This is a genomic window from Pyrobaculum islandicum DSM 4184 (assembly GCF_000015205.1).
Lineage (GTDB): Archaea > Thermoproteota > Thermoprotei > Thermoproteales > Thermoproteaceae > Pyrobaculum > Pyrobaculum islandicum.
Genome location: NC_008701.1, coordinates 893060 through 950730 on the forward strand (window position 1 = coordinate 893060; position 57671 = coordinate 950730).

General features: G+C 46.3%; 63 protein-coding genes and 5 pseudogenes (2 of these 68 running past the window's edge). 34 read left to right on the forward strand and 34 right to left on the reverse strand.

The window, feature by feature from the left end; all coding sequences use genetic code 11:
* Positions 1-19, reverse strand: the start of a protein-coding gene (locus PISL_RS05125) for a molybdopterin molybdotransferase MoeA (protein ID WP_011762742.1). The gene continues 1220 nt to the left of window position 1, outside the view; 19 of the gene's 1239 nt are visible here — the first part of the coding sequence; it begins with the start codon at positions 17-19; its stop codon lies beyond the left edge, outside the window.
* Between the two features lie 54 nt (positions 20-73).
* Between PISL_RS05125 and PISL_RS05130 the strand changes: the two genes are divergently transcribed.
* Positions 74-1066, forward strand: a complete 993-nt coding sequence (locus PISL_RS05130) for a hypothetical protein (RefSeq protein ID WP_011762743.1) — start codon at positions 74-76, stop codon at positions 1064-1066.
* On the opposite strand, the gene PISL_RS05135 is transcribed toward PISL_RS05130, so the two are convergent.
* From PISL_RS05135 to PISL_RS05165, 7 genes are all read right to left on the reverse strand, one after another.
* Positions 1055-1714 carry a class II glutamine amidotransferase gene (locus PISL_RS05135; RefSeq protein ID WP_011762744.1) on the reverse strand — a complete coding sequence of 220 codons (660 nt, stop codon included), beginning with the start codon at positions 1712-1714 and terminating at the stop codon, positions 1055-1057. The genes PISL_RS05130 and PISL_RS05135 overlap by 12 nt on opposite strands.
* Positions 1714-1971, reverse strand: a complete 258-nt coding sequence (locus PISL_RS05140) for an Lrp/AsnC family transcriptional regulator (RefSeq protein WP_011762745.1) — start codon at positions 1969-1971, stop codon at positions 1714-1716. The genes PISL_RS05135 and PISL_RS05140 overlap by 1 nt, the downstream gene beginning before the upstream one ends.
* A gap of 29 nt (positions 1972-2000) precedes the next feature.
* Positions 2001-2300, reverse strand: a complete 300-nt coding sequence (locus PISL_RS05145) for a hypothetical protein (RefSeq protein ID WP_011762746.1) — start codon at positions 2298-2300, stop codon at positions 2001-2003.
* 90 nt (positions 2301-2390) lie between these two features.
* Positions 2391-2894 carry an Lrp/AsnC family transcriptional regulator gene (locus tag PISL_RS05150; protein WP_011762747.1) on the reverse strand — a complete coding sequence of 168 codons (504 nt, stop codon included), beginning with the start codon at positions 2892-2894 and terminating at the stop codon, positions 2391-2393.
* 79 nt (positions 2895-2973) lie between these two features.
* Complete coding sequence (locus PISL_RS05155) at positions 2974-3723, reverse strand: DNA double-strand break repair nuclease NurA (RefSeq protein WP_011762748.1); 750 nt, start codon at positions 3721-3723, stop codon at positions 2974-2976.
* Entirely contained in the window at positions 3723-4235 is a 513-nt protein-coding gene (locus tag PISL_RS05160; protein WP_011762749.1) for a hypothetical protein, read from the reverse strand. The genes PISL_RS05155 and PISL_RS05160 overlap by 1 nt, the downstream gene beginning before the upstream one ends.
* A complete protein-coding gene (locus PISL_RS05165) occupies positions 4225-7083 on the reverse strand; it encodes a hypothetical protein (RefSeq protein WP_053240336.1) in 2859 nt (952 codons plus the stop codon). Before PISL_RS05165 ends, PISL_RS05160 begins: the two co-directional genes overlap by 11 nt.
* Positions 7084-7158: 75 nt before the next feature.
* Between PISL_RS05165 and rimI the strand changes: the two genes are divergently transcribed.
* Positions 7159-7623 (forward strand): ribosomal protein S18-alanine N-acetyltransferase, encoded by a 465-nt coding sequence (gene rimI, locus PISL_RS05170; protein WP_053240337.1) that lies wholly within the window; start codon positions 7159-7161, stop codon positions 7621-7623.
* Here rimI and PISL_RS11535 read toward each other — a convergent pair.
* Positions 7620-7748 carry a hypothetical protein gene (locus tag PISL_RS11535; RefSeq protein ID WP_280531787.1) on the reverse strand — a complete coding sequence of 43 codons (129 nt, stop codon included), beginning with the start codon at positions 7746-7748 and terminating at the stop codon, positions 7620-7622. The two genes, rimI and PISL_RS11535, sit on opposite strands and share 4 nt — an antisense overlap.
* A 149-nt stretch (positions 7749-7897) precedes the next feature.
* Between PISL_RS11535 and PISL_RS05175 the strand changes: the two genes are divergently transcribed.
* Positions 7898-8482 carry a CpaE/TadZ family protein gene (locus PISL_RS05175; protein WP_011762752.1) on the forward strand — a complete coding sequence of 195 codons (585 nt, stop codon included), beginning with the start codon at positions 7898-7900 and terminating at the stop codon, positions 8480-8482.
* Between the two features lie 529 nt (positions 8483-9011).
* Here PISL_RS05175 and PISL_RS10715 read toward each other — a convergent pair.
* On the reverse strand, positions 9012-9203 hold the full coding sequence (locus tag PISL_RS10715; RefSeq protein ID WP_167827588.1) for a hypothetical protein: 192 nt from the start codon (positions 9201-9203) through the stop codon (positions 9012-9014).
* A gap of 51 nt (positions 9204-9254) precedes the next feature.
* Between PISL_RS10715 and PISL_RS10720 the strand changes: the two are divergent.
* A pseudogene (locus tag PISL_RS10720) lies at positions 9255-9628 on the forward strand (zinc ribbon domain-containing protein); the annotation flags it as partial.
* Positions 9629-9823: 195 nt separating this feature from the next.
* On the opposite strand, the gene PISL_RS05185 reads toward PISL_RS10720, so the two are convergent.
* A complete protein-coding gene (locus PISL_RS05185; protein WP_053240339.1) occupies positions 9824-10051 on the reverse strand; it encodes a hypothetical protein in 228 nt (75 codons plus the stop codon).
* Positions 10052-10096: 45 nt separating this feature from the next.
* Here PISL_RS05185 and PISL_RS05190 point away from each other — a divergent pair, with 45 nt between their 5' ends.
* A complete protein-coding gene (locus PISL_RS05190) occupies positions 10097-10762 on the forward strand; it encodes a TIGR00296 family protein (protein ID WP_011762754.1) in 666 nt (221 codons plus the stop codon).
* Here the strand turns inward: PISL_RS05190 and PISL_RS05195 are convergent.
* Entirely contained in the window at positions 10722-11186 is a 465-nt protein-coding gene (locus PISL_RS05195; RefSeq protein ID WP_053240340.1) for a hypothetical protein, read from the reverse strand. The genes PISL_RS05190 and PISL_RS05195 overlap by 41 nt on opposite strands.
* A 72-nt stretch (positions 11187-11258) precedes the next feature.
* On the opposite strand from PISL_RS05195, the pseudogene PISL_RS10725 reads away from it, so the two are divergent.
* A pseudogene (locus PISL_RS10725) lies at positions 11259-11749 on the forward strand (transposase family protein); the annotation flags it as partial.
* Positions 11750-11871: 122 nt separating this feature from the next.
* On the opposite strand, the gene PISL_RS05200 reads toward PISL_RS10725, so the two are convergent.
* Positions 11872-12603 carry a TrmB family transcriptional regulator gene (locus PISL_RS05200; RefSeq protein WP_011762757.1) on the reverse strand — a complete coding sequence of 244 codons (732 nt, stop codon included), beginning with the start codon at positions 12601-12603 and terminating at the stop codon, positions 11872-11874.
* 77 nt (positions 12604-12680) lie between these two features.
* Here PISL_RS05200 and tes point away from each other — a divergent pair, with 77 nt between their 5' ends.
* On the forward strand, positions 12681-14402 hold the full coding sequence (gene tes / locus PISL_RS05205; protein WP_011762758.1) for a tetraether lipid synthase Tes: 1722 nt from the start codon (positions 12681-12683) through the stop codon (positions 14400-14402).
* A 249-nt stretch (positions 14403-14651) separates the two neighbouring features.
* Here the strand turns inward: tes and PISL_RS05210 are convergent, their stop codons facing one another.
* The 3 genes from PISL_RS05210 to PISL_RS05220 are packed head-to-tail and all read right to left on the reverse strand — an operon-like array spanning position 14652 to position 18390.
* Positions 14652-16502 (reverse strand): coiled-coil domain-containing protein, encoded by a 1851-nt coding sequence (locus PISL_RS05210; protein WP_011762759.1) that lies wholly within the window; start codon positions 16500-16502, stop codon positions 14652-14654.
* Positions 16499-17263, reverse strand: coding sequence for an ABC transporter ATP-binding protein (locus PISL_RS05215; RefSeq protein ID WP_011762760.1), 765 nt, complete (start codon positions 17261-17263; stop codon positions 16499-16501). Before PISL_RS05215 ends, PISL_RS05210 begins: the two co-directional genes overlap by 4 nt.
* Positions 17254-18390 carry an ABC transporter permease gene (locus tag PISL_RS05220; RefSeq protein WP_011762761.1) on the reverse strand — a complete coding sequence of 379 codons (1137 nt, stop codon included), beginning with the start codon at positions 18388-18390 and terminating at the stop codon, positions 17254-17256. The genes PISL_RS05215 and PISL_RS05220 overlap by 10 nt, the downstream gene beginning before the upstream one ends.
* A gap of 53 nt (positions 18391-18443) precedes the next feature.
* Between PISL_RS05220 and PISL_RS05225 the strand changes: the two genes are divergently transcribed.
* From PISL_RS05225 to PISL_RS05245, 5 genes are all read left to right on the forward strand, one after another.
* A complete protein-coding gene (locus PISL_RS05225; protein WP_053240341.1) occupies positions 18444-21014 on the forward strand; it encodes an MMPL family transporter in 2571 nt (856 codons plus the stop codon).
* A gap of 141 nt (positions 21015-21155) precedes the next feature.
* Positions 21156-21338, forward strand: coding sequence for a hypothetical protein (locus PISL_RS05230; protein WP_053240342.1), 183 nt, complete (start codon positions 21156-21158; stop codon positions 21336-21338).
* A complete protein-coding gene (locus tag PISL_RS05235; protein ID WP_011762764.1) occupies positions 21335-21946 on the forward strand; it encodes an HAD family hydrolase in 612 nt (203 codons plus the stop codon). Before PISL_RS05230 ends, PISL_RS05235 begins: the two co-directional genes overlap by 4 nt.
* A 24-nt stretch (positions 21947-21970) precedes the next feature.
* Positions 21971-22192: a hypothetical protein gene (locus PISL_RS05240; protein WP_011762765.1), complete on the forward strand. Its 222-nt coding sequence runs from the start codon at positions 21971-21973 to the stop codon at positions 22190-22192.
* Between the two features lie 84 nt (positions 22193-22276).
* Positions 22277-23269: a TIGR00269 family protein gene (locus PISL_RS05245; protein ID WP_011762766.1), complete on the forward strand. Its 993-nt coding sequence runs from the start codon at positions 22277-22279 to the stop codon at positions 23267-23269.
* Here PISL_RS05245 and PISL_RS05250 read toward each other — a convergent pair.
* Complete coding sequence (locus PISL_RS05250; RefSeq protein ID WP_011762767.1) at positions 23252-23845, reverse strand: ACT domain-containing protein; 594 nt, start codon at positions 23843-23845, stop codon at positions 23252-23254. The two genes, PISL_RS05245 and PISL_RS05250, sit on opposite strands and share 18 nt — an antisense overlap.
* A 134-nt stretch (positions 23846-23979) precedes the next feature.
* Between PISL_RS05250 and PISL_RS05255 the strand changes: the two genes are divergently transcribed.
* Positions 23980-26379: a valine--tRNA ligase gene (locus tag PISL_RS05255; protein WP_011762768.1), complete on the forward strand. Its 2400-nt coding sequence runs from the start codon at positions 23980-23982 to the stop codon at positions 26377-26379.
* Here the strand turns inward: PISL_RS05255 and PISL_RS05260 are convergent.
* Genes PISL_RS05260 through PISL_RS05270 form a run of 3 tightly spaced genes read right to left on the reverse strand, consistent with a single transcriptional unit; the run spans position 26371 to position 30175 of the window.
* Complete coding sequence (locus PISL_RS05260) at positions 26371-28605, reverse strand: DEAD/DEAH box helicase (RefSeq protein WP_011762769.1); 2235 nt, start codon at positions 28603-28605, stop codon at positions 26371-26373. The genes PISL_RS05255 and PISL_RS05260 overlap by 9 nt on opposite strands.
* A complete protein-coding gene (locus PISL_RS05265) occupies positions 28602-29684 on the reverse strand; it encodes an MFS transporter (protein ID WP_011762770.1) in 1083 nt (360 codons plus the stop codon). The genes PISL_RS05260 and PISL_RS05265 overlap by 4 nt, the downstream gene beginning before the upstream one ends.
* Complete coding sequence (locus tag PISL_RS05270; protein ID WP_011762771.1) at positions 29681-30175, reverse strand: adenosine-specific kinase; 495 nt, start codon at positions 30173-30175, stop codon at positions 29681-29683. Before PISL_RS05270 ends, PISL_RS05265 begins: the two co-directional genes overlap by 4 nt.
* An 80-nt stretch (positions 30176-30255) precedes the next feature.
* Between PISL_RS05270 and PISL_RS05275 the strand changes: the two genes are divergently transcribed.
* The 7 genes from PISL_RS05275 to ilvA all read left to right on the forward strand — a co-directional run bounded on the left by PISL_RS05275 (position 30256) and on the right by ilvA (position 37106).
* A complete protein-coding gene (locus tag PISL_RS05275; protein ID WP_053240343.1) occupies positions 30256-30651 on the forward strand; it encodes a Fur family transcriptional regulator in 396 nt (131 codons plus the stop codon).
* A 249-nt stretch (positions 30652-30900) separates the two neighbouring features.
* Positions 30901-32151, forward strand: coding sequence for an NAD(P)/FAD-dependent oxidoreductase (locus PISL_RS05280; protein WP_053240344.1), 1251 nt, complete (start codon positions 30901-30903; stop codon positions 32149-32151).
* Positions 32148-32315, forward strand: a complete 168-nt coding sequence (locus tag PISL_RS10730) for a hypothetical protein (protein WP_011762774.1) — start codon at positions 32148-32150, stop codon at positions 32313-32315. The genes PISL_RS05280 and PISL_RS10730 overlap by 4 nt, the downstream gene beginning before the upstream one ends.
* 55 nt (positions 32316-32370) lie before the next feature.
* Positions 32371-33519 (forward strand): ADP-forming succinate--CoA ligase subunit beta, encoded by a 1149-nt coding sequence (sucC, locus tag PISL_RS05285; protein WP_011762775.1) that lies wholly within the window; start codon positions 32371-32373, stop codon positions 33517-33519.
* Positions 33516-34397 (forward strand): succinate--CoA ligase subunit alpha, encoded by an 882-nt coding sequence (sucD, locus tag PISL_RS05290; protein WP_011762776.1) that lies wholly within the window; start codon positions 33516-33518, stop codon positions 34395-34397. The genes sucC and sucD overlap by 4 nt, the downstream gene beginning before the upstream one ends.
* 304 nt (positions 34398-34701) lie before the next feature.
* The gene (locus PISL_RS05295) at positions 34702-35901 is read left to right on the forward strand and encodes an aminotransferase-like domain-containing protein (RefSeq protein ID WP_011762777.1); all 1200 of its coding nucleotides are present in this window, start codon (positions 34702-34704) and stop codon (positions 35899-35901) included.
* Complete coding sequence (gene ilvA / locus PISL_RS05300; protein WP_011762778.1) at positions 35898-37106, forward strand: threonine ammonia-lyase; 1209 nt, start codon at positions 35898-35900, stop codon at positions 37104-37106. Before PISL_RS05295 ends, ilvA begins: the two co-directional genes overlap by 4 nt.
* Here the strand turns inward: ilvA and PISL_RS05305 are convergent.
* The 3 genes from PISL_RS05305 to PISL_RS05315 form a co-directional block, all read right to left on the reverse strand.
* On the reverse strand, positions 37090-37380 hold the full coding sequence (locus PISL_RS05305; protein ID WP_011762779.1) for a zinc ribbon domain-containing protein: 291 nt from the start codon (positions 37378-37380) through the stop codon (positions 37090-37092). The genes ilvA and PISL_RS05305 overlap by 17 nt on opposite strands.
* Before the next feature lie 27 nt (positions 37381-37407).
* Complete coding sequence (locus PISL_RS05310; RefSeq protein ID WP_167827624.1) at positions 37408-37929, reverse strand: hypothetical protein; 522 nt, start codon at positions 37927-37929, stop codon at positions 37408-37410.
* A 106-nt stretch (positions 37930-38035) separates the two neighbouring features.
* Positions 38036-38305 (reverse strand): hypothetical protein, encoded by a 270-nt coding sequence (locus tag PISL_RS05315; protein ID WP_011762781.1) that lies wholly within the window; start codon positions 38303-38305, stop codon positions 38036-38038.
* 95 nt (positions 38306-38400) lie between these two features.
* Between PISL_RS05315 and PISL_RS05320 the strand changes: the two genes are divergently transcribed.
* The 3 genes from PISL_RS05320 (at position 38401) to PISL_RS05330 (ending at position 42513) form a co-directional block, all read left to right on the forward strand.
* The gene (locus tag PISL_RS05320) at positions 38401-39651 is read left to right on the forward strand and encodes a zinc ribbon domain-containing protein (RefSeq protein ID WP_053240347.1); all 1251 of its coding nucleotides are present in this window, start codon (positions 38401-38403) and stop codon (positions 39649-39651) included.
* Between the two features lie 640 nt (positions 39652-40291).
* Positions 40292-41008, forward strand: coding sequence for an alanyl-tRNA editing protein AlaXM (gene alaXM, locus PISL_RS05325; RefSeq protein WP_011762783.1), 717 nt, complete (start codon positions 40292-40294; stop codon positions 41006-41008).
* Entirely contained in the window at positions 41008-42513 is a 1506-nt protein-coding gene (locus PISL_RS05330) for a cation:proton antiporter domain-containing protein (protein ID WP_011762784.1), read from the forward strand. The genes alaXM and PISL_RS05330 overlap by 1 nt, the downstream gene beginning before the upstream one ends.
* Positions 42514-42525: 12 nt before the next feature.
* Here the strand turns inward: PISL_RS05330 and PISL_RS05335 are convergent, their stop codons facing one another.
* Positions 42526-43047, reverse strand: coding sequence for a hypothetical protein (locus PISL_RS05335; RefSeq protein ID WP_011762785.1), 522 nt, complete (start codon positions 43045-43047; stop codon positions 42526-42528).
* A 129-nt stretch (positions 43048-43176) separates the two neighbouring features.
* On the opposite strand from PISL_RS05335, the gene PISL_RS05345 reads away from it, so the two are divergent.
* Positions 43177-44145 (forward strand): hypothetical protein, encoded by a 969-nt coding sequence (locus tag PISL_RS05345; protein WP_053240350.1) that lies wholly within the window; start codon positions 43177-43179, stop codon positions 44143-44145.
* Here the strand turns inward: PISL_RS05345 and PISL_RS05350 are convergent.
* Complete coding sequence (locus PISL_RS05350) at positions 44135-44956, reverse strand: HD domain-containing protein (protein WP_011762787.1); 822 nt, start codon at positions 44954-44956, stop codon at positions 44135-44137. The two genes, PISL_RS05345 and PISL_RS05350, sit on opposite strands and share 11 nt — an antisense overlap.
* A 152-nt stretch (positions 44957-45108) precedes the next feature.
* Positions 45109-45452, reverse strand: a pseudogene (locus PISL_RS05355) (zinc ribbon domain-containing protein); the annotation flags it as partial.
* Positions 45453-46048: 596 nt separating this feature from the next.
* Here PISL_RS05355 and PISL_RS05360 point away from each other — a divergent pair.
* Both PISL_RS05360 and PISL_RS05365 read left to right on the forward strand, forming a co-directional pair.
* The gene (locus PISL_RS05360; RefSeq protein WP_011762789.1) at positions 46049-46396 is read left to right on the forward strand and encodes a hypothetical protein; all 348 of its coding nucleotides are present in this window, start codon (positions 46049-46051) and stop codon (positions 46394-46396) included.
* On the forward strand, positions 46393-47013 hold the full coding sequence (locus PISL_RS05365) for a hypothetical protein (RefSeq protein ID WP_011762790.1): 621 nt from the start codon (positions 46393-46395) through the stop codon (positions 47011-47013). The genes PISL_RS05360 and PISL_RS05365 overlap by 4 nt, the downstream gene beginning before the upstream one ends.
* A gap of 242 nt (positions 47014-47255) precedes the next feature.
* On the opposite strand, the gene PISL_RS05375 is transcribed toward PISL_RS05365, so the two are convergent.
* The 3 genes and pseudogenes from PISL_RS05375 to PISL_RS10735 all read right to left on the reverse strand — a co-directional run.
* Positions 47256-48491, reverse strand: a complete 1236-nt coding sequence (locus PISL_RS05375; RefSeq protein ID WP_011762792.1) for a 2,3-bisphosphoglycerate-independent phosphoglycerate mutase — start codon at positions 48489-48491, stop codon at positions 47256-47258.
* Entirely contained in the window at positions 48484-48795 is a 312-nt protein-coding gene (cutA, locus tag PISL_RS05380) for a divalent-cation tolerance protein CutA (protein ID WP_053240352.1), read from the reverse strand. The genes PISL_RS05375 and cutA overlap by 8 nt, the downstream gene beginning before the upstream one ends.
* Before the next feature lie 250 nt (positions 48796-49045).
* Positions 49046-49440: pseudogene (locus PISL_RS10735) on the reverse strand (zinc ribbon domain-containing protein); the annotation flags it as partial.
* Positions 49441-49531: 91 nt separating this feature from the next.
* Here PISL_RS10735 and PISL_RS10740 point away from each other — a divergent pair.
* The 3 genes and pseudogenes from PISL_RS10740 to PISL_RS05395 all read left to right on the forward strand — a co-directional run bounded on the left by PISL_RS10740 (position 49532) and on the right by PISL_RS05395 (position 51370).
* Positions 49532-49774: a hypothetical protein gene (locus PISL_RS10740; RefSeq protein ID WP_167827625.1), complete on the forward strand. Its 243-nt coding sequence runs from the start codon at positions 49532-49534 to the stop codon at positions 49772-49774.
* 147 nt (positions 49775-49921) lie between these two features.
* Positions 49922-50559, forward strand: a pseudogene (locus PISL_RS05390) (zinc ribbon domain-containing protein); the annotation flags it as partial.
* Between the two features lie 256 nt (positions 50560-50815).
* The gene (locus PISL_RS05395) at positions 50816-51370 is read left to right on the forward strand and encodes an NERD domain-containing protein (RefSeq protein WP_053240354.1); all 555 of its coding nucleotides are present in this window, start codon (positions 50816-50818) and stop codon (positions 51368-51370) included.
* 101 nt (positions 51371-51471) lie between these two features.
* Here PISL_RS05395 and PISL_RS05400 read toward each other — a convergent pair whose 3' ends face one another.
* Positions 51472-51945 (reverse strand): hypothetical protein, encoded by a 474-nt coding sequence (locus tag PISL_RS05400; RefSeq protein WP_053240547.1) that lies wholly within the window; start codon positions 51943-51945, stop codon positions 51472-51474.
* Between the two features lie 84 nt (positions 51946-52029).
* Complete coding sequence (locus PISL_RS05405) at positions 52030-52800, reverse strand: GTPase (protein WP_011762797.1); 771 nt, start codon at positions 52798-52800, stop codon at positions 52030-52032.
* Positions 52801-52846: 46 nt separating this feature from the next.
* Here PISL_RS05405 and PISL_RS05410 point away from each other — a divergent pair, with 46 nt between their 5' ends.
* The 3 genes from PISL_RS05410 to PISL_RS05415 are packed head-to-tail and all read left to right on the forward strand — an operon-like array spanning position 52847 to position 53914.
* Positions 52847-53446 carry a V-type ATP synthase subunit D gene (locus PISL_RS05410; protein ID WP_011762798.1) on the forward strand — a complete coding sequence of 200 codons (600 nt, stop codon included), beginning with the start codon at positions 52847-52849 and terminating at the stop codon, positions 53444-53446.
* A 22-nt stretch (positions 53447-53468) separates the two neighbouring features.
* On the forward strand, positions 53469-53618 hold the full coding sequence (locus tag PISL_RS10745) for a hypothetical protein (RefSeq protein WP_011762799.1): 150 nt from the start codon (positions 53469-53471) through the stop codon (positions 53616-53618).
* A gap of 14 nt (positions 53619-53632) precedes the next feature.
* Positions 53633-53914 carry an ATP synthase subunit C gene (locus tag PISL_RS05415; RefSeq protein ID WP_011762800.1) on the forward strand — a complete coding sequence of 94 codons (282 nt, stop codon included), beginning with the start codon at positions 53633-53635 and terminating at the stop codon, positions 53912-53914.
* Here the strand turns inward: PISL_RS05415 and PISL_RS05420 are convergent.
* Together PISL_RS05420 and PISL_RS05425 are read right to left on the reverse strand one after the other, a co-directional pair.
* A complete protein-coding gene (locus tag PISL_RS05420; RefSeq protein ID WP_011762801.1) occupies positions 53911-54942 on the reverse strand; it encodes a V-type ATPase subunit in 1032 nt (343 codons plus the stop codon). The genes PISL_RS05415 and PISL_RS05420 overlap by 4 nt on opposite strands.
* Positions 54939-55256 (reverse strand): hypothetical protein, encoded by a 318-nt coding sequence (locus PISL_RS05425; protein ID WP_011762802.1) that lies wholly within the window; start codon positions 55254-55256, stop codon positions 54939-54941. The genes PISL_RS05420 and PISL_RS05425 overlap by 4 nt, the downstream gene beginning before the upstream one ends.
* Positions 55257-55485: 229 nt before the next feature.
* Between PISL_RS05425 and PISL_RS05430 the strand changes: the two genes are divergently transcribed.
* The gene (locus tag PISL_RS05430; protein ID WP_053240548.1) at positions 55486-56277 is read left to right on the forward strand and encodes a slipin family protein; all 792 of its coding nucleotides are present in this window, start codon (positions 55486-55488) and stop codon (positions 56275-56277) included.
* Positions 56274-57590 (forward strand): NfeD family protein, encoded by a 1317-nt coding sequence (locus PISL_RS05435; RefSeq protein ID WP_011762804.1) that lies wholly within the window; start codon positions 56274-56276, stop codon positions 57588-57590. Before PISL_RS05430 ends, PISL_RS05435 begins: the two co-directional genes overlap by 4 nt.
* A gap of 43 nt (positions 57591-57633) precedes the next feature.
* On the opposite strand, the gene PISL_RS10750 is transcribed toward PISL_RS05435, so the two are convergent.
* On the reverse strand, positions 57634-57671 hold the end of the coding sequence (locus PISL_RS10750) for a hypothetical protein (RefSeq protein ID WP_167827626.1). Its footprint extends 103 nt past the window's final position; the window shows 38 of its 141 coding nt (coding positions 104-141); its start codon lies off the right edge, out of view; its stop codon occupies positions 57634-57636.

Sequence of the window (57671 nt, forward strand, 5' to 3'; positions counted from 1 at the left end):
AACTTTTAAACCCTCTCACATTAGGCGGAATCTCGTTTATTTAAATAGGTTGGAGGATATAAACGTGGATCCGATGTTAATCGAGGCGCGTTATCAACGGGCCGTCTTTCGCGGAGCTGAAGAAACAATACTTAGAGATTTCCAGCTTAGATATGGCGAAATGTGGCGTAGTATGTGGGACGCCTCTGCTAATGTATCTGAAGAAGATGTTCAAACTGCCGAGAAAAACGCCGATGTTCTCATAGAGTTGGTAAAATCAAGAATAGACGACATAGATACAGCAGCGCTATACGCAGCCTTTGGGAGAAATCTCTCGCTAGAGAAGGAGCTAGAGCTAGGGCTAGAACTATTGGAACGTCCCGGCGGTTTAGAAAAACTCTTGCAGTGGGGTTTGATAATGCATTACGACGACGAAGTAGTAGCTGCACCGCCCTATTTAGCAAAGTTGTTAATTTATCTCACACAGAGGACGCCATCTTTACAATACGACATTAGAGAAGAGCTAGAGCCTTACTCCAACGACGGCGCTACAATGGCGTTTTTAGAAGGCTTATTAGTTGGCGACTTTAATATAGAGCTACATAGAGAGTTTTATGGAGAGCCGCCTCGCAGAATAAAAATCGGAAGAGCGGCCATATATCGCAGCGACGTCGGACTTGTCGTAAACCCAGCCTACTCTTCCGACGAGGTGTTAAACGCGATACTCCAGATAAAAGAAAGGAGGGCCGAGGCACTTGCCAGAGCGCTTTCATTACATGGCGAGTATGAATTCAGTAAGGAGTATAGATGTGGTCTCCAGTATCTCTCGATAGACGGCACTGCGGAAAAAAGCGGTGTCATAGCGATATGTCCCTGGCTATCCTATAGACGGAAGCTGTGGAAAATACACAACCTAATTTTGGTAGTAGAGGGGAAAAGACCAACACCCCAGCCACAGACGAGAATAGGAATTATATTTATAAAGGGGGGCGAGGCTGAAGTTGTAAAGCCACCAGTAAAGTCGAAGTTGTTTGAATACATAGTAGATACGTTATATAGCACCGGCTTTTCAGTATTAGAAGACTAAATAGGTGCCGTTTTCTAACTCTCTCCCTGGCAGATCTATATGTCTCATCAATGTAGATGAAACAACTGCTTTGGCATCCTTTGTCTCTATTAAATAGAGCGCATAGTACTCCCTAGAGCCTTTGTAAAAAGTATATACATGAGCCTTAAGACTGGGAAACTCAAGCACTGCTACGTTAAGAGCCGTCTTCGCGTAGAGGAGAGCCTCTTCAAAAGCTCTCTGCGGCAAATGCCACCGCCTTGCGATAAATAGCGCTAGGATATAGCTGTCGGTATAAAGAGATGGGTCAACGCTTATTTCAGCTGCCATAGCGTTTTTATCCACCGAGCCGTTGTGAGCCACGAAGAGGATGCGACCATCTGGCGTATATACAAGATATGGATGCGCATGAGCTGGGCCTTTGGGCTCGCCAAGAGAGGCCGCTCTTACATGCGCCAAGACAGCCTCTTTCATAGGCACTACAACGGGGTCCTCCCACGCCGGACGCCCCGATTTATAATGTATAAAGTCGGTGGCAGATGCCGCCACAAAGCCCCAGCCATCTCCGTGTTGTTTTTTCTCGTCTTGTTTATAGGGGTCATATTTGGCGGCGAGTTTCAACGCAGCGGATAAATCCAGAGGGCCCTTGGAGATGAAAAATCTACACACTACGCATAAGGTGGGGACCTCTTGGTATACGATTTAGCAACGATTAATGTCGTAGTTGATCTAATGCCCTCTATCTTTCTAATTTTTTCCCTTACTATATTTCTAATTTTTTCTATATCTTCGGCATCTATTTTAACTATTATATCATAAGGACCATAGACGAAGTATACTGCTTTTACCTCTGGAATAGAGACAAGTCTTTCCATCACATTATCCTCAGAACCTATGTCTACATTTAGGAACACAATAGCTTCCATAATATTTAATTCGCTAAACTATTTAAAGCTTATCTACTTCTTGATTCTAAGTACCTCCTGATAACTACGGCGGTAGATAGATCAACTTTATGCTTTTCCGTAAGTCCCGTATCGGTATCTGTAAACTCAACTATATACTCAATGCCATCGCCTTCTCCTTTGTAAACCTTAATTAGAGTGTTTGGCTTACACATAGCTGTGAGAGAGGTGGCGTTCTTTTCTACTATCGAGCAGTCTACATACTTAAACACCTTAGCCTCTACTGGAGTTCTGCTTATCGGCCCTATTGGCGTCTCCTCATAATAGTACATTTTACGTCTCCTACTCACGCCACACCACTAAAACCCCTATAAAAATCTTGACCCAGACTGGATATATACAGTTTAAACAAATCCTCATAGGCCCTATTTCGTAACTGACTATATAGTTGAAGGGGGCATTACCCGCTTCCGCCAGTCGTCTACAATCTCTAGAACAATAAACGTCTCAGTACGTTGGATATCTTGGTTTGAGGCTAGATAGGTTACTAGAAACGTAGAGAGCTGTTTAATATCTCTCGCCCAGACTTTGAAAAGGAGGTCGTAGGGTCCTGTTATAATATAGGCCTCTTCTACAAACGGCATCCCTCTCTCGCCGTTGCATTCTGCAAGCACTCTTTCGGCAACTTCAAGTTGTAGCGGCTTATTCTCCTTGTGAGCAACGCCTCTCCGTACGCTAACTAACACAAAAGCCAACAACTTATAACCTAATGTAAACGGGTTTATCACAGCCTTATAGCCCATTATGATGCCTTCACTTTCTAACTTTTTTATACGGGCTGCAATTGTAGTTTTAGGTTTCTTTAATTCTTCGCTTAGTTCTTGTAATGTCTTTCTACCATCTGCCTGTAATAATACTACTAACCTGCGGTCTATCTCATCCACAAGATTAGGGAAAGTCCTGGGAATTATAGTTTACTTCTCAAGGATAAGTATACATCAAATGGGAATTTTTTCCTAGTCGCTATAGAGTTTCCCGTGGTTGAAGAGTGTGATTACTTAGTATTCTTGAAACCAGAAGCCCAACGGTCCTTAGATATTGTCTGTTTATCTTAGCTAGGCGATGTGCTAATCTAAGCCTAATGGGATATCTTCTAAAAAGAGGACATAAATAACTTGCCGATAGATTTTTTGGAAATTCCACATAGAGCACCCAGTCAGACTTAAAAAATGTGCCGTAGAGTCCGCCTAGATCTACAGGTACTAGATAAGAACCTGGTGGCGATTGTGCTAGCAATACGCTAGCGACTTCTCTCTCCCCTATGGATTTCGCTAATTTTACAAATATCTCTCTCTTGTCTTTATCTGGTATCCTAGGCCCGTACCTAATGAGACGAGGATCTTTAGAAACGCCTACTACTTTTGTTATATTTGCATATGGAGTTATAGGTCCGTCCACTAATATCACCTCTGCATCTAATGTCTCCGCAAACTGTAGCTCGTTCTTCCTGGCCTCTATATGTGGATCTTCCCCGATTCTTCGTATATAGAACCTCCTTTTGATATCTTTGCCGACCGCCACTATTGACTGTACTAAGACATCTATGTTACTTATGCGTCTTACTAAATAGCCTGAGTCTACGGCATAATAGTCGAAATTTCCCTCTCCCTCGCACGGAATTACCAACTTCTTTAATTCCTCTGGTATACCAATTATGGTTTGTGCATGTTCTAATTCTGCAAATTTTAGGACTTCAGAAAGTAGCTGATACATCAATACAGCTCTTCGACAAGACGGTTGAAGAGTCTCTGTAATTCCTCACGGCTCAAGCCCCCCACTATATCCGCTATATGTGGAGGTAATGAATCAATTTGACCAACAACGTATTGACTGATTAAAGTCAGAGTAGGAGATCGCTTATATTTACGTCTCTCGGCAATCACAAGCTCTTTTAATTTTTTAAGTACGGCGTCTGTAGCGATATTTGTTTTAGTTAAGGTCTCAATTAGTTCTCTTTCTAAAAGACCGCTCTCTTCATATAACGTAAGTGGTATACCTCTTATATAAACTCTCCCCATTACAACCGCCGCAACAGGTTTCCTAGTGTACTTCCCTAGGCCTATCGGAACTCCCTCACTTACTGTCCCAATAGCAACTATAGACCTCAGTTCTCGTCCGCTTAATATTATAACGTCGTAAAATTGTGGCTTCCCTCTGGCATCTATAATAACATCTCCTTGGGCTATATCGCTATCCCCCCTAATTATGCTAATCTTAAGCAACATATTTTTTCTCCACTGCCCCAACTTTGTGAAGTCTCTCTAAATATTCCTCTACGCTGGGTTTTTCAAGTCCTACTTCTTTAGCTAATTCCTCTACGTCTAAGACAGCGCCTTTACCTCTACGGGCTACTGCTTCCAAAAGTCTTGCGTTTATGCCCAATTTCGACGCAATTGTGACAATAGCTTTCTCTAAGTCGTCACCAACATCTCCGAATTTAGCTTTTAACCACTCCAATGCAGTCTTTCTTTCCCTCTCTAGTTGTATAATCTTTTCATACCGTTTAGATATCTCAAAGGCGTAGAGCCTTAGAGTTGAAATGTAGTCATCAAGCCAAGGCTCGGGGAGTTCTAACAATATTTCTAAATCTCTTTCTACATCTATCTTCGACCGAATGTATTTCGCCATATGTTTGATCTCACCCCAGATTTTCAAAACCTCTTCAACCTTTTGAACTAATGTTTCTTCTCTCTCAACGTCTTGTGGTCTGATTTTCACAACATCGATAAATTTCGATCTCTGAGGATATCTTTCTAATATTGTCGAAATTCTCCTCAGAAGTTTTGCCCTCTCTTCGGCTTCGCGCTCTAGTTCTCTCCTTATTTCTTCATACCTCTCCTTTGCTTCTATAAGCTTTTGTAACGCTTCTCTAAGAGCCTTGGCATAAGTCTTTCTATCCTCAAAACTAGCTCTCACTTCGGTGACGTCTATTTTCTTAGACAACCTAATTGTGCCTAGTGGCGTTTGTTTCTCTATTACGACCTCGCTAAAAGATTTTATCTGATCTAATATATTTCCAAGATAGCGACGCGCGAGCTCCTCGTTAAACTTGTAGAGATAGTCGCCGTTAGGTATCAAGACGCCTCTAAGTTTCATCAACTCAATTACGTCGTCTTCTCTAATCTCTCTCCACAGATTGGTGGGAAACAGCGCAACAATTATCGACCTTAATTCTTTTTCATGGATAGACTCTTCAAACGTGTTTAGTAAAATTTCTTCTATAAGCCTATACGACTTGAAGCCCTCGACTTCTTGACCCTCGTCAAGCGCTTCCGCTACTTTGATCAACGCTGATTGTTTTTTCTCTTTACTCTTTCTCAAAGCTAGTGTATAACGTATGATGTTTTCTCTAGCTTTTTCTCTACCTAAACGAATCACATCTACAAACTCTGGGAATTTAGAGCTACGCCTTAGTAATTTATTTATTTCAAATTTGATAACTTCATGTTTTAGCTTTTCAATCCTATCTGCACCATATATCTGTATTGTGACATAATTGGCAGCAGGCTCTGGATAGTATCTTTTCCAGTACGCAGACATTAGGGGCATCACTGCGGCTTGGATAGTCTCGCTAAGTAAAACTCTGCTTGTTATAAATATATTCATATAGTCTATAACATATCCACCTACGGCGCCTTGTGCTATTATGTTTGTTAGATCACCTATTACTTTTTTCAGCTCGTCTTCTCTATCGACGTGGATAAAGATATAGCTCTCACGTATTCCCATGTTATTTTGCCATATGGCATATCCGCAACAAATCCGTAGACGTATACCATCTATACCTATTATGTGTTCAACCTCCTCTAGTAGAGACATATAATTCTCCAACTTCTGGCTTAGCTCTCTTGTAAGCGTAGCCACAGACTGTACCTCATCTATTCCCACGAGTTTTGCTATATCGTCTAAAACCAGATATTTCTTTCCAATCAAATATTTTGATATATCTAAGCTATCTTCTGTAAATACATATATATATAATTTTCCATGTTCAATTAGTGAATAGTAAAAATATGGCTCATATGAGACGTTTTTGGGATCTTTTAAATCTATGTCTTTGCCCCTGGTTAGTAAATACTCTCTAACTGTCACTAAAGCCTCTTTGTCTTCATATGGCACTCTATAGACATAAACCTCTTTAGAAATTGGAGTCTTCTTTTCAAAAGAAATTCCCGCAAACGCCAGCTCTAAAACTTCGTCATCTAAATCAGGGTTTATACCCTCTTCTCTTAGTAGATACGCTAGCCTTCCACCTTCTTTCTTAAGTTGGAAAAGCCTCGCGGTTAACTTCATAAGAGACCTTGGCGTCACTTCGCCTTTTCTCTTGGCCAAGTGATACAGAGCCGCTAGTTCATGCAACGTAAATGGGCTAAGGGGGTCGATATCTCCTTTCTCTATTTTTCTTAAGCGTTCTTGCGACGAATAAGCTGAAAGCCTTTGTTTTACGGTTTCTACAAATTGCCAAAAAGGATAGCGGGTATCTAGTACAATCTCTTTATAGACTCTTCCGCTAGTTATGTCAAATACATCCGGTATTACGTTTTTTAGTATTGTATAGTAAAGCTGAGGCGTAAGAGCTATGATTATTGCTATTTTGTTAAATCTCTCTGGATCGCCTAACATATGGCGGTACGAGCGGGGTTCTAACAACGCTCTTATATATGTCGCCACTTTCTGAATCATTTTTACAAACTTTTCGTCACTTAAAGCACCAAGTTTATGTACTGCCGCAATACGTGATATCTCATCTGCCTCATCTATTAATACTAACATAGGCTTGTTTTTTTCCTTGGCAATAGTCTGCGTCAAAAACTCACTATCTAGTGAAAGCGCGAATCTGACGATCGCAAAACCCTCCTCGGCTGCAAGTTTTTCAACCTCGTCTAGCAGTTCACTTTTGCCCCATCCATATGGCGCAATTATAACAGCTAGGACGTTGATATTTCCCTCCTTGACAACTTTTAGCACATCGGCGACTTCTTGCAACTCTTTTTCAAACCCTACACTCCTGTGAAGCCTTACAAGGTGAGTAACTCCGCTGGGGCTAAACGGCATATCAACGAAGGCATACACATTTGTAATGGGGCCCCCTGTATATATTTGCAACAGCTAAAAACCACGTTTAATAGCAGCAAAACGCATCTCTGTGTGCTAAGGAGGTGTCAGTCGTCAGACATACCGGGTATATATGAGGTTGAGGTAAAATCGTTTAAACAAGATGATATCTATAGCATAGAGCTATTGAAATTTCTATGTTCCTATTGTGGCGAGAATTCCTATGTTTATATAGTTGGCGGCAAAGTCGCGGGTTACATAATAACATGTGTAGAGACTAATGCAGCACATATAATATCAATTGCTGTCGCGCCAGAATATAGAGGATTGGGCATAGGTAAGATGCTACTTTGTACAGCACTTAAGCTCTTGACAGAATGTAAAACCTCTGAAGTATTTCTTGAGGTTAGAGTTTCAAATACGCCTGCGTTAAGACTTTACGAATCCGCCGGTTTCCAACTGGTCGAAGTATTGAAGAATTACTACAGCGATGGTGAAGACGGATATAGGATGTCGCTGAAAGATAAGAAAAAAGCTCGCGAATTTTGTAAACATTAACTAAAAACGTGGATAATTCTATAAATAATGTACTTAAGGTAGTTCTTCTTCTTCAGATAGTACATCCTTATGTATTCCTCCAGTGTTATTTCGCCTATGATGTATTTCTTTTCCACTATACTCATAAAGTGATTATCAATTCCTAAATGCTTACTCCTAAAGCTCTCGATAGACTTGGCGAAAATCCTAAAATGTAGAAAATTGCACCTCCATAATCGGAAGTCTCGTCCTCTAGGGGCGAGGAGGAGCGCTTATTTTCTATGTATGACACGCTATGGCTAAAATTCGCCACACGGCAGAAGAGCCCATATGTTTCTCAACCCTAAAGCGGGTTTTAATTGAGAAGAATAAAAGCGTGGACATTTGTATAACAAGTGGCGCAAAGGGCGGGACTGGGAAAACTACTTTTGCTAATGTATTTGCGTATACATATCACATCTTAACGGGAACTTCAACAAGAGTAGTAAAACCGCTAGATAGTTACCAAGGTATTGAAATTGCTATTGTGGACTTCCCAGCGTTTCAACTGACAGATAAAAAATATTTGAAACGTCTCCTAAGATGTGACGCCGTATTGTACATCGTTGAGGAAGACTTTGAAACACTACGTGCAATAGAAATTCTACATATGCTAATTAAGGCAGAGGTACTTGGCGTTGTTATAAATAAAGTACTAGAAAAACCAAGTAAAGAATTTATAAGTATATATAGTAGATTTGGTAAAGTATATATTATACATTTCGATAAGAAGCTAGCAATACATAAGAGCGTAGGCATACCACCGTATAGACTAAGGTCAATAGCCACATTAGAAATAGCTAAAGCCGCAGTAGATATAATTAGGAAAATAGAGGTGTAGTTGAGATATCACAACACTGTTTTATTCTCTGTCACGAAAAATCTCACTCTTTACAAACAACATCTCCTTACTTGGCGCCGAACTCTCTCCTAGGCCCAAGACTGTGAGAGTCAAGGGCTTAGACATAGAGCGCTGAAGCGGTCACACTAGACGCCACAATATTTCCACCTTTGGCATCCTGTAGACTTGGCTCATGGACACATGCGGCACGGAGGGGAAAACTAGTTGGAGACGCGCCTACTCTCGTCCCTAAGAAGCACCACGATAGTTACAATGGAAAGCGTTGATATAGTTGACATTGCGACGAGCGCCCGGAGAACGGTCTCGGAGCGCAAAGGCGGTGTACTACGTCGCGGTCGTGACCCCCAACTACCGTGGCCAAAGACGCGACCAGAATCCGCATCCCGTCGGGAGAGAAAGGCGAGCGTGCAACACGTTCGGCTTTCGGGGTCGCCGAAAGTCAATTTATCGTTAACTTGATACAAGCCAACCTAGGGGAAGTGGGTTAGAAACGGGTTTACGGCGGTTCTCACGGCGTCGCCGCCAACGCCACGATGGGTATTGTCAATTGAACAAGACTTGGGGTGGCAACGGCGGCGTATGACGCCGGCGAGGTCGGCAAGTTGCTAGCGACGGCTCTGGCTGCGAAGGTCAACAACATGCCTCCCAACGCCGCCTTTACGACGGCGCCGCTCAGCGCCACCGCTGCCGTGGCCAACACGGCGGGCGTCGCGTATATGGCCGTCTCTAGTTGGCTCGTACTGGAAGGGGCAACGCCGCCCGCGAGATCATAAAGCTGGCCAGAGAACGTCAAGCCGTGATCGTAGTAGACACAATGGAGGACGACACGTACCGAGAGTTGAAGGAGGGGAACGGAGAGAAGAAACACCTCTACGACGGCCTCGGCCAGCTGAGGAGGCGCAGTGGTACGGCATTCCATATGTAGAGGTGCGACTCTACAGCACGGTCTGCCCCCGTTGTGGAGCCAAGATGGAAGAGGGGTCGCGTAATGCGTTGCCCCACCTGCGGCTTCTCGAACTATAGGGATCGGATCCCCTGTTGCGGACAAAGAGGAGGTGCCGGGAACTCCTCCAAGAGACAAAACAACCAGCTTTTTCCCCGTCCAGACAATCATCTTACTTTTAAACTCGTAAAACATTCCTTTCCATGTACCAACCAGCCCTGGGGACCCGGCCGGCTGTTGAAGTCCGCCAAGCCCATCCGCCCGGACACGGCCAGACCCCCCACGTCCCGGGTTGCCCAGCGCGACTCGGGTGCGTGCCCCGAACTCCCCCGGGGGAGGGCCGACGCCATAAAAGGAGAGCCTAACAGACAATACGTCTATGAAAGCGATTTTACAGTTTTGGCAACATAGTTGTCGCACTGCTTCTTAAATGTACAAAAATTGCACGCAAGGGGGTTCTCGCCTCTTAACCTACGCTCGACAACTCTACATAAGTTCTTTATATAGTACTGCGGAAAACAGTCCTTACATACAAATATGTTTTCACGTATGTACGCGACGTTCTTAAAATTGACCTCTCTCCCACATACTGCACAATAGGGCACAGATAGTCGTAAATAACGCATTAATAAACATGTACCAAAATCTTCGTGTTTCGCCCATACACAATAGAAGAGGGGGCCTATCTAGTCAAACTCGCAAGATCAACTGTAGAAACATTTCTCAAAACGGGCAAGATAATAATCCCAGAGAGCCCGCCACAAAGACTTCTTATAGATAACTATGGGGTATTTACAACAATAGAAACGGTCTCGGGCGATAGATATGAGCTACGCGGATGTATAGGATATCCAGAGGGATATAAAAATACACTATATGCAACTATCTACAGCGCCATAGGCGCGTGTTGTCAAGATCCACGCTTCCCAGCCCTACGCATAGACGAACTCCCCCATGTAATATTTGAAGTGAGCATTTTAAGTCCATTGACCCTTCTACAAGACGACCCTAGGAAATACCCAGAGCTTATTCAAGTAGGCCGTCACGGCTTAGTTGTCAGAAGAGGCCCCTATGCTGGTTTATTACTACCTCAAGTAGCTGTAGAAGAGTGTTGGGACGCAGAAGAGTTTTTATTACATGTATGTATGAAGGCGTGGTTGCCTGGCGATTGTTGGCTAGACCGTAGAACTAAGCTCTATATATACGAGGCGCAGATATTCCGCGAAAAAACGCCTGGCGGCGAAATATACGAGCGTAACCTCGTCGCCGAAACTGCTAAATGTAGTCCAAAAACTCGTAGAGAAAACGAACAGTAAGATAATCCAAGTACTGATTGCCCACTGCTACAAGTTTTTTCTCGCCTCTCTTTATGACATATACATAGAAATCTCCTATCTTAGCCTGTAGAAAATCTGTCTCTAACTCCTCGAGCCTATCAACCTCCGGAGGCCTTCCGCCTAGCTCTTTCTCGCCGAGCTTAATATACGTAAATCCCAACAGGTCTTTTAACTCCTCAAGAGAAGACGGGATATAGCCAACTTTCCCATATGGCGGGATTATCTTCTCCAACCTCTCCCTAATCTCGCCTATTTGTTTAATAATTTCTTGTTCGCCGGGGGTATATCTGGCAACAACATCTTGAGGTGGAGGTGGCTGTCTACGCGATATAAACAACACAATTAAGACGAGAGCAACTACGGCAATAACCAACAGGGACAACTCCAGCACTTGGAGATACATGAGATGTAGTACAAGTAACATTATATAATAGTTACAGCTAAATATCGTTATATAATTAATATAATTACAGACGCACGTGCGGACGAGGACAGGGATCGCGCAAGGCCCTCGACCTCCAGAGACAACTGTGGAAGCTTAAGACGAAGCGCTACGGCGTAATCCGCGAGGTCGTAGTAGACGCGACGCGTGAAGTCATAAAACTGGCGAGAGAGAGCCAAGCCGCGATCGTAGTAGACACGATGGGGACGAGACGTATTTGGCGAAGAAGCAAAGCGGCGAAAACGGCAGTAAGAAACACCTCTACGACGGCCTCGGCCAACTGAGGAGGCGCAGTGGTACGGCTTGCCCTATGTGGAGGAGCGGCGGTATTCAACAGTCTGTCCAAAGCGCGACGCAAAGGTGGTAGAGGAGAGGGGTCGCGTAATGCATTGCCCCGCCTGCGGCTTCAGAGCGCACCGCGACAACGCCCCCATGACATGGCGGAGAAGAGGTACTGGGGGCTACTCCAGAAACAACCCCCTCGGCGACCACCACCTAACCCCCCAACTACACCTCCCACATGAACAACGCCGGCCCCAGGCGGCAGACAAAGAAAATCGACGACCTACGGCCACATAAGACCCACCCCCCGCCCCGGCACACCCAAAACAGACCCCCAAGCCCCCCGGGAAGGGCCAAGAAAGAGTTAAGGGGGACGCAAACTAGAGGCCTTTTGCCATACGTGGATAAAGTAAGTACGTGCTATTTCTATCATAAAGCGGTCATTTGAATACGCACCAGATATTTCTCCGCTGTATTTAACATAAATTACGACAGCTCCCCCTATCGCGCCACCGCCGAACATCTCAGCTACTGTCTTAACTTCAACGCGTGGAGGGAGGTTAAGCCTATGTATAAGCTCTTCTGTAACAAGCATTTTTATTGGTATACGTTTTGACTCTTCTATAAGCGTATCTACTATCTGTGGCGTAATTAACTCTGGAAATGGAAATGCGAGATAAGCCACATCTTCTGAAGACTTCAAAATCTCTACTATAAGCTCGCCCACTCTATCAGAGCCGCGGACTAGAGTTAGAAAAGTTGGAGCTGTTGCATATCGGCTTTCGTAAATTGTTTGGAGATTATCAAATATTGGCTTTAAAGTTTTTAACGTTACTGAAAGTATATTAACAAGAGATCTATATATATCTATAGGTGGAGAAGCTTTAAATTTTACAGGACGAGATTTCTCATTTCGTGTAATAAATCCTAACTTAATAAGTTTATCAAGGTATATATAAGTCTTTGTATACGGAATTTTTAAAATATCTGCAATATCTCTAGCAGTAAGCTCTCCTTTTTCTACAAGCGTTATATATATGTCTATCTCTCTCTGGCCAAGTCCTAAAAGTTTAGACACTTTCTTTAACTGCTCCACAGAGAATAACGGGCAGTAATTAACTTTTTTTCGGTAATTTAGTTAAAATGTTTAAATCTCCATAACCCTTGGGGGCTATGACTGTACAGGCGGTGCTAGAGAAGCCTGTCAAGTTGGTAGATCTTTCAAAATACAATCTGCCCGATAGGTATAGGTCTACACTTACAAATGAGAAATGGCAACAGACGTTAAAAAAACAGTATGGGTTACCAGAAAGCGCAAGAGTAGTCAAAGCAACACTATCTCTATGTCCAGTATGCGGCAGGAGGATACCCGCAGTGGTATATGAAGAAAATGGAGCTATCTGGATGAGAAAAAGATGTCGAGAACACGGCGTGTTTGAAGACCTCTATTGGGGCGATGCTGAGATGTACTACTATTTCCTCCAGTGGGATAGGCCAGAGTATATAGCAAAGGGCCTGGCTAATCCATATACAGACCTAGAATTTTATAAAGAAGCCGGCGAGTGTCCAAACGGTTGCGGCCTTTGTCCAGTGCACAAGTCTAACACCGTCTTGGCGATAATAGATGTCACAAATAGATGCAATATGGCTTGTCCAATATGTTTTGCCAACGCCGGAGCTGCAGGCTACGTATATGAGCCCACGCTTGAACAGATAGAGTATATGTTGAGGACCTTAAGAGCGCAAAAGCCCTGGGCTCCAAACGCAGTACAATTATCCGGAGGAGAGCCGACGCTTAGAGACGACTTGCCCGAGATCATTAGAATTGCCAAAAGGCTAGGATTCGTACATGTAGAAGTTAATACAAATGGCATAAGACTTGCCAATGATATTGAGTATTACAAGGCGTTGTTAGACGCAGGTCTTTCGACATTATATCTACAGTTTGATACTATTGACGAAAAGAACGAAGGCGTATGGAGACATAGAATGTATCACCCCAAGGCGTATAAAATAATAAGGGAGAAGGTTATTGAAAATGCAAGAAAATTAGGTCATCGATCTATTGTACTTGTGGTTACACTAGCTAGGAACTATAACGATAAGGACCTTGGAAAGATAGTAGATTTTGCAATTCAAAACAGAGATGTAGTTAGATGGATTAATATCCAACCCGTCAGTTTCGCTGGCCGTGCCAAGCTCTATAGCAAGGAGGAGCTTAGGAAGCTTCGTATTACAATACCGGACACCATCATAGAAATTGAGAAACAGACAGGTGGAGCGATAAGCAGGTGGGATTGGAGACCCACCAACTGGCCAGTAGCTGTGGCCAAGATGGTGGAGGCGCTAACAGACTCACCAAAGCCCTTGTTCTCCATGAATCCCATATGCGGCGCCGCCACCTTCATATACTACGACGAGGACGAGAAGCGCATATACCCAATCACCAAGCTTGTAGATGTAGACGCCTTTGAGAAAGGGGCATGGGACGTCTACTACACGGCGGCGAAGGGTGGCATATATAAGCATGTTGCCAAGGTGAAGGCGCTGAAGCTCCTGAAGGCCGTGAAACATAAGAGGGTGAGGGATTTGATATACGACTTCCTGGTCAAGAAGGACTACGACTCGTTAGGCCGCTTCTTTTTCAACGTGGTGGGGATAGGCATCATGCACTTCATGGACACCATGAACTATGACATAGAGCGTGTTCAGCGTTGCGATATACACTACGCAACGCCCGACGGCCGCGTGTTCCCATTCTGTACCTACAACGTGGTGGGCCACCGCGAGAAGGTAGAAAGCTCGTTTAAGATAGACGCAAAAACCTGGACAAAGATCACGGGACTATCTCTAACTGGTTGGAGCAGACAGAAATTCATAGAGCTGAGGGCATAACTTCTCTAGCTTTCTCTACGGCGAGTTATGGTAGCCACCGTTTTATACCTAACCCTGGCCCCCCTTTTGCGGCTCCCGGCCCTCTCCGGGAGGGCTCGGGGCCCGCCCGCGGAGACGCCTTTTGGGCGACCGCGGGCGAGGGGGCTCGGGTCGTTGGGGGCTGGCTGTGCCCCCTGGTCGCCGGGCCCCCAGACCGGGGATTTCGTGTCCTGAAGCGGAGGATACATGCGCTAGGTCAAGACGGGGCGACTACCGTAGTTGTCGTAGCTTTTCCCTCCGCCGTAGGGCTAGAAACATGACGGCGGCCACCATAACTACTGCAATCAACACAAAGGCAGAATGCTGAAGCTCAGCCATAGGCTTTTGACTCGCCTGGTGACCCATGGAGGGAAGGGTAAAAGTTATGTTTTCCACGACTATGGGAAGCTGTATGTAATACTGTAGCTCGACTCTGGAAACGTTGACGACGTTGTAGTACCTCTTCAATGCCGCCGTCTGTATCTCAATGACTTTCCTCTCCCTCTCCACAGCCTCTGTGAGGTTGTAGACTGTGGATTCCACATAGCCAAGCTTGGGCAAAGCCCTCAGCTGTTCCTTCCTGTAGCTTTCTAGGGCGTAGGCGGATTCCACAAGTTGTCTTCCCAGATCCCGCAGAAGGCGAGAGGCGTTGTGGAGCGGAGCGACTAATCTGTAGACCTCGTCTGCCGTCTTGTATAGGTTGTCTGCCACTGCGAGAAGGTTCTTCGAAGCGTTGAGAAGGATCTGTGGCATGTCCCTCTTAAGCACGGTGGCATTAGCACGGGTTGAAGATGCCGTATTGTTAAGTAGCGGGGCCAGCTCTCCCAAGCTCCTTCTTATCGCGTCGAGCATAGCAATTGTAGAGTCAACTGTGGAAATAAGTGTGTCAACGGTTGATATGTAAGAGTCTACGGCTGCTCGTACCGCGACTAGTTGCGTCTCGGTTGCGTCTAGCAGAGAAATCGTGAAGTTTACCGCCTGCTTCGCCTCCCTCGTGGTGACGTTGAGCGCGTTCAATCTCCTCTTGGCCTCTTCCACGTTTTTGATCGAGGTGTCCAGTTGTTGTCGCGCGGTAACGAGGTTAGATCTGACCGTATACAGCTGACTACGGGTGTTAACAAGGCTTTTCTCCGCCTCGCCGGCGGCGGCGTTGTAAAAGCTCAACGCGGCCGACTGCACCTCAAGGAGGTTTGCGGCCGTGATTAAAGCCGTGTATTGGTAATCGACTAGGAGGAGACTTTGGTTAAGTGTCGTGGCGACGCCGCGCGCGGCATCACTAAGGGCAAACATCTGCCGCCTTAGGGCCTCCACGGCATAAGTGGAGACGTTGACGGCAACGGCTCCCTGTTCCATCGCGGCGCCGGTCGCGTTTAGGATCTGGACTAGACGTGTGAGGTTCTGGATCTGGCCGTAGACCACATCGGTAAATGTGGACACGGCCCTTGTGAAGTTCCTAAGCTGTGCCAAAGCTCCCTCTAGGCTCCGTCTACGTGCCTCTAGGGATTCAACAGTCTTGTCTATGTCCAACACGGTGACTACAGACACCGTGGGCATTCTAACCGCGCCGAAGCTACCGAACTGCCTTACCCTCAGCCTTATCCGGAACTCCGTGTAATTCTCCACGAGGAGACTCCAGTAGTAGACTGTGGTCCCTGACACCTGGGATATAGAGGAGGGGGGCTCGCCGTAGAGGAGAGCCACCTTGTCGTCCACGGGGATAGAAACCATCACAGGCACAGCCGCCGGCAGGAGGCTATGCATCCTCAGCGTAAGATCTATGGCAGTCCCCCTATTCCCAACCAGCGTCCCTTCTGAAAGCGTTCCGTTGACGTAACGTACGTCGATGTCGATCCTTAGGAAGGGCGGGTAGAGGTTCCCCACGGGCCGCTCCACAACCACCGCCGAGTAGGGGGGCACCACCACCCCGGAGAAGTTGAGGGGGGCCGAGCCGTTGTTTATAACCACCTCCCTGACTGCGGCCTCCGCCGATATCGCTCCCCCAGGCTTCACAGTGTATGTGACAACGAGGGTAGACGCCGCTAGTAGATACGCCAAGACAAGCGCGTAAACTAGCGCCTTCATATCCCAATCAGCTCGTCTATGTGTTTCAACTTCTCATACACCGCGGCCGCCCGCTCGACGTCTACCTTGAGCTCCCTCCTGGGAGGCTCCACGGTCTCGTAGAGCTTGCCGCCTCTTATATACACCAGCCTGGTGGCTATGCGTGCCACCTCGGGATCGTGCGTGGCTATAAATACAGTGGATTTAAACAGCTTGTTGACCACATAGATAAGGCCGAGGACTTGCGAGGCGTTGTCGGGATCCACATTGGAGGTCGGCTCGTCTAGGATGAGGATAGGCGGGTTAGCCGCCAAAGCTCTCGCCACGGCGACCCTCTGTTGCATACCGCCGGACATCTGATGGGGGTAGAGCGCGGCCGCCTTTTCAAGACCCACCAGCTCTAGAAGTAGCCGCGCCTTAAGCAAGGCGAGCTCCTTCTTAACCCCCAGCGTGACTAGAGGAAGAGCCACGTTCTGCTCCGCCGTGAGGTAAGGTACTAGGTTGTAGCTCTGGAAGAGGTAACCTATGTTACGCAGGCGGAATCTCTCCAGCTTCCTCTCCGGCATCTTCGCTACGTCAACCCCCAGCACGTACACCTCCCCGCTGGTCGGCCTATCAAGCGTAGCGATTATGTTCAACAGCGTCGTTTTGCCAGACCCCGAAGGCCCCATTAGGACAACCGCCTCGCCTTGAGTAACACTAAGCGAAACGTCGTCTAACGCCACCGTCTTAACGCTGCCGTTGCCGTATACCTTAGTTACGTTTTTCAGCTCTACCGCCATAGTTGTATGATCTCAAGCGGCCTTAACTTGGCCACCTTGTAGAGGGGGGCAACAGCACCAAGCAGAGCCACAGCCAGAGAAGTAGCCATACCCAGAAGAACGTACTGCGGCCTGAAGGCTATAGACACGTTGAAATTAACCCCCATGCCCACCAGCGCCTCCTTAACTGCGTTTGCCCCAAAGTAGCCCGCCAGAACTCCCACGGCCCCCGCCACCGCGGCTATTATGAAAACCTCTATGAGAACAGAGAGCGTAAGATCGCGGGACGGAACTCCCATGGCCTTGATGAGACCGAACTCCCTCAGACGCTCCCTGACAGTTATAGACATGACGGCGAAGGTGGTTATGGCGGCGGTCGCCAGCGCCGCGCCGCTTATGGCAGAGAAGACAAAGTTCAAGGCGTTGAAGACTTGTGTAACGGTCTGGAGCAGGTTCTCCTGCGTGTAGACCTGGGCATCTCCATACGTTTCCTTCAAGGCTTGGTAGAGGGGAGCCACGTAGGATTTATCCCTCGCCGTGATCAACACCGCGTTGACGAAGGGCCCAGTGCCCAGTCTGTTTTGTAGCCAGTCGAGGGGCACCACCACAAGGTTTAGCCTAAAAGCCCCTATAAACCCCCGTAGGAAGCTCCTCATCACCCCCACGACCTTCACCCTAATGGTCTTCTCGCCGCCGGACACTCCGTAGATCTTTATTTCCATATCGTCGCCCGGCTTAACGCCCAGAGACTCCTCAACGACAGCCTCTCCGTCTGACGCAGGTAGTCGCCCCGCGGCGAGGTCGACAGCGAAGTAGTCCACGTCCCTAAGAGGTATCCCAACTATGGAGACAACCTTCCCCCGGTAGACGCCCGTCGTTATTATTATGCCCTCAGCCGTCTGAACGAGGGGATACCCCCTTAGGTAGTCTACGAGACGTATGGGGATATTTATAGACTCCGAATACAGCATGATGTCAGCTGGGTACAGCCTCAGGAGGGTCTGTTGTATATACTCCCTTGTGGCGTCGCTCACGGCCGTCAGGGCGACTAGGAGGGCGACGCTAACCCCTATGGCCAAGGCCGTGAGTATGTAGCGGACGGCCCGCGCTTTGAAGTCGCCCATGGCAATCATGAAGATGTGTTCCACAGCCAATACCCGCTGTTGATATATAATTTTAAATAGGTAAAGTGCCTACCTGCGTGAACAAGACGGTTGTAGCCGCGCTTGTCCTCCTGGCAGTTTACATATACCTGGCTAGCCATGCGTCACGGGTCTTTGACATATTGATCTACGACGAGTCTAAGCTCATGCCGCCGGACATCGAGCCGAAGAAGGTTGAGTCGATAATAGGGGCTGGGGACAGGGGCAAGGCTGTGCCTGTAGTGATCTGGGGGCCTCACATCGAGGAGAAAGCAAGAAACCTAACGCGGCTTTACCCAAACGCCATAACCGCGTGGACAATCTTAGACGCTGCGATGAAGATCTACAGAGAGAGGATAGACGCAGCTGTAGACAACGCTACCATGCGCTTCAGAGAGGCCGCCCTCCTCATATCCAACTCGACGAGGGATATGTGTAATAAGCTTGAGAGTCTAGAGAGAGTCTACGTAGAGACCAAAGAGGCGGCAAGACGCCTTATCCTCGCCACATACGGCGTTGCGGCCTCGGGGAGGGCGTTTGACAACAAGACGAAGAAATTCCTAGAGGCATATGCGAGATACGCGGCGATCTACGATGTGGATACCGCCGTCAGAAGGGCGGCTGATGAAGCATACGGCAACGTCTCGATGTACTTAACCAACGTGACCTGGAAGACCTGGGCGAGCGAGAGGGCGGTGGAAAACGTCACATACGCCATACTCGGGAGCAAGCTGAACTCCACCGCCTTGGAGATCGCCCAAGTGGTAGCTACGGTGGGGGTGAGGCAATACGTGTACCTCTTAGTCTTGAATAAAACCCCGCCGATTCTCAGACCCTACCTGCCTCAGCTGGTGTGCGGGGGAGATGTGGAGAGGGCCGTGTCGATGTTTAGAGAGGAACTTATACGGAATTTAACCGCGCATTTCCCGCCGCCTACTATATACACAATAGAAGCGGCGGCGAAGTTAGTCTGCCAAGGCAGATATGCCCTGGCGATAGTGGAGACAAACCAAACGCCTAGTGTGCCACGTGAGCTTGGGGTCCCCGTTTCCTCGGCCCTCCTGCTGAAGAGCTTTACCAACGTGGTGACCGAAGACGTCTCTAAGATAGACAGAGCGACTGCTGCGTCTCTCTTCGTGGTACTCCTCTACGTCATGGGCACTCTCCTCACCCCAGCTCTGATAGTATCGGCTGTGGGGTTGACATATCTGGCGGTTCTAGGCTTCTTCTACCAGATACACGGCATTCAGAAGATCTACTACATCACTGTGTATATGGCGGCACCGGTGGTCTTCGCCATAGGCGTCGACTACATGTTGTTGATGGCCAGCAGATACGCGGAGGAGCGCGCCCTGGGGAAGGAGAAGGACGAGGCTATAGCGTCAGTGAGGCGCTACGCCAACAGAGCCATAGCAGCCAGCGCCGCGGTGGTCGCCACATCTCTCGGCTCCTTCGCCCTATCCCGCATGCCCTTTATGCAGACGATAGGAATAGGCTATCTCATAACTACCGCCTTCGTCGTAGCGACCGTGTTTCTGATCTTCCCAGCCCTCCTCTACCTCCTCGGCGATAGGATATTCTGGCCTAAAAAGACCGTCTCCCACGTCGGCAGATCGCGGATAATGGAGAAGGCCGTGGTAGCGGCCCTCAGAAGGCCCTTCCTCGTGGTGGCTCTCGCGGCGTTTGCCACCGCCCTCTCCGCCCTCTACTTGGCAACCAGCCTGAAAATAACGACGAACCCTGTCGTGGCGATGCCAGAGACAGAGTACAAAAGAGCGCTTGAGATAGCCACTACCTACTTCCCCAACGTCACAGCGATATCTACGACGTACATAGCAATGAAGGATCCCCCACCGCCGGGCCTACTACAGGAGGTGGAGAAGCTACCTCACTACGTTAACTACACGGTCGAGAAAAGGGGGGAGTGGTACATCGTATCGATAAAGCTGTCTGTGGAAGACACGTCGGATGCCCTCCTGGAGATATACCATAGGCTTGACGAGCTTAGGCAGAGGTACGGCCCCTACCTGATTGGAGGGTCGGCCTCCTGGAAAAATGTGATCTTTAGCGAGATATACGTTAGGTTCTGGAGCTTTCAGGTCTACGTGGTCGTGGTAGCCGCCTTCATGGTACTGGCGCTCCTTCTCAGGAGCTTCATAATACCGCTACGTCTAATTGCCACAGTCTTGATGTCTATCGCATGGAGCCTAGCCGCAGAGGTCGCGCTATTTCAAGATCTAATGGCACAGCCAACTTACTGGCTGGTCCCCATAATACTCTTCTCCTTCCTAATGGCGGTGGGGACAGACTACGACATCTTCATAGTCACGAGGATAAGAGAGGAGCTAGAGCAAGGCTACGACGAGAGAGAGGCCATCCGGAGGGCCGTAGTCACGACGGGCCCCATTATCACCGGCGCTGCGATAATACTCGCCACAGCCTTCTCAACCCTAGCCCTCTCACAGATCCTGCTACTGAAGCAAGTGGGCTTCACCATAGCGCTGGCGGCCCTGATAGACGCCTTTGTCGTCAGACCCTTCGTGGTGCCGGCGTTGATGGTGTTAGCAGGCAGATACAACTGGCTCTGGATCGGTGGATACAGCGTGGCATATCACCGCGTTGAACCGTAATTATCGTCCTATGATCTATCCCATCGTAAATAGTGCACACGCAGTTGGACTTATGTATTCTCTTCCACATACCCCATGGCGATTAAACGACAGCAATACGTTATAAGGGAAAGTATAAGAATTTCAATTTATACGACACACGTGGAGACTCTGCATAAGATATTAATACGGTTGGGAAGAGAGGCGGATTTGGAAACTATAATAGACGAGGCTTTAAAAATCGGCATTCCGCCGCCTATTGCAAGTAGATATTTAATGCGTCTCGTAGAAAGAGGTAGGGTGAAGATAGTCTGTGGCCCCTCGCTTCAGTATCGCGCTGTATGAATTACATACTCAGCTTCTGGGGTCTTCTAGTCGATAGGTTAGACTTTTGGGAGATATGGCGTAGCGTATTAGGCCGTAGCGATTTTGTAAACGAGATATCTCATTTTGTAAATGAAGTGAATATGGCCGGTTTTGAAATCCCCCTAAAGGCAGTCGCCCGTATATTTGCGTCTAAAACTGGCAAGAATCCAACAGAATTAACAAGGAGGTTTATAGAGAAGACAATGTCGCAATTGACGCCGAAGCCTTGTGTTATTGATTTCCTTAGATCGATAAAGGGAGATGGCAAAGTCGCTATTTTGTCAAATACCCCGTGTAGATGTTTTATAGAGCTGTTTCTCTCAAAATGGAGTGTAGAGGCGGATTTAGTTATTACGTCAGACATAATATTGAGAAGAAAACCGTCAAGAGCCGTCTTTAAATACGCCCTGCGTAGGTTAGGCACAGAGCCTCATGAAGTTATATATATAGGCGATAGCGAAGAAGATCTAGGTGCAATGGGAGTAGGGCTTTTTACAATAATTGTAGGATCATACGGAGGGCATGTCAACTTCCCCTCTTTATGCGAATTACAAAATTGGCTTATCGAAAATTTAGGCAAAAATTAATATACACATAGCGTGATATTATAGGTGATCACATGTCCACGTTGTGGTTTACCCGAGTGGGAGGCTTTACCAGCACCATATACATACCGTCATAAAGGGCCGGAAAACACTGTAATGATAGCTAGATGTAAAAACTGTGGACTAGTCTTCTATATATTTAGAACCCCTTTAGATACTTTCACTCTAGAGATCGAAAAAGCAGAACGAAAACATGGGACAATACCACATATAAACCTAGAGAAATAGCGGTGAAGATCTGCCTGATCTGTCGGAAGAACCGGCACCACGCGGAGAGGTCTTCGCAACCAACTTTTCTAAGCGGTATATAATATGACGATTTGTCAACGCTGCGGTAAAAGACCGGCGCAGTACCTACGTGTAGTAAGCGGCGAAAGACTTTGTCTCCGTTGTCTTTTTAATTCCGTGGAGGATAAAGTGCTTAAGACAATTAGAAGATACAGACTCATTAAACCGGGCGACTATGTAGCGGTGGCAATATCCGGCGGCAAAGACAGCTTAGTTCTCCTCTACATACTTGGTAAATTTCTACAGCGCAACTTATTGAAAGATGTAAAAATAGAAGCCTTTACGATTAATGAGGGACATCCGTATAGCTGTTTCTATAGAATGTCAAAGCGTGAATATGTAAAAGAGCTAGCTTCAAAATTCGGCATAGAATATAACGTCTACCACTTCAAGGATATATTTGGAGTGACCGCAATAGAGCTTGCGGAAAGCTTGTCTAAAAGAGGCCACGAAGTCCACATGTGTACTATTGATGGAGTTTTGAGACGTCGCGCAATGAATATAATTGGAAGGAGGAGAGGGTGGACAAAAATAGCAACAGCACATAACCTTGACGATGAGGCACAGACTGTGCTTATGAATGTCCTAATGGGAAACCTTTCCCGCCTTAGTTGGTATGGGCTATACGAAGATGCCGAAGAAAAAGACCTTATACCAAGGATAAAGCCTCTTAAATACATAAGAGAGGAGGAGATAGCCATATATGCATACTACCACGGCATCCCGCTCATGGAACTCGAGTGTCCCTATGTTGTAACTAACCCTAGGTACAACCTAAAATTTACACTAGCTACACTAGAAAAAGAGATGCCATCGGTTAAATATAACCTTGTATCATTTGGCGAAAAACTTTCGGCTATTCTACGAACGTCGATGCAACAAGAATCTCTAAGGCGCTGTAGATACTGCGGCGCTACATCGGCGAGAGATGTGTGTAGAGTTTGTGAGCTTTTTGAAAAGGCAGGGCTTTTAGAACATTACTTAGAAAAAACCAGATCGTTAAGTCTCCAGTCTTAGGCAAGTCCCCTCATCTATGACCTTGGCCTGAACCCCTAGCTCTTTGAAAAAGGTTTCAAAATATCTCCGCGCCAACGGCTGTGCCAAGTTGCAAACTCTAGCGACAAGTCTTCCGTCTTTAATCGCGGAACTCTCTACCACGGCAAGCCCCCTTAGTTGAGCTATGTAAAGCGCTTCTTCTAAAACCACCGCGTTTATTACAGAAACAAGTTCTTTCACAGTCTTTGCATCTCTTCTGGCGATCTCTTCGGCGAGTTTTACAAGATCGCCTAGGTAGCCCACAAGTTCTTTTTCAACAGCTAGGCTGGGCTTGCCGTTAATTACATGTGTAATCCACCTTGGGACAAAAACTGGCGCTGTAGCAACTCTGTGTTTAACCCTTTTGACAAAGGCAAACATTTGCAACTGTTTTAAAATCTCTTGTAACTGATCCTCAGAAATCATGGTTAGATCCGTTATAAAGTGGAGATGCTGACGTAGTCCATCTATGGCTATATTTATTATATTGACGTCGTGTTCTGCAAAGATATTAGAAAGAGTGGCCAGGATACCTGGCTGGTCAAAATTTAACTCCACGAGAAACTCCCCAACCTATTGCCTGCGCCATTGACAATTAGGTAGATCTCACGGTTAAGCATTATGCGCAACTTAAAGAATATTTAAAATGTTTGTCCCTAACTCAACTTAAAAACTCTTTGAGTTCTGCTTCTGTGGCACATAAATTACCTACTAGATGGGATATAAGGTGGGAAGAAGAGTTGCTTAAAACTTGGGAGAACGAAGGCAGATTTAAGACAAAAATCTCAGGCTCTAAGCCGATATTTGTAATAGATACGCCACCCCCTTATCTCTCTAGCAATAGGCCACACATCGGTCAAACCGCGTCTTATGCACATTTCGACATGATAGCTCGATTTTTAAGAATGCGTGGCTTTGATGTTGTATTCCCCTTCTACCTAGACCGGAACGGACTTCCAATAGAGGTGCAGGTGGAAAAGAAATACAACATCGTAGCACACGAGATACCCCGAGAAAAATTCTTACAACTATGTAAAGAGGAGCTAGACAGATACGAGAAAGAGTTTGTAACAGCTCTAAGGAGGTGGGGTCTCTCCTTCGACTACTGGCCTCAGGGTACGGACAGCCCAGAGTATAGGCGGATGACGCAGAAGACATTCATAGAACTTTGGCACAGAGGTCTAATATACGAGGCCGAGAGACCCACGCCTTGGTGTCCTCGTTGTCGTACGGCGCTTGCAGAGCCAGAGATCGAGTATAAGGAGGAGGAGACATACCTCAACTACATAAAGTTTAAAGTCCAGGAGACAGGCGAAGACATAGTCATAGCCACGACGAGACCTGAGCTTCTGCCAGCCACAGTTGCCGTTATATTCCACCCGGAGGACGAGCGGTACAAAAAACTAGAGGGGAAACACGCGATTGTGCCGCCCGAGGGCCAGGTGGTGCCCATACTCCCACACAGAGCCGCTAACCCCAAGTTCGGCACAGGTCTCGTTATGATATCCACCTTCGGAGACACGAGAGACCTCATGATCGTTAACGAGCTTAAACTACCAACTAGGATCATAATAGACGAGGCGGGGCGTATCAAGACCGGCAGATACGCTGGTCTCACAGTTAGGGAGGCCAGGGCTAAGATCATCGAAGACCTCAAGGCGGAGGGTCTGTTAGTAAGGCAGGAAAGGCTGTCTCACAACGTGCCCGTCTGCTGGCGCTGTAAAACCCCCTTAGAGATCATAGTCACTAGGGAGCTCTTTGTAAAACAGGTAGAGTTTAAAGACAAGCTTGTGGAGTTAGCACATAGGATGGAGTTCTACCCGCCCGAGTACCGCCAGGTCCTCATAGACTGGATAAGGTCGCTGGAGTTGGACTGGCCCGTGTCCAGGCGCCGCTACTACGCCACAGAGGTCCCCATATGGTGGTGCGTTAAGCCTAACGGCGACCGCGTCCCGCTTGTGCCAAAGGGAGGCGAGTACTACGTGCCGTGGAGAGATGAGCCGCCTCCCGAGGTTAAGGAGGCATGTAAAGACGGGAGACTAGAGGGCGACACGAGGGTGTTAGACACTTGGTTCGACTCATCAATCTCCTGGATGTACGCCTCGGGGGTGACCAAGGACTTCAACGTTTTCCCGAGGGTGTACCCCCACTCCATATTGAGACCCCAAGGCTACGACATAATTAGGACGTGGCTGTACTACGCCCTTCTAAGGGCCTATCTGCTGTTTGGAGATGTGCCCTTCCGATATGTGAGGATTAACGGCATGGGGCTAGACGAGAAGGGCGAGGCAATGCATAAGTCAAAGGGCAACGTCATAGACCTGTTGTTGCCCGTTGAGAAATACGGCGCCGACCCCGTGAGGTTCTGGGCTGCCGCAGCGGGGAGGCTGGGGAGCGACTACCGCTACAACGAGAACATGATTAGAGAGGGAAAGGAGTTTGTGACCAAGGTCTGGAACATATCACGGTTCGTCCTCTCCTTCCCAGAGCCTCAGTCTAAGCCGGCGTTGACACCAGTGGACAAGGCGGTGCTGGCCCGGCTATACGGAGTTGCCAAAAGGGCGATCTCCGCGTACAACAAATTCGACGTTTACGAGCCGGCCCACACCCTCTACAACTTCATATGGCACGAGTTCGCCGACCACTACATAGAGCTGGTTAAGTCGCGCGCCTACAACCGCGACGGCTCTTACACAAGGGATGAGCAAAACGCCGCAGTGTGGACCCTATATACGGTGCTGAAGTACAGTCTGAAGCTACTGGCGCCAATCATGCCATTTGTCACAGACAAGATCTGGCGTGAGGCCTTCGGGAGATCTATACACGACGAGAGGCTGGAGGACCCGCCGGAGGAGTGGAAAGAGGGTGACGAAAAGTTGTTTGAGCTCATCAAGAAGATAAACAGCGCGGTGTGGCGCTATAAGAACAGGAGAGGCATGAGTCTCGCGGATCCGCTTGACGCGGTGCTCTACGTGCCAGACGCCGCGCTACAGGCCGCCAAGGATCTGAAACACATGCACAAGGTGAGGGAGGTGAAGGCGGGCCGCGGAGTTGAGCAGATAGACGACGAGGGCCTCGTCTGGCTAGGCTAGGGCCCCCGCCTTTGGGATCTCCCTCACCGCGGGCGTCCCCGACTTGTTAAGCACCGCTTCTAGAACCTTGATGGCGTTTCTCCGTGACAACATCTTATTGTTGTTTCCACAATATGGCGAATAGACACATTTAGGGCAACCGTCTACACAGTCGCAACCCTTTACTATCTTGAGCGCTATCTCGGCTACTCTTCTGAAGTTTTTCAATAGGAGACGTGCAGTGCCATTGCCGCCTATATGCGAATCGTATATTACAATTACGCCATCTGGATAACTAATGCCGCCCAGGTCGGTCTTAGAGGCGCCTATTGCGATCTCCGTCGCAGATATTAACACATGTTCTGTGGCGTGATAACCCTTAGTTCTTGCCTCCCAGTCAATTGTGTCATTTGTACTAAAGCGTATATACGGCATATAAAAAACGACACCCTTTGTCTCAAACTCATAGGAGAGCGGCTCTATGTTATACTCTCCAAGAGTCTCCTCTGTGGTAAAACGTTTGAGAGCATACCCATATACCGTTATCTTTATTCTTAGACGACCAAATTGATAAGGCACGCCCTCCGTTATCCCCTCTTCATATACCTCTATAATTTCCGGCTCCATATCTTCCAATGCCTGAGTCACTAAGTCTTCTGCATCTACAGGCTTAACTACAGCAATGCGACGTGTCAAATCAAGCAACTCGGATACATATGTCCTTCCCCCATGCATATATATAGCCTCTGGATGTAACTCATAAAGCGCTAATGGGAGCTCCCTCTCGCCTATTACGCTTCCATCTACCGTCTTTATCTTAACCACATGAGGCGACCCTCTAAGACTAAGGGATGAAAGCATCTCCCGTCCCTCTTTTGTGATTCTCAAAAAATTACCCACCCTTTTGAGTCGACCTCTTTTTAGTAGGTTTTCCGCCAGCTCCTGTTCAAATGGTGTGAGTTCCCCCATTTTCAACGGCATGTCTGTTGCAGCAGCTAATAAATGGAGCGACGCTATGTCTTCATTCTCTTTTTCAAATCCAAGCGGTTCAAGCGATCTCGAAAAAAATTCGTGTGGGTAGTTACGATAGTATTGAGAAATAGGGTCGTTCCCCAATATTTGCACCACATAGCCAGTTTGACCCCGTCTTCCCACTCTGCCAATGCGCTGAAGATATCTATTGTAAGAAGGCGGTATTGATGCTAATATTGCCGCGTCTATATCGCCTATATCTATACCTAGTTCTAACGTCGGCGTTGAAATAACTACATTTACATCGCCTCTCTTAAACGCCTCCTCTACATTTTTTCTCTCCTCGGGCTCGAGACCTGCTCTATGAACTGCTACTTTATCTCCATAGCCCCCCATCTTTAAAGCTCTGTATATAATCTCGCTATATCTATGGCTATCTGTAAAGACAATACACTTAAGCCCGTTTTCTATACATAGGGAAGAAAGGCGAGCAGCCTCAGCCCACTTAGATCTAAACTTCGGCCTTACAAGTACTTGTATTAACCGTCCCCTCCTGCCCAACGGTCCCCAAACGACGTTTATTTTATTACTATCAAAGAGGGCTTGGGCAAATTCCGCCGGGTTTCCTACAGTGGCGCTCGTCGCAATAAAAACAGGTCTTGTAAATCGCTTAAGCCGTCTCAGGAGGTAATACATATGCGAGCCAAAAACGCCGCTATAGACGTGGAAATCATCTAAGACAACGTATTTCAATCGTTTTACAAGCTCTCTAAATTTTGCCACGTGCATAAGGGCAAGGCTGACCATGTCGGGATTGCTAATTATTATATGCGGCGGCATTTCATATAGAATTCGTCTCTCTCTTTGCGGAGTGTCACCGTCATACACCATGACTCTTACTCCAAGCTTGTCTGCAAATTTTCTAAATCTGGCAAACTGATCCCGAGCCAACGCCTTAGTGGGATATAGCACAAGCGCCACCGGTCCTCCTAGCGACTCTAGAGACGTCTCAAAAAGCGGAGCTAAAAAAGCCTCGGTCTTACCCATACCTGTTCCAGCAACAATTACGGTATCTCTATTACTCCTAATGCTTTGAATAGCGTCATATTGATACCTATATAGATGGGAAATTCCAACAGCTTCAAAGACTTTTGCAACAACTGGCATAAGCACTTGGTGTACACTACAACACTTTTCAACGACCTCAGCTTCATCTGTCTTTATATAAACAACCTCTCTACCAGAGTCGCTTAATATTTGTTCGAGAAAACTCACATTTTCCGCTTATGTAATGCATATATAAACAGAGTCCCCATGTTTGCTAAAAGAAGTAGTGGCACATAGTATAAAACGCCATAGCCAAAATGTTCTACTAGCACGCCTGCAAAAATTGGCCCAATGATCGACCCCAAATCCCAACCCATGGTATAAACAGCACTAGCAAGACCTGCGTTTCTACTACCAGCAAGAGCCAATATTTGATATGTAACAACAACGGCGCCTTGCCCCAGGCCGTATATCGCCCCGGCCACTGAAAAAAGAGGTAGATCCCATGCCACAGCTACAAGCGCTAAACCAGCCATTGTTATAGCAGATGCAAGTCCGGCAGTAATATAATTAACAAACCCCATCCTAAGTAAAAAAGCCCGAGGTATTAGGCTAGAAATTGCTGCAATTGAAGAAAAAAGACCCCAGTAGGTTATTGGCAACCCCTCGTCTTTTAAACGAAGTGGCGTAAAAGTAGAAATGCCCATATAGACAGTTGCATAAATTGTTAACAACGCCGTGAAGAAAAATACACGTGTCTCAGGCATAAGTATGTCCCCTCCCTTACCCCGAGCTTCTGTAGATACGGCCCCATTTATAAAAAACCAATTGATTGTATGTAAGAGTAATGCCACCGTGATGGATAGACGGCCCCCGCCAAGGTCGTATAATATGGAACCTATAAGGGGGCCTACTACGTTTCCGATACCAACAGCTAAAGAGCGTGTTGCCATGGCTTTGGCTCCCTCTGTGACTGAAATAGCTATAGACATCGGAAGAAAAGTTCCTATTGCAAAACCATGAAAAACTCTGCCAATTTGAACCCATAGCGGGTTGCTAAGTAGATACATAATTTGCGACATAACAGCAAAGACAACGCCTATCCTCATCACTTTTACATAACCCACTTTATCTCCTATAAAGCCGCTTAACGGCCTTACTATAACGGAGACGAAAAACGCCGTAGATATTATTGTGCCTATCGTAGATTCGCTGATCACTCCTAAGTCGCGTAAATAGGGTGGAATAGCAACTACAACTATACCGTTAGCTATGAAAAAAAGGAGAGTTGCGAAGTTTATTCTCAAAGCTTATACTTAACTACGTCTCTTAGGAATTTTTTCCTTTCCTCCCTATCTTTCTCCGTCTCTACGCCAAGCGGCGAGTGGCCATCAACAACTCCAACTACGCCGCGTCTCTCTGGCTCTACCTCTGCGACTATCACTTTTAGCGGGTTCGCGGTGGCGGCAAAGATCCGTACTACCTCTTGCACATTTTTTATAGCATTTAGGACGTTAATGGGCCAAGCGTTGCGTAAATATATAACAAAGACGTGCCCAGCGGCTATTTTTTTACACACTTCAATCGCTAAGTTTCTGAGTTCCTCGTCGTTTGCCTCATGTCTAATAAGCCTCTTACCAGAGGCCTCGCAAAAAGCTATGGCAAATTTAGCTCCAGGTACTGACGTTACAAGTACTTCGTAGAGGTCCTCTACCGTTTTTATGAAGTGGGCCTGGCCGATAATAACATTAGCCCCCTGGGGAATAGGCACGTCAATAACATCGAATTTGACAGACATAGAGTCCCATAAAACAACTGCCTTTTATATTTACCTTAGAAGAGAATTAAATTTTTATATTAATAAGAAATTTAATGTATATGGAAATCTCACAAATGACACAAGCCCTCAAAGAGAGGGGCTATCGCATAACGCCACAGAGACTTGAGGTTATAAACATAGTAATGGAGAAATTAGCCAAGAAAGAACACCCGACATTTAACGATATCCTAAATGAAGTAAAGCAAAAGATGCCATCTATAAGCGCCAGCACAGTCTACTCCGTCCTTAAGCTGTTAGAAGACGGGGGCTACATTGTCTCTTTTGAACACAACGGGCGTACATACTATGACAGCACAACTCCACATATAAACGTCGTATGTACAAACGTAAACAAAGTCATAGATTTAGACAACAGAGAAATCATAGAGATGCTGAAAAAACAGGGAATATTCCCCACCTCAATAGTAGTTAAAGCTATTTGCGCCGAAAAGTAATCGCAAAAGATAGCAATTGTCTAAGTTCAGCTGTGGACTCTCATATCACATCTCATCGGCGCGGTTTACCTCATCACGTAAGCTACAACTAGTATTTGACAATCTACGAAGAGAAAACCATAAGGGATTAAAAATTAGCCTCACAAAACCGTTACCGTTTTTATTTGCTAGACGTACTATATAGTCATATAACCATGAAGTGTACAACACCTCTTTTAACTGATATATAGTGGTATTTATCTAGATACTATGTACGATTATGTAATTGTCGGCGCCGGTGTTATAGGTATGTCCATCGCATATCACCTTAAACGTCTCTCTCCACGTTCAAAGGTACTAGTAGTAGACCAATATGCGGGAGTTGGAATGGGCGATACGGCTAAATCCGCCGCGGCTTTTAGAACAATTTTTACATCTCAGATAAATAGGGTATTGTCTAAAACTAGTATAGACTTTTACCGCGATATACAAAAAAGTGGAGTTGACCTTAACATGAGGTTTGTTGGTTACCTATTTCTTGTACCTAAAGAAAATGCCGAAACTATGCGCGCAATCGCACAAGAGCTAGGCAAAATAGGCGTAACAGTCGATCTTTTTGAAAGATTAAACATGCCGCTTAGGTTTAAAGTAACAGATGACGAAGAGGCTAGAGAGATGGGCTTACCAGATATAGCCTTGGGGCTACTAGTTAAAGAAGCCGGAATTATAGATCCCGAAAAGCTCGTACGGTATTATTATGAAGCTTATACCAAAGAGGGGGGCGAAGTCCTATTTAACGTCAAAGTAGAGTCCGTGAGTTTTAGACCAAAGAAACCTCTCAATATCCCTGGCGAACCATTTACGTGGCAAGATGTGAAAGTAGCTGGGCTAGAGACGTCGGCGGGCTATTTAGAGGCTAGAAACGTTATTTTTGCCACAGGTGCTTGGACCGAACAGCTTATGAATATGGCCGGCTTTGGCCTGCCTCTTAAGCCAAGAAAGAGACAAGTCTTTGTAGTTAGAGCTGATGGAGAACTAGACGATTTACTTAAGTCTGGCTTAGCAGATAGGGAGTACGCGCCTATGATAATATTACCTAAGGGTATATATGTGAGGCCAGAGCCAAACGAGAAGACCTTCTGGGTTGGGGTAGCTGACAGAAGGCCCTTCCGTTTTGAAGAAAAACCAGAGCCGGAGGAGGCGTTGTGGCGTTATGGCATTTACCCAGTGTTGACAAAATACATCCCGGCGTTTGAAGGCCGCATGCCACAAAACGCTTGGGCTGGACACTACGATGAAAACATAGTAGACTATCAGCCTATTGTAGATAGACTTGCCGAGGGGCTTTATGTCGCCGCTGGAACATCAGGCTCGGGTATTATGAAAGCAGACGCAGTTGGTAGAATAGCGGCATATCTTGCCATGGGGTATGAGAAAGCGGAGCTCTACGGCGGCGTTATAGTTGAAAGCAATATGTTAAGGCGTAATAGATGTTTTGAGGAGGAGAGGCTAGTAATATGATAGAAGAGGTGCTACAGAGGTGGACAGAAGTTGCAATAAAAAGCGGAAAGAAAGGCTGGGTTTTGATAAAAAACGGGTATATAGTTGGTACTTTTAGAGAAAGAAAAGACGCAATTTTAGCTGCCAGAGAGCCCGGCATATATCTTTTGATATTTGTTGAATAGACTTTGGGCACCAAGCTTACAAAGAATATTTTATAGCTTAGATTCTTTGTACTTTATGAAACTACATGAATATGAGGCTAAAGAGCTCTTCCTAAGATATGGAGTTAAAATACCCCCTGGCAAATTAGCCCTAACTCCAGATGAGGTACGCAAAATCGCAGAGGAAATAGGCACGCCTGTAGTTTTAAAGGCACAGGTAGTTGTAGCAGGCAGGGGTAAGGCAGGCGGTATAAAGATAGCTCAGACCCCAGAGGAGGCATATGAACTTTCAAAAAAGATGTTTGGCATGAACATAAAGGGGCTTGTAGTGAGGAAGCTTTATGTGACTAAATACGTAGAGGTCGAACGGGAGATGTACCTTTCGCTTATCATCGATAGAGCTTCTCGTAGATATCTATTCCTAGCCTCTCCAATAGGTGGGGTAGACATCGAGGAAATAGCCAAAACAAGCCCAGAAAAGATTAAGAAGGTATATGTGGATCCCTCTATTGGTTTAAGAGACTATCACATTAGGTCTATAATATCATGGCTCGGCTTTAAACCTGGGTCGCAACAGTGGCAACAAACCGCTTCAGTTATACAAGCAATGTATAGAATAATGGTAGATTATGACGCTGAGCTAGTTGAGACGAACCCGCTTGCGTTATCAAAAGAGGGCGAGGTAATACCCCTTGATGCAAGGGTGATAGTTGACGACAACGCTCTCTTTAAACACCCAGATCTTGAGAAGGCGTTGGAAGAGGATCCACGTGATATAACAGAATTTGAGGCGTATGCAAAAAAGATAGGATTTCACTATGTGGAATTAGATGGAGATATTGGAATTATTGGAAACGGCGCTGGTTTGACCATGGCGACAATGGATCTCGTATATCACTTCGGCGGTAGACCTGCGAACTTTCTCGATATAGGCGGTGGCGCAAGTAGAGAAGTTGTTAAGGAGGCCGTCAAAGTATTGCTTAACCATCCCAGGGTCAAAGTTATATTTGTCAACATATTTGGAGGAATAACGCGTGCAGATGAGGTAGCGCTGGGCATAAAAGATGCGCTTGCAGAGGTTAAAGAACATACAAAGAAAATTGTAGTGAGAATAAAGGGCACAAATGAGGAACAGGGCAAGGCAATACTCTCAGAAATTGGAATACCGTTGTTTGAAAACGCAGAGGAGGCGGCAAAAAAAGCTGTAGAATTGGCGAAGATATGACCGTGTTAGTAAGTCCTAAGACAAGAGTAGTTGTACAAGGCGCCACAGGCCGCGAGGGCTCTTTCCATCTTCTAAGGATGTTAGAATACGGCACAAAAGTCGTCGCGGGAGTTACCCCTGGCAAAGGCGGTACATCAGTACACGGTGTACCTGTGTATGACACAGTAGAGGAAGCTGTAAAAAAACAAGGGGCCAACGCCAGTGTGGTGTTTGTGCCTGCGAGATTTGCTGCAGACGCTGTACTTGAAGCCGTAGACGCAGGCATAGAGCTTATAACTGTTATAACCGAACATATACCAATACACGACACTTTGAGAGTTGTAAATTACGCTAGGGCTAGAGGAGTTACAGTCATAGGGCCCAATTGTCCTGGCATAGTGGCGCCGCCTCTTAAAACGAAACTAGGGATAATGCCAAATAGTATATACCAAACGCCTGGGAGAATTGCTATAGTGAGCAGATCTGGGACTTTAACATACGAAATATCGTATCAACTTATAAGAGCGGGCTTTGGTATAAATATAGCTATAGGTGTAGGCGGAGATCCAATAGTAGGGCTAGACCTTATGGAGGCCACTCTCAAAGTAGCAGAAGATCCAGAAGTAGAGGGCATAGTTGTAATAGGCGAAGTAGGCGGTGACGCTGAAGAAAGAATAGCAAAATTATATGCAGAAGGTGCTTTTAACAAGCCTATTGTAGCATATGTCGCCGGACGTACAGCGCCGCCGGGCAAACGCATGGGACATGCCGGTGCAATAGTGATGATGGGCACAGGCGACGCTAGAAGTAAGATAGAGGCGTTTAGATCAGTTGGTATACCAGTTGCCGAAACTCCCTTCGAAGTTCCGCAACTGCTCTCGAAGTTGCTTAAGAAATAATTCCACAGTGATAAAATGCCAAATATGTGGTTTTGAAGAGACGGAGTTTAAATGTCCAAAATGTGGAAGACTTGTATGTCGTTACGATTGGGCTGGAAAATACTGCATAGTTTGTGAAACCTCTCTTTGCAAAATTTGTAGGAGAAACTTTTCTATATCTACGTGTATTATATGTGGGAGAACCGTATGCGACAAATGTAGTATAAAGAGAGGATTGGGAAGAGTATGTATTAATTGTGCAAAAGCCTTAACTCATGACTCTGATATATAAATAAGTTTATATAGAAGTAAGAACTCTATTGGCATGAAAGTAGATAGTATACTTGCGTCGCGCACAAAATTTATGACTGCAAGTGAAATAAGAGAGTTGCTCAAATGGATAACCTCCGACGTTATATCTTTTGGAGGTGGACTACCTGATCCCTCCACATTTCCCGTTGACGAAATTTCTAAAGTAGTAGCGTACGTGTTAGAGGCCTATCCGCAAAGAGCGTTACAATACGGCTCTACCGAGGGTGTCGCAGAACTCCGCGAAGAACTTGCTAAGTTTGTAGACTCTTACGCCGGCATTAAGGCAAGACCGGAAAATGTATTTATCACAGTAGGTAGCCAAGAGGCTCTTGAGCTCTTGGGGCGTGTGTTTATAGACCAAGGAGATGTAATTATTACAGAAAACCCCACATATATAGCAGCGTTACAAGCGTGGAGAGTATACCAGCCGAGGTTAATTGGCATACCAATGGACGAACATGGCATGGTTGTAGAGAAACTGGAGGATACAATCAGAAAACTCAAGGCAGAGGGCGCTAAAATAAAGTTTATCTACACAATCCCAACGGCACAAAACCCCAGCGGCTTAACAATGTCTCAAGAGAGAAGAAAATATCTTCTTGAGATTGCTGAAAAATATGATCTGTTGATAGTGGAGGACGACCCATATTCCTACTTTCTCTTCGAGCCTATACAAGTTACGCCTATTAAGACACTAGACAGATCAGGAAGGGTGATATATCTCTCTACTGCATCTAAGATATTCGCGCCTGGCTTCCGTTTGGGCTGGGTTATAGCAGATAAGGAAATCCTAGATTGGTTTAATCTAGCTAAACAATCCTTAAATCTACACACTTCTACATTTGCACAATACGTACTCCTAGAGGGGCTCAGACGCAATATAATCTTAAAGAATCTGCCACGCGTAAAAGAACTTTATAGACGGAAACGCGACGCCATGCTAACCGCATTAGAGACTTATATGCCGCCTGGTGTAAGTTGGACGAAACCAAGCGGCGGCATGTTTATATGGGCCACCGTGCCGCCACATATAGATACGAGGGAGTTGCTAGTCACTGCAATCACTAAATATAAGGTGGCTTTTGTGCCAGGCCACGGCTTCTCTGTGGATCAATCGCTTACAAACGCTATGCGTTTAAATTTCACCTATCCAACTTTCGAACAAATTGAAGAGGGCATCCGCCGTCTTGCAATGGCAATAAAAAGTGCATGATATTACTAGAAGAGGCACTTTCAGTAATAAGAGAAAAACAGAAAGAGGGTAAGATTCACCGCACTCCTACCCTACGCTCTGAGTCGCTTTCTAGAATATCTGGAGGCGATGTATATCTAAAGTTGGAATCTCTGCAGAAGACGGGTAGTTTCAAAATTAGGGGAGCTTACTTCGCCATGTACAAATATATGCAAGAGGGGTATAGAGAGTTTATAACTGCGTCTTCAGGAAACCACGCACAGGGAGTTGCATATGCCGCACAATTACATGGAGTGAAGGCGACTGTGGTAATGCCAGAGACTACGCCTTGGCTTAAGGTAAAGAAGACACAAGACTATGGCGCATCTGTAATACTATATGGCGAGAGTTACTACGAAGCAGAGAAGAAGGCTTATGAGCTTTTAAAAAGTGATGCAAAATTCCTTCACGCATATAATGATTATTACGTCATATCAGGACAAGCTACATTAGGAGTTGAAATAGTAGAAGATGTAAAGGATGTAGATGTTGTCATAGTTCCCGTAGGAGGCGGCGGGTTAATCTCCGGCGTAGCATATGCCGTCAAAAAAATGAGACCAAACGCAAAGATAATAGGGGTTCAAGCCAGCGGAGCACCTGCTGTATATCTTTCACTTAAAGAGGGGAAGCCTGTCTTAATTGAGCGAGTTGACACAATAGCCGACGGCATTGCTGTAAAACGGCCAGGAGACATCACGTTAAAAATAATCCAGGAGTATGTAGACGATGTGGTACTAGTAGACGATAACGAAATCGCCGATGCTATATTTTTACTGCTAGAAAGGACGAGAGTAATAGCGGAAGGCGCAGGAGCTGTGGCAGTTGCAGCTCTAATGTCCGGTAAGGTAAATGTAAGAGGGAAGAAGGCCGTTGCTGTAGTGTCGGGAGGTAATATTGACGCGCCTATTTTAATGCGTGTGTTAATGAAAGCTTTAGCAAGACAGAGACGTATCATAAAACTAGTCGGCGAAGTACCCGACAGGCCGGGTACGCTAGCTAAAGCCTCATCTATTCTGGCGTCTCATAATGTAAACATACTTGAAGTTTACCATGAACGCTACGACCCTGAACAAAGACCCAACTACGTCCGCCTTGTCTTCATAGTGGAGGTACCCGGCACATTAGATATGTCAAAACTTCTAGATGAACTTGAAAAAAACGGCTTCTACTTTAAAGTAACGGCTTAATGTTGTACAGCTTCTTGGCCCATACTATGGGGATGTTGTCTCTGTTGTCTGAGAAGCCGCATGTTAGACAACGCATAATACGGTTCTTCTCCTCAACCATCTTAGCTCCACAACGGGGGCAGACGGTTGAATGCAACCTCTCTTCTAGATACGGAATGCCGTACCATTGCGCCAATTCCTTCAACTTACGCACCGCTAGGTCGAGGACGTTTGCTCGCTCCTTGACAAGTCTGTGAGGTAGTCTGATCTTCAACGTCCTGTAGACTTGGTTCATGTGCGCATGCGGCGAGGGAGAGAAATGCTAGTTGGGAGGGCGTATTGAGATTGTCCTCTCATATACTTGCGACACACTATGGACGTTGGTCGTCGAGTTTGAGAAAAAACAGTTATCTCTCAAGTAAGCAGTGATGGTTAGTATCCGCCCGGCGGCGTTTGTGATGCATATGGCGGTTTCCATTGGCGTGAGGGATTCAAGTTTCATAAACATGGCGATTACGGCGGCGGCCGTAGCAGACATGCCACGTACATACAGCGTAATTACATCACATGGGTCGTCGAGACCCTGTCTGGGATCTATAAACGATATGAGAATTGCTACACCGAGGCCGGACAGAAGTGTGTCAAGTACCGCGATGTATATAGAAGCAAAGTCATGCGCCTGAAGCTTAGCCGCCGCGCCGGTAGTCGCGGCGTAAATAACGGGCGAAAACAACACAATGTCGCTGATGATGACAGCGGCGAGTCCAACCGCAAGCAACCGTACGCCCATGTCCCACCCACCACAGATGTGAAAAGTCAGAAACACTCTTTCAACTCCTTTCACACACCTGCCTGACAGCGACGTCGTCAGGCAGGTGAACCGAGGTAGTAGAAAGAGGTGTGCGGGGTTGGCGGAAGACGTGGTGGGCGTTGAAAAAGGGGCTAGGGTTTTAGGAGGTAGGAGACGAGGCGGTGGGGGCGTAGATAAGGCCGTAGAGCTCTTGGACGTGTGGCGGCTTGGCTCTTATCGTTATTTCCGGGTATTCCGGAGGTTTTGCATATAGGAGTACGGCCGTAGTTATATCAGCCCTGAAGTGGACGTAGAGCCCCTCTGGCCGGCTCTCGGTAATCGTGGCGACTATGGTCAACACCGCCGCGTATGTCGCAGTCCCGGGGGAGGGGTCGGTGTTTCGCCAGCTCTGAGGAGAGGCGGGGCACAACGTCGGGGCCGTGGGTTTGTCTTGTGAAACTTTTGGCTTGCCCCCGTGTGTCTTCTATAACCAACAGAGATTTCAGCCCCACCACATATACACACATGTACGTATACAGAACGCTGAGGATAGAGATACCTTGGCGCCTTGTCGAAGAGAGACCGGACGTCCTCGGCCTCGCCGTAAGGATGCGCCTAGCGGTGGAGGAGTACGCCAGAAGGCTGTTAAAGGAGTTGACGGGGCAAGAGGAGCCCAAGCTCGCGCCGGAGGAGCTTGTCTGCTTGCTTACTCCCGACAGACGGGAGCTGGCACGGCGGATTATCGAGGAGGTGTTTCCCAAGTACGGACTTAAGAGATATATCGCAGAGTGGGCTAAGTTCTTCTGGCGCGACGTAGTGTTCCACAGGGCGGTTCCGCTCAACGCCCAACTTAGAGTTGGGAACGAAAGAGACATAAGTATGGCGGTCTTTGTCGACCTAAAGAGCGGTATTGTTAGAGTAAGAAAACTCGGCATACCGCCTTTCGCCGTCGAGTTGAAGAAGAACAACATAGTTTGGATAAGGGAGAGACTAGAAGAGGGCGCCAAATTGAAGTTGGCGTTCCTCGGCATAGAGAGACAGAGGGGCAAGGAGCCGACCTACGGCAAGCTCTACGTCGCCCTCGTCTTCGCCCGCGAAGTTCAACAGATAAAGCCCAGGGCCGTTGTTGTCGTTGACGTGAACCGTCTCGACAACGGCGTCACGGCGGGTCTCCTCGTGGATGGAAAACTGAGACAGACGTTGAGACTTCCCGACGAGAGCGCGGTAAGAGAACTGAGGAGACTCCACGAGGAGATAAGCCGTCTTGACGGAAAAGCCGCTAGGGAGGCGGATCCCGTCAGAAGGAGACGTCTCGAAGACAGAGCACGTTATCTCGCGTCTAAGCGGTTTAGGAAGATAAGGGGCATTGTGGCGCATATCGCTAGAGAAATAATCGAGCTCGCCAAGACGTACAGCGCCGCCGTCGTGGTGGACACAATGGAGGACGAAACATATCGAGAGCTCAAAGAAAGGAACAGTAGCGGAGTGAAGAAACACTTTCTAGACGGGTTGGGCCAACTGAGGAGGCGCCTACAACACTTGGCACAGTGGTACGGCTTGCCGTATTTGGAGGAGCGGCTGTATTCGACCATCTGCCCCCGCTGTGGCGCGAAGATGAAAGAGCTGAATAACAGGCGAATGCGGTGTCCCGTCTGCGGCTTCAACAACAACCGAGACAACGTGCCGCTGATATGGGCAAAGAGAAGGTACTGGGAAATCCTCCAAAAGACAAAACAACCCGCTTTTTCAGCGACCACCACACTTTTAACCTCGTAAGTCTCCTCATTTCATGAGCCACATCCCCGGCCCTGGGGCCCGGCGACCAAGGGGGGCAAAGCCAGCCCCCTATGACCCGAGCCCTCTCGTCTGGGGTTGCCGAAAGGCGGCCCCGGACGGGCCCCGAGCTCCCCCGGGGAGGCCGGGAGCCGCAAAGGGGAGCCAAACAGGGTAGAAACCAAAGACGTGTATATCGCCACTTCCACATTTTTGTCAACATGCCATCTGTCTCATGGACAAGAGGACGTAACCGGCGTTGGTATCGTCTACCTTCGCTTGACCTGAGAGTCCTTTTGTCCTAAAGAAAGGGCTCTCGTGTAACTGTCTGAAACTTGATGTTCACGGTATACCCCTCTTAGCCAACAGAGACCTCACCTCGCCATAATACATAATCATGAACTCCAACGGAAGACAGACAGAGACTGCCGACGGCCACGCTCTAGCCCGGTCTCTACGTAAGCCACTCCTTCGCCCTACGGATCTCCGAGTCTCTCAGGAGGGGCCGGAAAAGATAGTGGAAGGTCTTCTCATGTAGGTCGCTAAGTTTCTCGCTTTTCGAAGATATTATATAAATTCACCAAAGAGGTGCAGAAGTCAGGGAGAGGGGTTAAAGATTAAAAGTACAAACTCGGAGCCTTGTATGAGAACTAGGCTACTTTACCAAGAGGACTCCTACATCCGGGAATTTGAAGCATCTGTATTAGAGGTAATTGGCAACGAAGTTATCTTAGATAAAACAGCTTTTCATGACGGTACTGGCGGATTACAGGCGGATAGCGGGTTTATAATCTACAGAAGTGAGAAATATAGTACAGTGGCCTCCCACAAAGGCGGCGAGGTAGTCCACATACTAGATAGAGCGCCGGCTTTTAAACCAGGTGATGTAGTCACAGGAATACTAGATTGGGAAAAAAGGTATAGGAAGATGCGCTTACACACAGCGGCCCATATATTATCTGCCGTACTTTACAAGAGATATAACGCCCTTATTACAGGTGGGGATATAACGCCGGAGTATGCTAGAGACGACTTTAATATCGAAGGCGATATGGCGACCGTTAGAAAGGCGTTTGAAGAGGCTGTGGCAGAAGCAAATGAAATAGCCCAAAGAGGAATTGAGGTAAAGATCTACTGGTTGCCTAGAGAAGAGGCTTTGAAAATCCCTGGAGTAGTGAAGTTAGCAGAAAAAATGCCGCCCGACATACCCCAGCTCCGGATTGTAGAAATACCGGGTGTAGATCTACAAGCAGACGGCGGCCCTCATGTCAGAAATACCCGCGAAATAGGCACGATCAAAATTTTGAAGGTAGAAAATAGGGGGAAAGGCAAGAAGAGACTTTACTACACTGTAGACTAGTGAATTCTCCGCTTGGCGAAATTTCGATAACTATTCTCCTTGGCGTATTATTTGCCTATCTATTTGATCGCGTAGGTTTTCCACCTTTTCTCGGGTTTTTTCTCGCAGGCGCTATAGTAGGGAAGCTAGGCGCGGTAAATCTCCCTGATGTCTACTTACAGATTTTGCTATCTCTAGTAGCATTTGAGGTGGGCCGCGGTTTAGGCATAAGTGGGCTTTCGCCAGCCGCATTTTTTGCCGTAATACTAGAAAGTGCGCTTATCATTAGTCTGTCTATGCTACTTTTTAAACTAATAGGGCTTACGCTGACAGAGGTTTTAATTATCGCTATCATGATGCTTAGCTCCTCAAGTATTCTTGTTAATAGATTTGCCCAAGTTCTGCCAACAGAAGCCAGAGCTATTGCGCTTTCAATAACCACACTTGAAGACGCTGTGCTCTTCTTTGCAATAAGTCTCCTTTTCGGTAAAACGACTATTGAAAACCTGCCGGTAAATATTGTAGTCGTAACTGCGGTCAGCGTAGTAGCTTTGGCAGTGTTTAGATATGTATACAGACTGATAATCGGCCGCGAATACGCTATACCTTTTGCGCTCGCCATAGCCTTCGGTTTTGTTTATGTTGTTCAATACTTCCAAATAGCTTCGCCTTTTCTCGGGGCATTTATAGGAGGTTACATATTTTCGCGAGCCGACACCCACGGTGTTCACATAAAAGAGGCTACAGCCCTTTCCAGCCTAATAATATACCTATATATGCTAGTCGTTGGATTTTCGATTCCAATGCCAGCGGTAAATCCGCTATTTATCGCCTTAAGTTTAGCCACAGCATTACTAGCAGTATTTGTTAGAGTAACAGCTGTCTTCCTAAGCGCACTTTTCACCACAGGACAGCCGAGGTTTTCTATTAACGTTGCGACGGCGACGGCGCATATCTCGGAGCTCTCTATAACTATTCCAATAGTTGCATATAGGTTAGGCGTCTTGAAAAATGCGGAGTTAGCTTTCGCGTTATCTACCACGCCCATACTGACGCTTTTTCTAGCACCACTGTTCTGGAGACAGCGTAGCCTACTGGAGAAATATGTGGCCAAACGTATAAGGGAATTAAAAATAGCTGTCGCATATGAAAAGCTGTATAAGGTTGTAACACACTTCTTTATAACAACGGCGAAGCTTGTAGTTTTCACTCTCGTTATAGCTATTGTAGTATCTTACCTTGGCATTTTCTCATTAGTACTACTCATACCAACAATCTACTATCTAATTAAATATTCTAGGTATATATACATAGACTTATTATTAGCACTTAGAGAAATTGAACAAGCCCGCTACGTAAGTATAATGGTTCTAGTATTGACTTTTGCCCTTGCGTCTTATGTCGTGTTTGCCTTAATAGTAAAAGTAGCCGAATTACACCACTATATAGCTCTCCTAGTAGTCACAGTTTTGACATATCTACTTATAGCTATATACAAAGAGCTTAGTAGTAACACCACCAAATAAAACCAAGAATGACTAAGACCTAGCTTCCTTATTTTGTATACAGAGGGTGCGGATAATTCTATTTAACTCATTTACTACAATTTTGTAAAATTCTTCTTCCACATGTGGAATTTCACAACACCTCTCTATCCCCTCCCGAAAGGCTTTTGCGAGACGGTAATCAAGACCTGTTATACTCTCTACGTCAGTTTCTACATCGGGTAATATCTGCGAAATTAATGCAAGGTGGTATGCATGATAACGCGCCGCGTTTTTTCTCTCGTCGCTAAGATATTCAGAATCTGCCAATGAGAAGGCCTTTTGTCTATGCACCTCTATAAGAGCGTTTTTTATCTCATTGATATCCCTCTTTCTTAAAATCTCTATAATATCCATAGCATCGATGCAGAGGTAATATAAGACTTTAATAACGCAGTACACAACAGTGAAGGTCAACGACACGGCCATGACGTGTATCCCGACGCCGAGCATCGCCATCGCGACCATACCGCTCAGGACAAACACCACCGCGGCCATGGCGACATTGGCCACCACGGCGGCCCCAAGGGCATCAGCGGAGGCGGGCCCGGAGCCCCCAGAGAGGGCCGGCGTTATGAAGGGGCCTATAACAGGTTATACCATATAATGCGAGTTTTAGGTTTTAATCTCCCTCCCTATGATTCTGTGGTATTAATACGTATAGGCGAGCGCGAGGAGCGCATCGAATCTATAGAAGACCTAGAGAGACTATGTAAATTGTTGAGAGAAGAACTGCAAAAAGAGAGGTGTCAATACCACTCGTGGTATATACGTATATCTCCCGAGAGGTTGTTCGCGCTTTTAAAAAAGGCGTATGTAAAATATACACAAGGCGTAATCGACGTTAGTAGTGTCATAGCGGAGTTCCTAGATGAGAATAAACTGTCAAGAAGTCTATCTCGGACTATTACTCCTACGTTAAGCTCTCTTGGTATTACAACCTCCGGAAAATTTACTGCAATAGCTGTAGAAATAGGGAGGTTGTTCCATGAGGGAAAAATAGAAGAGGCAAAGGCTAGATTTCGCGAACTGGTATATAGAAACTGTATATTGAAGGAGGTTATTGAAAAAACAAGTGATTGTTCTGAGCTTGAAAAAGCCGTAACTAACGTACTAACGGCATATGGTAAAAGTATAAGATTTGATGAGTTAAAATACACGGCGGAGTTATTGAAATTCATACATCCTAAGTGCGAAAATTGTGACTTTAGATGTATTACACCAGAGAAGATTTCTGCATGCGTAGAGAGGTTAATTCAACTTTTGACACCCCATATGAGAGAATTGTTTGAAAAATTGGATATTTCGCTTTTACCTGAGCATCTAGACTTTGTAAACACTGACAGTTCCACGTTCATTATCGGCGTAAAAGGCACAGAGAAGCACATAGGGCTAGTCTTAATTGGAAATCCCATAGAGAGCGCCGATTTGCAACAATTGAAAAACGCTTTGGCGAGACTAGAAGAGAAAATAGCAGAGGGGGTCTACGAGGTATATGTTAAGATATTACCTATATTAGAAGGAGGAGAGAAATGTAAGTCTGTCAAACTCTTGCTAGAAGTCGTACGAGGGGATCTTGAGAGAGTATCTAAATTTATTAAACTCAGCTCCTAATCACATGTGTAGTTTCAAACGTTCTTGTGACAAAAAGCTTCCCCTTGACATATGCCCGGACTTCTACATAAGGGGCTAAACCTGATGTGGCTATCTTTTGCCCTAACACAGAATCTATCTGAAAAATCCCGGTCTCATTTGACATATAGACATTTATAGCAAGAGGTCTGGTGTCGTTAGAAGTAAGCTCTACGCGCTCGATAGCCAAGGCGCTTAACGCGTGTATATCCAGCTTCCCAATCCGATAGGGAATTCTAGCACGACCACTAGACATATCTGTACCGTCAGCTATTTTAGCACACGCAGCTTCAAATGTTAAACATGTATATGTCTCGTCGTGACAAAACACGGCATGTAGAACCTCTTGTTTAAGCATATACATTTTCTCTGTGTCTCCATAGACCTTAGATAGTATTTTTTCAGCCAACCTATCTGTTAACATAGCTGAATATATGGGGTGGTGCGTACGATGGACAGAATTACCTATGTCATGTAAATACGCGCCCATTAATGTCACAACCATAGAGTCCTCTATATCTCCTACTCCATCTGCCACTACACTTGGCCTAAAACCCCTTTCTGTAAGTATTTTATATATGGCAAGGGCACTACCAGCAACAATTCTAGAGTGTACAGGGCCGTGATCATTATATCTTAATCTCTGGACAGCAAAAACATTAGCCATTTTTAGATAGGCTTGAACTTCTGTATCTGTAATAAGTAAATCCCATATTTTCTTAACTTTGTCGCTATCTGGGAGCACCCGCTCTATTAGCTTTATACCGACTTCATAGGCGAACTCTTTTTGCACTCTATTATATAAAAAGCCTATTATTTAACTTTTGACTATACGTACATCTCTGCGATCTCCCTCTCGGCGCCCGGCCTTCCCGGGAGTCTGTGCCGAGATTCCGCACTCTCATCATAATGTTTTTCAGACTCACAAGACGACCCTATCTATGCCTTGTTTTCAATTCTCAACTGGGCGTTTAACGGAACCGCTCTGAAAAAGATGACATTCTGCCAGAAGAATTTGACAAACACCACAAGCGAATTTGCGAGCCTGTACTTGGGAACACCCCCTCTATTATCTTATGTGCCAACTCGCGCCTGTCTGGCGTGGGCAAGCGGTCCAACTCATTCGGCGTGAGTCTGGGCTCCTCTTGTCCCGTGGCTTCCTTCAACAGTCTTCTCACGTACTCTGCCGCCGCTAGGTACATCCTAGTTACTAGGTCTAGGACAACCGGTCTCTCTTCTACCAACCGCCAGGGAATTTCTATCTTTAGCGTTCTGTAGACTTGGCCCATGGGCGTGTACGGCGTGGGAGAGAAAAGCTAGTTGAAAGTCCATCCCTATTTCAACTCTCTCGACACACCTACCTCACGGCGGCGCCGTGAGGTAGGTGTGATATTGGTTGTGTACCAACGTGTAGTTTAAAAGGTGAAGATCAGAAAGAATTCTGAAAAACGGAGTTGGGTTAAACGCCGCACTTCAATTGTAAACAAGACAATACGCCACGCCGCCGGCCGGAGACGCCGACAACTATGGGCAGAGAAGAGGTATTGGAAGCTGATAGAAAAGACAAAACAACCCGTTCTTTCAACCGTCTCGGTGACCACCTCACTTTTAACCCCCTAACTATGTTTCACCAATTAACGACGTCTGGCCCCGGGGCGGTTGACGGGGGTGTGGAGACAGATGCAAAATAAACGACTTGTGGCCGGCCCCCGTATGAGCCGCCCCCTCGCCCCGGTGTACTCGAGGCGGGCCCTTGAGTCCCCCAGGGAGGGGCCAAGAGAGAGGTAGGGAGACGTGACGACATTACGCTGTTCGTCAACGTAGCTTTGAGCAAGCTCTGCAGAGTAGAGACGACAAAGTTATTTAAAATAGGTACAACGATAGAGTGCCGGTGGACTATGCCCTAGAAGTGATAGAGGAGCCTGTCAAATATACCGTGTTTGATGACTATGGCCACTATGACGAGGATGTAGATAGTCTACTGCCGATTACCGCGACGACGGGCAACACGACGTTAAAGTTCTACTTGGGGTACACTGAGACAACTCCAGGCGAGGTAAGGGCAGCAACGGTAGAGACGGCCGTTTTAAGACTTAAGAGCCGCCTGTTAACGAAGTTGGTAAAGAAATTTATCAAAATTGAGACATCGTATGGAAAAACAGTATTAGAGAAGCCCATAGGGGGAAAGCGTGCCTATGCCGGGACAGTCCTAGAATTTTTAAAACATCCATGAGTTGCAAACCGACGATTTTTGACCCAGCTGAATGGGCGTATGTAATAACTTTGGCAAAGGCGTTGCTACCCGAGCTTTCTTTTCATAGAGACAACACAGCCACTGAGATTGCGAGCAGACTAAACGGCATATCTATCGAAGTTTTAAGAGACTTCAATTGGGAAGCGCCAGTTATATATATGCCTCCCTTTGAGATTTTGGCCGAAGGCACTGTCACTATAGCAGTAGAGGGCTATACCGCTAAAAAATTACTTAGGCGTAATATAAAGGCAGACGTAGTTGTCAGCGACCTCGATTTTGAGCCAGATGGAGTAGAGCTTGGAAAGACGCAGGTAGTGCATGTACATGGCGATAACTATTGGCGTATTCCAAACAGAAGGTGGGTCTATACAGTACAGACGTGGCCCATTGGCTGTACATTTAACATCTCTGGCTTTACTGACGGAGATAGAGCTGCTTATCTCGCATATTATATGGGCGCGAGAGAGTTAACGATTTCCGGCTTTTATCCGCATATTGTTATAAAGAGGAGCAATGATATCAAGAGGAGAAAGCTGGCTGTCGCAACACACCTACTATACAGACTCTCTCTCAGAATCCCCATACACTTTCTCTAGTAAGTATCTAATGGTGTAATCTAAACTTGCAAGCCGTTTTTTATCCGTTTCTATCCTCAGGTACTCCTCAAGAGATAGTTGGACAGGCGTCATATCTTGTCCCGATACTACCACACACGGTTGCCCTCCGCAGAGGGCCAGGGTGTATACAGTCCGGAAAGGCTCGAGATCTATGAAAAACCATATTTGTCCCCCCAATTCTTCTAACGCTTTTTTCAGTCGCGATAGTGGTACCAAGTATTTCATTCGCCAAATTTTTCTGTAAGTGCCAAATAGCTTCCAAGTATAGGCATTACGTCTATACCTCTTATTCTCCCCAGAGCCCCACGCCAACAAGTGAGTTCTGAAAACTTACTTACATCGTCTGTTACAACATCGGGCCCATATAGTAAAATAGGTACAGACTCCCCCGTATGTTCCTTTATAGATATTGGAGTGGCGTGGTCTGAGGTAATCACTACATAGTTATTTAGTAGTTTGTCTAAATATGGCGTTAGTGCTTTGTCTAGTCTCTCTATTACAGAAACCTTGCCTTTAAAATCTCCATCATGTGAGGCGCTATCTGTGCCCTTTACATGTAGAAATACTAAGTCGTAGCGGCCCATTAGCTCTACCGCAAGTCTTACAGCTTCGTCAAACATATCGTCTTTAGTTCCACCAAGGCCTCGTGCTGTGTATACGTCCATACCGACTGCACGCGCGACACCTCTTATTAAAGCGACGCCAGCTATAGCCGCGGCTTTGATATTGTACCTCTCCCTAACTGGCTCAATCTGGGGCATATAGCCTCCACCTCTTAACAAAATGGCGTTTATAGGCAACCTCCCCTCTAGTCTCCTCTTTCTATTTATTTCTAAGTCTTTGGCAACTTCGGAAAACCGTTTTGTGACCTCATTTATAACCTCTGCCGTGAGCACGGCCTCCTTACTATTCTCCAGAGGCCGCGACTCTAACAGTTTTGCGCCAACTTTATGCGGGTCTGTATCACTTACTTTATGGCTTACAGACCCACGGAGTACTAAAACACCTCTATGTTCCACAGTGGATTTATAGATAATCTCCACGCCATATTTTCTCTTTATATCCTCGGCTATATTGGCCATGAGGTTTTCTACGGCCTCTACTTCTTCTGGCGTAATGTAGCGACCTGCGCGTCTGTCTAAAACCATGCCGTTGTCGTCTATTGTAGCGAGGTTAGTTCTAAATGCGACATCGCCTGGCTTTAACTCTAAGCCAGCCCCCAGCGCCTCAAAAGCGCCACGCCCTGTGTAATACTTATACGGGTCGTAACCGAAGAGAGCTAGGTGCGCAGTGTCAGAGCCTGGGCGTACGCCAGGGGCTATCGGGTCTAAGATTCCACAAGACCCAAGAGAAGTTAGATAGTCTATTGTTGGCTTAAATGCGGTATGAAAAGGAGTTCTCCCGCCTACAGGTCTATCGCCTCCCCCGTCGAATAATATCCAGAAAACGCTAGGCATGAGTTTCTCTCTTAACCCACTCTAGGTAGTCGATATACCCGCCTACAATAGGTAGTGCAATAATCTCTGGAAGTTGATACGGATGAATAGACCTAACCTCTTTTATCAACTCGTCGAGTTTATCTGCGGTAGTCTTCGCTATTAAAAGTACCTCATTAGCCTCTTCTATTCTTCCTTCCCACCAATACATCGAGCTTGCTTGTGTAATATTAACACATGAGACAAGTCTCTTTTCAAGAAGATGTCTTGCTATTTTCCTACCGTTTTCATTGTCAGGAGCTGTAATCAACACAACTAAGTACATACGAGGTGGGTTGGTATACGTTTTGTATATAACCATTGTGTCGCTGACTAAAGTCATGTCCAAACCCCCCTTTGCGGCTCCCGACCCTCCCCGGGGGGCTCGGGTCGTTGGGGGCTGGCTTTGCCCCCTGGTCGCCGGGCCCCAGAGCCGGGACTCGTTTCCATAATAAAAAATATATTGGAGGGGGCGGAGGTGTGGTTGTTGTGTGGTAAATGGTAGAGTTGGGAATATCCTTTAAAGGAAAAAATGTCTAACCATGTTGCGTAATCGATGTCGGAGGGGGTGCGGCGGTTGAGCTGGGGGTAGGGGCGGCTGCAGAAATTAACTTACTGTACAGCTTCTTGGCCCATATTATGGGGATGTTGTCTCTGTTGTCTGAGAAGCCGCAGGTGGGGCAATGCATTATGCGTCTCCCCTCTTCCGCCATCTTGGCTCCACAACGGGGGCAGACTGTTGAATACAGCCGCTCCTCTAGATACGGAATGCCGTACCACTGCGCCTCCTCAGCTGGCCGAGGCCGTCTAGGAGGTGTTTCTTCTCTCCGTTCCCCTCCTTCAACTCTCGGTACGTGTCGTCCTCCATTGTGTCTACTACGATCACGGCTTGACGTTCTCTGGCCAGCTTTATGATCTCGCGGGCGGCGTTGCCCCTTCCAGTACGAGCCAACTAGAGACGGCCATATACGCGACGCCCGCCGACGCGTTGACTACGGCGGCTGTCTAGGGGCTTCGTTGAGTTGAATCTACTCTTCGCCGACACGTCTTGGCCCGCCGCGGTGGCGCTGAACGGCGCCGTCGTAAAGGCGGCGTTGGGAGGCATGTTGTTGACCTTCGCAGCCAGAGCCGTCGCTAGCAACTTGCCGACCTCGCCGGCGTCATACGCCGCCGTTGCCACCCCAAGCCCTGTTCATACCGGCGATACTCATCGCCGTGTTGACGGCACTCGCGGTAAGACCGCCGTAGAACAAACCCGTTTTTAACCCACCCAGGCTTCTAAACAACGCGGTCACACACCTTGACCAACGCCTCGCCTGCCTGACGGCGCGCCGTTAGGCAGGTGTGTCGAGGGAGTAGAAAGTCGAAATACGTCTTCTAGTTTCTCTCTCCCTCGCCGCATGTGCTCATAGTTGCTCATGGAGTTGACAGGAAAGGAGGATCCGAAGCTCACATCGGAGGAGCTAGACCGCCTGCTTACTCCCGATAAGCGCGAGTTGGCCGTCAGGATCATTGATGAGGTGTTCCCAAAGTACGGTCTTAAGAAGTATTTCGTGGATAAAGCTAAGTTCTTCTGACATGACGTGGTATTCTACAGGTCGGTTCCACTCGACGTCCAACTGAGAGTGGAAAACGAGAGAGATGTGGACAAGGCCGTCTTTGTTGACCTAAGGAGTGGCGCCAAAGACGTCGCGGGCAAGATAATTGAACTCGCCAGGGCATACAACGCCGGTCGTGGTAGACACAATGGGAGATACAAGTTACCGAGAGCTCAAGGCGGGAGTGGAGTACTGAGGAGGAGGTTGAAGGAGTCGGCGCAGTGGTACGGCATTCCGTATCTAGAGGAGCGGCTGTATTCAACAGTCTGTCCAAAGCGCGACGCAAAGGTGGTAGAGGAGAGGGGTCGCGTAATGCATTGCCCCACCTGCGGCTTCAGAGCGCACCGCGACAACGCCCCCATGACATGGCGGAGAAGAGGTACTGGGGGCTACTCCAGAAACAACCCCCTCGGCGACCACCACCTAACCCCCCAACTACACCTCCCACATGAACAACGCCGGCCCCAGGCGGCAGACAAAGAAAATCGACGACCTACGGCCACATAAGACCCACCCCCCGCCCCGGCACACCCAAAACAGACCCCCAAGCCCCCGGGAAGGGCCAAGAAAAAGATAGGGGAACGAGATGGTTTATCTCTCTGTGGTTGTTAAAAGGTGAAGAGTTGGAAATTCAGCGCTTTGGACCCCGATCATCTATCAACAAGTATAGCGTCATCACATATTTATTATGATACGGCGTTTTAAAATGTGGAAGGCGTAGAGGTTGCAGTGAAGAGGTATCTGGCCGGCGACGGATCTGCGTTAGATGCTCTGAGAGAGTTCGGCCTTTTAAATAGGCAGGAGCCAGCCACAAGGGGGTACGTCCTTTACAAAGCCCTTAAGTATGGCATAGACGTATCTAGTTACGTCAAGTACCTAGACTGGAGGGAGTTCGAGGAGTTTATACGCTATGTCTTCTCGGAGTTTGGTTACAACGTGGTGTCAAATGTTAGACTAAATTGTGGAAGAAGCGCTGAGTTTGACGTCGTTGCATGGAGCCGAGATGTGGCGTTTGTTGTAGAGGCTAAGAAGTGGAAAGGCGGGGGCGGCAAGTGGGAAGAGATCGCGTGTAAACACCTAAAGAAAGTTAAAATGTGTATTTCTAAACTACTTGTTTTTGCTCCCTTTGTTGTGCCGCTTGTAATCTCCTCTACTGATGTTAATTTTATTTCCGGCGGAGTCCCTGTGGTATCTATTAGAAAAATTGGGAACTTTCTCGCCTCTTTTCACGACTTCAAGAATTACGTCATTATACTTAAATAGACACTCGTCGCATGCATATGTATATATGGCGATAGAAAGCTCGGATTTTATCTTCACTATGTTATATGTTTCAAGTCTGCGTGTGCAGAAGAAGCAGTAGATCACAACCCCTTTTCTGTCTTCTCTTCGGTGATGGAAAGATCTGCGACAACTCTAGCCCTCTTTTGTGGGACTAGGAATTTTTCAGCAACAGCTATTAAAATCGCGAGTCCAAAAATAGAGAGAGACACGCTCTTTGCGTAATTACTCAGCACCACGACTATGTCATTAAACTTAACTATGTATATATATGGTAGAGGCATGGCATAAATTAGTGCAAGAAGCGCCATAATCTTGGGAAGTTGTCCAATGCGCATTTTTACAAAAAACTCCAGATATGCGGAGGTTGCTAATATTGCAATCGACAAGATAGCGGAGAGCGCCCAGGGGATGTTTAGAAATCTTTCAACTTCTCCACCTACAACTATTTCAAAGTTTCCAATATCTACGGGGATAGTCGCGTAAATAGGTTTTGCAAAAGGACCTATCGCAAGTATTACTACAGTTAGTACAGCCGCCATAGATGTCAATAACACAAACACCCCCTCTTCTCCCTATTTGAAGTTTTTCATTGGCGACATTTTGTAAATTTCTCGGTTCTAAGCGCTTATATTGTCTAGCTACGGCGGCATTGTTGAATATCTCAGTTTGCCGACTATCCAATCTTTAAGCACTATACGCGCTGCTTCATCGATGTTTACCTTTCCGCCTTTTAGAAGTCTTTTTTTAACTCTTCCTATCTCCTCAAGTGCGTTTTCTAAATCACAGTCGATGCCGTAGGCTTCCACAAGGGCTTTTGGGTTATAGGACAACACGCGTCTAAGTAGTGCATACGCGTAGGGTACTGGGTCGTCTATAGCGCCTGGATCTACCAAGCCTTTGATAACATCTAAAGCTAAGTCGCCTGTCGACATCGTTTTTACAACGCCTGGCGTATCTAACACCAAAAGCCAGCTTTTAGCTCTCACTAGTTGTTCTCCCCTAGTCCACCCTGGCTTGGGACTCGTTGGGGCGACGTAGCGCCCCTTTAGGTAGTTAATTATTGTTGACTTACCGACATTTGGATAGCCCACGACAACGACTGTGACAGGTATGCGCGGAGCTAGCGATCTAATAGCTACTATCAGCTTTCGCGTGCCAAGTCTATATTTGGCACTTATATAAACTACGGCTCTGCCTAGGCTTTTAAAATAGGACCTCCACTTCTCTAACACGTCTCGTTCTACAAGATCCGCCTTGTTTAAAACTATTAGCAACCTCTTGCCTAATTTATCTGCCAGCTTTTCAACGTCTTCTACTCTGGTAGCCCCTGGATCTCTTGCGTCAACAACTTCAAGTACTACATCGCCATCTTCTATAACTCTTCTTACTAGCCGCCAAGTCTCTTTCACGTCAGATTCTTAGACAACATTTAAAAAATGTAGCGATTGTCGCAATGTGTCATTTAAGCCGCCACCTTCAAGACTAGAACTTATTAGATTAAGAAGACAACTTACGTTATTTCAAAGGATAAGGAAAACTTTAGAAGATGCTCGAAATTCTACAATCCAGAGAATAAGGGCGTTAATTACAGACTTGGAAAAGTTACGTCGTGAAATTGCGGACGACTTTGTAGAGATATCAACAAACTTCAAGACTGCGGTAGCTAAGACAGGCATAGATAGAATAGAGAGTATAGCAGATTTAACCCCCAAGACTGTAAAGGTGGAGCTTGTAAATAGAGGTACACACATGGGCCTTGAGGTGAGAGACTACGTGATGTATCCGACTTATAGCATTGTGACAGAGGCGGCTGAGCTCGATATCGCCCTAGTGAAGACAAGAGAGCTTTTAAAGAAACTTGTGGAATTTGCTGAAAAAGAAACTCTGTTCTATACGCTTTTAAACAGAGTACGTGAGTATCAGAGGATGATAAATAGCATAGACTACGTAATAATCCCCCGCATAAGAGAGAATATGCAGTACATTAGACTTGCGCTAGAAGAGGGTGAGAGAGAGGAGTTTATAAGGAGAAAAATAATAGCGTCACGTATATAAGGTTGGTGTTTCAGACACTAGCATGTCTATGAAAGATCTCAATGTAGTTATCAAAGAGCTTGTCGACAAAGAAATCGAAAAAGCCATGGCAAATATAAAAGAAGAAATTAGAGAAGTCACATCTCTTATTGATAAGAAAATAGAGGAGCTCCGTCAATATTTAAAAACCTAAAAGGTTTAGAGCCTATGAACGCCAAAGCATTAGTCACGGTTATATTAATGGCGATGTTAACAATGGCCCAGACAACACACACAGCAACAGGGGGCGAGAAGTACTTAGGGGCTGGCCTCGCCGTCGGCCTCGCTGGTCTTGGCGCTGGAATTGGCGTTGGTATAGCGGGTGCTTCAGCGATATCTGCTCTTGTTGAAAAGCCTCAGGAGCGAATTTGGTACTTAATATTTCTAGCGCTTGCGGAGGCGATAGCGATCTACGGCCTGTTGATTGGTCTGCTGGTGTTTACTGCCTAAGCCCTAGTAAGAGGCTCAAACACTCTTCTTCTTTTTTCTGTTGGCACGCCTTCCGCAAGCAACGCGGCGACTCTAATCAACGTAATTACTTCCGCCTTCATATACTCTAAATGTGCGGCCAGCGCCCCGAGAGAAAACTCGGAGAACCTTGCTATATATATATCTGATAACTTTTTCACATATGCCGGATATATATTGTCCATCGCTATTGAGATATTTTCTAATGTGGGGGCTTCTGCCACCATATCTATTAGTATCTTGCCCCAAGGCACAGCTCCTGCATTCTCTAAGAACTTTGTCGGTGGGTCTCTTACGGCAGATGTCACTAGCGGCGTTGGTTTGCCAATGATGAGTTCGTTTAGCTCTTCTGTTAGCCCCCAAATTCTTGCTCTTATTGCTATTAAGACATTGAGGTATTCCTTTAGCTCTGTGATAAACATATTCAAAGATTTGTCTTTACTCACGGGCGCCGTCTCAGAGAAGTCTTCGATCCACTGTCTGTCTAGAAAAACGCTTAATTTATCTTCGCCATATTTCGACGCTAGCTCAAAGGCCTTGTAAGCTGGGTGCCTCATCTGTTTTAATCTATCTCCAATCTCTTCTACGTTTTTAACGCCGAGAAGACTCGCTATTATATGGCGTCTTCTAGTAAATTCGAGAGGTTCCCAGAGTATGAAATCCTCTGGGTTTCTACCTGCTTTAATTGCTATTGTTAAGTTTCTGATATTCTCATATTCAAAATACTTAAGTGAGGATAGTATCACAGCTTTTGCATCACCGCTCGAGCCTAGAAATATTGATTTTACTCTGTCTAGATATATTTTTATTAAGCCCCTACGTAACTCATCTAGGTTGTCTCTAGTAAGTTTATCAAGAGCTATATTGTAATGTGTTGTTTTTAAAATATTTAAAAACTCATCTAGTGTATTTACATAAACTAGAGAGATAAGTTTATCACGTGGTAGCTCTTTTATACGGAGACCTCTTACTCTAGGGCCTAAAGAAGGTCTTCTCAGTATTGAACTCATAAATTGAGAATAGCTAATGCCTTCTCGATAAGCTTGTTTTTGTTTTCCCGGTATTTAGATAAGATTTTCTCTTTCTTATCTTCCGCGCTCTTTATAATCTTCTCTGCCTCTTTTTTTGCCTCTTCAACCGCCTTGTTTTTATATTCAAATATGGCATTACTAACGATTCCCTCTATTTTTTTAATAATTTCATCGGAATATTTTTTAGACACTTGTTCTACATATATTAGGACGTTTGTTTTTGTCTCATCGGCGCTCTTTATAACTTTGTCTATCTCTTCGAGTCGCTTTAAAATTTCATCTATTTTAAGCATATTTATGCATTGAAGCTGGGCTTATATAAAGTTGATGAGTCCAGGACTAACTGAGTGGTGAAGATACTTCTCGCATCTGATCAGACGCGCGGAATTAACATCATTTTCAGCCCGTCCCCGTGTAACTTCACCTAACTTTCTCACTGCAGCGGTATTTAATATTTTCCGTCCAACTCCTTACGCCCGATTTGTAATGTCAATAAATTTATTTACCTACGCAGTAACTATTGTGGTTCTCCAAATCGCTGAACAAATAATATTTGCCGTGTTGTTACTTCTCGCCCTTATAATCCTAGTTACTATACTTTCGTCATCTATTCGTATAATTCCTGAGTACCAAAGGGCTGTTAAATTTAGACTAGGCCGTGTCGTAGGCGTAGTTGGCCCAGGGCTTGTGTTTATAATTCCGATAATCGATACTATAATGAGATATGACCTACGTGTTGAGGTAGTAGACGTGCCCGCACAACGCGCGTTGACTAAGGATAATGTCGAAGTAACTATAGACGCAGCAATATACCTTAGAGTAGTTGACCCGTTGAAAACTGCTTTAACTGTAAGAAACCATATACCAGCTGTTGCAATATATGCAGCGTCTACTCTCCGCGATGTTGTTGGCATGGTGGATCTCGACACTTTACTCACACATAGAGACGAAATTGCGAAAAAGATCGCATCAATAGTAGACGAACATGTAACTCCATGGGGTGTAAAAGTAACCGCAGTTGCTATCAAAGATATAAAGCTTCCTGATGTATTACTCCGCGCAATGGCCAGTCAAGCAGAGGCAGAGAGAGTTAGACGTGCTAAAATTACGCTGGCTTCTGCTGAATATGAAGCGAGTAAGATCTACCTCGAGGCCGCCGAGCGCTATTCTCAGAATCCCACTGCTGTTCAACTAAGAATGATAGACGCATTGATTGAAATAGCTAGAGAACATAACTTAATCATTGTCACGCCGCCCACTCTGGAGTACGTAGCTCTGCCCTTGGCTGTTACCAAGAGAGAAAAGAAGGAATGAAAAAGTGGATACTTCTACTTCTTTTGACATGTTTTTCTAACGCTTATATAGTACACACTATATATACGGTTGAAATAAACGGTATAATAGGCCCATATACGCTCTCGCAAATAGAGAGAGCGATTTCTCTTGCCGAGCAAAACAACGGCCTTGTCCTACTGTTGTTGTCTACGCCAGGCGGTTTGGCTGATGTAACACTTCAAATTATGAAAGAGGTAGGAAACTCGCCGGTTCCAGTTGTGGGTTTCGTATATCCAGATTATAGTTACGCTTGGTCTGCGGGCACTTATGTATTAATGTCGACGCATATAGCGGCTATGGCGCCACATACAGTAATAGGGTCTTGTCAGCCTATTGCTGGAGGGACGCCGGTTAACGAGTCGAAGACTCTTAACGCATTGATAGGGTATCTAGAAACTGTTGCCAAGTCTTATGGGCGAAATGGTACTTTTGCCAGGCTATGTATAACTAAAAATGTGAATCTAGGCGCAGACGAGGCATTAAGATATAAGGTTATTGATATAATTGCAAACGATATAGACGATTTGTTAAGGAAAATTAATGGGAGTTCTATTGTCCTGAGAAACCAGAGAGTTGAAATCGTGGTTATTGGAAGTGCTATACAGCCGGTTACGCCCACGCCTACAGAAACCTTACAGATGTGGTTGAGCGACCCCGTGGTGTCAAGTATTTTATCTCTACTCGCATTTATACTTCTATTAACAGCCTTTTTGACAGGCCACCCAGCGGCCATAGTAGCCGCGATTATATTACTAGTTGTCTCTATGTTTTCTATTCTCCCAACTGCATGGCTTAGTCTCGTTTTGATAATTATGGGCGCGTCTCTTATCGTATTTGAAATTTTAGCAGGTATGGCGGCTCATGGAGTTGTCGCTGGCGTCGGCGCAGTTTTAGTTATAATTGGCTTCTTATCGGCATACCCAGCTAGTGTGTTTGGCAGAGAGCTTATACATATCAAAGATTGGTGGTTGATACAGCTCGGGCTTTATATAAACATAGCAGTACTAGTCGGCTTTATTGGCCTAATAATTTACAAGGCTGTGGCAGTTCATAAAGTAAAACCCCCCTCTGAGTTTTTGACAAACCTAAGAGGTATGGAGGGCGTAGCATTAGACGACATTGAACCCGGCGTGCCGGGTTTTGTAAAAGTTTTTGGAGAGTATTGGAAGGCCGTATCAGATGTGTCTATAAAAAGGGGTTGTAAAATAAGGGTTCTTGAGGTACAAGGTGATAGATTAAAGGTTGAGCCGGCGGGTATCAACACGCCGGAGGGGACGGAGGGAGAAAAGTGATAGAAAGAGGGGGTTATTTAGTCTGTGTCCGCTTTTCGCCGTCCTACTGATATTTGCCGAGGACGGCGTCGTCAAATGTGC

What these genes read in the sequence shown, in the direction of transcription:
- PISL_RS05130 (WP_011762743.1), top strand. Translation starts at nt 74, where the DNA reads ATGTTAATCGAGGCGCGTTATCAACGGGCCGTCTTTCGCGGAGCTGAA.
- PISL_RS05140 (WP_011762745.1), bottom strand. Translation starts at nt 1,971, where the DNA reads ATGGAAGCTATTGTGTTCCTAAATGTAGACATAGGTTCTGAGGATAAT.
- PISL_RS05155 (WP_011762748.1), bottom strand. Translation starts at nt 3,723, where the DNA reads ATGTATCAGCTACTTTCTGAAGTCCTAAAATTTGCAGAATTAGAACAT.
- PISL_RS05160 (WP_011762749.1), bottom strand. Translation starts at nt 4,235, where the DNA reads ATGTTGCTTAAGATTAGCATAATTAGGGGGGATAGCGATATAGCCCAA.
- PISL_RS11535 (WP_280531787.1), bottom strand. Translation starts at nt 7,748, where the DNA reads ATGAGTATAGTGGAAAAGAAATACATCATAGGCGAAATAACACTGGAG.
- PISL_RS05175 (WP_011762752.1), top strand. Translation starts at nt 7,898, where the DNA reads ATGGCTAAAATTCGCCACACGGCAGAAGAGCCCATATGTTTCTCAACC.
- PISL_RS05195 (WP_053240340.1), bottom strand. Translation starts at nt 11,186, where the DNA reads ATGTATCTCCAAGTGCTGGAGTTGTCCCTGTTGGTTATTGCCGTAGTT.
- tes (WP_011762758.1), top strand. Translation starts at nt 12,681, where the DNA reads ATGACTGTACAGGCGGTGCTAGAGAAGCCTGTCAAGTTGGTAGATCTT.
- PISL_RS05210 (WP_011762759.1), bottom strand. Translation starts at nt 16,502, where the DNA reads ATGAAGGCGCTAGTTTACGCGCTTGTCTTGGCGTATCTACTAGCGGCG.
- PISL_RS05215 (WP_011762760.1), bottom strand. Translation starts at nt 17,263, where the DNA reads ATGGCGGTAGAGCTGAAAAACGTAACTAAGGTATACGGCAACGGCAGC.
- PISL_RS05235 (WP_011762764.1), top strand. Translation starts at nt 21,335, where the DNA reads ATGAATTACATACTCAGCTTCTGGGGTCTTCTAGTCGATAGGTTAGAC.
- PISL_RS05245 (WP_011762766.1), top strand. Translation starts at nt 22,277, where the DNA reads ATGACGATTTGTCAACGCTGCGGTAAAAGACCGGCGCAGTACCTACGT.
- PISL_RS05270 (WP_011762771.1), bottom strand. Translation starts at nt 30,175, where the DNA reads ATGTCTGTCAAATTCGATGTTATTGACGTGCCTATTCCCCAGGGGGCT.
- PISL_RS05275 (WP_053240343.1), top strand. Translation starts at nt 30,256, where the DNA reads ATGGAAATCTCACAAATGACACAAGCCCTCAAAGAGAGGGGCTATCGC.
- PISL_RS05280 (WP_053240344.1), top strand. Translation starts at nt 30,901, where the DNA reads ATGTACGATTATGTAATTGTCGGCGCCGGTGTTATAGGTATGTCCATC.
- PISL_RS10730 (WP_011762774.1), top strand. Translation starts at nt 32,148, where the DNA reads ATGATAGAAGAGGTGCTACAGAGGTGGACAGAAGTTGCAATAAAAAGC.
- sucC (WP_011762775.1), top strand. Translation starts at nt 32,371, where the DNA reads ATGAAACTACATGAATATGAGGCTAAAGAGCTCTTCCTAAGATATGGA.
- sucD (WP_011762776.1), top strand. Translation starts at nt 33,516, where the DNA reads ATGACCGTGTTAGTAAGTCCTAAGACAAGAGTAGTTGTACAAGGCGCC.
- PISL_RS05295 (WP_011762777.1), top strand. Translation starts at nt 34,702, where the DNA reads ATGAAAGTAGATAGTATACTTGCGTCGCGCACAAAATTTATGACTGCA.
- ilvA (WP_011762778.1), top strand. Translation starts at nt 35,898, where the DNA reads ATGATATTACTAGAAGAGGCACTTTCAGTAATAAGAGAAAAACAGAAA.
- PISL_RS05305 (WP_011762779.1), bottom strand. Translation starts at nt 37,380, where the DNA reads ATGAACCAAGTCTACAGGACGTTGAAGATCAGACTACCTCACAGACTT.
- PISL_RS05320 (WP_053240347.1), top strand. Translation starts at nt 38,401, where the DNA reads ATGTACGTATACAGAACGCTGAGGATAGAGATACCTTGGCGCCTTGTC.
- alaXM (WP_011762783.1), top strand. Translation starts at nt 40,292, where the DNA reads ATGAGAACTAGGCTACTTTACCAAGAGGACTCCTACATCCGGGAATTT.
- PISL_RS05365 (WP_011762790.1), top strand. Translation starts at nt 46,393, where the DNA reads ATGAGTTGCAAACCGACGATTTTTGACCCAGCTGAATGGGCGTATGTA.
- PISL_RS05375 (WP_011762792.1), bottom strand. Translation starts at nt 48,491, where the DNA reads ATGCCTAGCGTTTTCTGGATATTATTCGACGGGGGAGGCGATAGACCT.
- cutA (WP_053240352.1), bottom strand. Translation starts at nt 48,795, where the DNA reads ATGTACTTAGTTGTGTTGATTACAGCTCCTGACAATGAAAACGGTAGG.
- PISL_RS10745 (WP_011762799.1), top strand. Translation starts at nt 53,469, where the DNA reads ATGTCTATGAAAGATCTCAATGTAGTTATCAAAGAGCTTGTCGACAAA.
- PISL_RS05415 (WP_011762800.1), top strand. Translation starts at nt 53,633, where the DNA reads ATGAACGCCAAAGCATTAGTCACGGTTATATTAATGGCGATGTTAACA.
- PISL_RS05420 (WP_011762801.1), bottom strand. Translation starts at nt 54,942, where the DNA reads ATGAGTTCAATACTGAGAAGACCTTCTTTAGGCCCTAGAGTAAGAGGT.
- PISL_RS05425 (WP_011762802.1), bottom strand. Translation starts at nt 55,256, where the DNA reads ATGCTTAAAATAGATGAAATTTTAAAGCGACTCGAAGAGATAGACAAA.
- PISL_RS05435 (WP_011762804.1), top strand. Translation starts at nt 56,274, where the DNA reads ATGAAAAAGTGGATACTTCTACTTCTTTTGACATGTTTTTCTAACGCT.